Consider the following 57671-nt stretch of genomic DNA (forward strand, 5'->3'; position numbering starts at 1 on the left):
CAGGCTGCGTTGGCCAGTGCGCTGCTGTTGGCGTTTGCCGCGATGGCTTCCTGGGCCATTGTGGTTCGCCAGCGCCAGACGCAGGCGAAACAATGGGCCTTGCAGCAATTGCAAACCCTGGTCAACCGGGCACCTGGCATGACCTACCAGTTTTTGCTGCGCGCCGATGGTACGTCCTGTTTCCCGTTCGCCAGCGAGGGGGTTCACAGCGTGTTTCACGTGAGCCCGGCGGAGGTGGAGCACGATTCGGCCAAAGTGTTTGCCGCCATTCATCCGGACGATCTGCCCGGTGTCATGGCCAGTACCCAATCGTCGGCCCAATCCTTGCTGCCCTGGGTGCACGAGTTTCGCGTGACGCGGGCCGACCAGGTGGTGCACTGGCTGTCCGGCAATGCGACGCCCCAGCGGCTCGATGACGGCGCGGTGCTGTGGCACGGGTATATTTTTGACGCCACCGAACGCCGCGAGCAGGACATGGCACTTCTGGCCGGGCAGGCCCGGCTGCAAGCCACCCTGGATGCCGTTCCCGACCTGTTGTTTGAGGCCGGGCTGGATGGCCGGATCCATGCCATCCACTCGCCCAGAACCGAGTTGCTCATGGTGTCGCCAGACGAGATGCTGGGCAAACTGATTTCTGAATTCCTGCCACCCGAGGCCGCCGCCGTGGGCATGGCCGCCCTGCAGGAGGCGCACGAAAAAGGCCGCTCAACCGGCCGCCAATATGCGCTCCTTCTGCCGGGCGGGCTGATGTGGTTTGAGTTGTCGGTGGCGCGCAAGACCGCCGTCCCGGGTGAAGAGATCCGCTTCATTGCGCTGGCGCGGGACATCACCGACCGCAAGCACGCCGAGGCCGAGATCCAGAGCCTGGCTTTCTACGATCCGCTCACCCGCCTGCCCAACCGCCGCCTGCTGTCTGACCGGCTCAAGCAGGCTTTGGCAGGCAGCCTTCGCGAGCAGCGGGTGGGCGCCCTGCTGTTCATTGACCTGGATCATTTCAAAAACATCAACGACAGCTATGGACATGACCAGGGCGATTTGCTGTTGCAGCAGGCGGCCAGTCGTCTCCAGGGTTGCGTGCGGGAGGTGGATACCGTGGCGCGGCTGGGCGGAGACGAGTTTGTGGTGATGTTGCAGGACCTCAGCGACAGCCTGGTGGATGCCGCAGCGCGTGCCGAGCTGGTGGGGGACAAAGTTCTGGCGGTCTTGAGCGAGCCCTACCAGCTGACCCATGCCCTGCACCACAGCAGCGCCAGCGTGGGGGTGGCCTTGTTCAACGAGGTGAACGACTCGGTGGACGAGCTGCTCAAGCGTGCCGATCTGGCCCTCTACCAGGCCAAGGCCGCGGGGCGCAATGCCTTGCGGTTTTATGACCCCGACATGCAGGCAGCCGTCACTTACCGTGCCGAACTGGAAGCCGATATGCGTCATGGCCTGCAGGAAAAGCAGTTTTTGTTGTACTACCAACCCCAGGTTGACCAGCTGGGTCGTCTGGTGGGCGTCGAGTCTTTGGTGCGCTGGAAACACGCGTTGCGGGGGATGGTGTCACCAGCGCAATTCATCCCGCTGGCGGAAGAGACCGGTTTGATACTGCCCCTTGGGCAGTGGGTGATGGAGACCGCTTGTCACCAGTTGACCGCCTGGGCGGCCCGGCCGCAAACCGCGCACCTGACCCTGGCCGTCAACGTGAGCGCGCTGGAGTTTCACCGGGAGCATTTTGTTCGTGATGTGATGGCCACGTTGGCCCGCACCGGCGCCCCCGCGAGCAAACTCAAGCTGGAGCTCACCGAAGGCCTGCTGGTGAGCGACATGGACGACATTGTTGCCAAAATGCAAAGCCTGAAAATCCAAGGCGTCGGTTTCTCGCTGGACGACTTTGGCACCGGCTACTCCTCCCTGAGCTACCTCAAGCGCTTGCCGCTGGACCAGTTGAAGATCGACCAGTCGTTTTTGCACGAAGCGCTGACCAACCCCAAGGACGCCGCTATCGTCAGGGCCACCGTGGGACTGGGTAAAAGCCTGGGCCTGATGGTGATTGCCGAAGGCGTGGAGACGCAGGCACAGCGGGATTTTCTGGAAAGCGAGGGCTGCCTCCACTACCAGGGTTATTATTTTGGCCGCCCCGGTCCGGTCGAAGACCTGGCGCACTTTTTCACACAGGATACCTCCGCATGAACAACCCGGTGCTGTCGGCCCTGTTGCCCGTGGTGCTGTTGATTGCTATTGGTTTTATAGCTGGTCGCGCACGCTGGATAAGGGCTGAGGCCACAAAAGACCTCTCAAACCTGGTGTTCATGGTGCTCACGCCTGCCTTGTTGTTTCGCACCATGAGCACGGTGCATGTGGAGCAGCTCAACTTCAAGCCGGTGGCCTTGTACTTTGTGGCCGCCATCATCTTGTTCAGCGCCATGCTGGTCTGGCAGGGGGCCACGCGCCGCGCCACGGTGCTGGCGCTGGCCGCCACCTTTAGCAATACGCTGGCGATTGGCACGCCGCTGGTGGGGCTGGCTTATGGCGAGGCCGGTCTGGTGACGCTGTTCACCCTGATCTCGGCGCACGCGCTGGTGCTGCTGACCCTGGCCACCGTGGTGCTGGAGCTGGTGGTGGCGCGCGAAGATGCGGCGTCTGGCACGGGAGGCCAGCGCCACATGATGGTCACGGTGCTGAGTGCCGTGCGCAACGGCATTGTTCACCCCGTGCCGCTGCCCATCATTGCGGGCTTGTTGTTTGCCCAGACGGGTCTGGTCGTGCCTGCGGTGGTGGACCGCCCGCTGCTCCTGCTGGGCAACGCCTTCGGGCCGCTCGCGCTGGTGCTGGTGGGCGTCACGCTCACCCATGTGCGTGTGGGGGAGCAACTCAAGGGCGCCGTGGGCCTGAGCCTGATCAAAAACCTGGTGTTCCCGGCGCTGGTGGCCGCTTTAAGTTGGGCGCTGGGCCTGAGCGGCCTGCCGCTGACGGTGATGATCGTGGCAGCCTCCCTGCCGATTGGCGCCAATGTGTTCATGTTTTCACAGCGCTACGAGGTCGCCCAGGATCTGGTGACCGCCTCGGTGGCGGTGTCCACCGCGCTGGGTCTGGTCACCATCTCGCTGGTGATGGCGCTCGTGGGTGGGCTCTGACCGCAGGGTTCAGCCTCTCATCAAGCCCAGGCCGAGCGCCAGCGCGGTGCCCCACATCATCAGCGCCACCATCCCGTCCATGACCTGCCAGATGCCGGGTTGGCGCAGGCGCTTGCCCAGGGTGATGACGCACAGGCCCAGGCCCGCAAACCAGACGAGCGACCCTGTGGCGGCCCCCAGGCCAAACAGTGCGTTGCCGGGGCGGCCCCAGGCCAGCGAGGCCGTACCGATCAACACCGCCGTGTCCAGCCAGGCGTGCGGGTTGAGCCAGGCGAAGGCCAGCGCGGCCAACGCGGCTTGCCGACGGCTCATGTGCGCCGGGCGACTCTCGGCAGGCGCACCCGTCTCGTCCGGCGCCCTGGCTAAACAACGCGCAAAGGCCTGCCACCCGTAGACCAGCAGAAACACCATGCCGCCGCCCACCAGCAGGTTCCTGACCAGGTCGGACAAGCCGCCCAACTGGGCCAGCCCGAGAACGCCCAGGCCAATCAGCAACACATCCGACAGCACGCACACGGCAATCGTCAGCCCCACGTGCTGCCCTTGCAGGCCCATGCGCAGCACATGCGCGTTTTGCGGCCCCAGCGCCATGATGAGCGACAGGCTGAGCAACAACCCGGCATTGAAGGCCGGTGCCATGAGCACGGTCTGATAAAAAGTTTGCATGAAATGGCTCCGTTGAATGAGCGCCTACCTTTGCGCGCCGTGGCCGTACTGTGCCGCAAAGGCGGTATTGGTTAAACAAAATTAATTTAAACTTATATTGGATAAAAAATACTTGATTTAAGGCCGCTCTGATGCTCGATGCCCGTCAACTTGACGCCTTAGCCGCTGTGGTGGAGCAGGGTGGTTTTGGCCCCGCTGCGCTGGTGTTGAACCTCACGCTGGCGGCGGTATCCCTGCGCATCAAGGGGCTGGAGGCGGCGTTTGGCCAGCGTTTGCTGGTGCGGGGCAAAACCGTGCGGCCCACCGCCGCTGGTCAGGCCTTGCTGGCCCATGTCAAACAGGTTCGGCTCATGGAGGCCGATTTGCTGGAGGGCCTCACTGGCCGGGCATCCGGTACCGGCACCGCGTGGCAAAGCCTGGGCGTGGCGGTCAATGCCGACTCCATGGCCAGCTGGTTTTTGCCCGGCGTGGCGGCCCTGCTGATGCGCCATCACCTGTTGCTGGACGTGCTGATTGACGACCAGGACCACACCCATGAGGCGCTCAAGACCGGCGAGGTGGTGGGTTGCGTCAGCACCCAGGCCGTCCCCATGCGCGGCTGCGTGGCCGAGCCGCTGGGGGTGATGCGTTACCGCTGTGTGGCGGCGCCTGAATTGGTGAAAAATTGCCATGCCCCGGGCGGCGCCTTGTCGGTGCACCGCCTGCTCGCCATACCGGCGATTATTTTCAACCGCAAGGATGCCTTGCAGGATGTGTTTCTGGCGCAGCACTTCAAGTTGACCACCCCGCAGTACCCGCGCCACTTTGTTCCGGCGGTGGACGCGTTTGAAAGTGCGCTGGCCCATGGCCTGGGCTGGGGCATGGTGCCTGCCCTGCACCTGGCAGGCCGCTCAGCGCACCTGAATCTGGTGGAGGTGCTGCCGGGCAGCGCGGTGGATGTCTCGCTTTATTGGCACCATTGGGAGCGCGAGCCGGCATCGGCCCAGCGACTCACCGGTGCCGTCAAGGAGGCCGCGCGCAAGGTGCTGATGTGACAGGCGGCGGCGGTCGCGCTCAGGGCGCCAGACGCTCACGAACCCAGACGGGCGTGGTCTGCGTCCCGGTGCCCGCCGCCGGGCTCAGTGTGTAGCGCAGTCGGTCATGCAGGCGGCTCTTGCGGCCTTGCCAGAACTGCCAGTTGTCGGGCTTGAGCCGGTAGCCGCCCCAGTGCGGCGGGCGCGGCGGGCGCAGCAGGAATTGCGCGCCAAATTTGGCCGCGTTCGCCACCAGCACGCCCCGCCCCGAGATCACCTGGCTTTGGGGTGAGGCCCAGGCGCCAATGCGCGAGTCCAGCGGGCGGCTGTGAAAGTAGGCATCGCTTTCCTCGTCGCTGACTTTTTCCACCAGGCCTTCAATGCGCACGACCCGTTCCAGTTCCACCCAGTGAAACTGCAGGGCCGCAAACGGGTTACCGGCCAGTTCCTGGCCCTTGCGGCTTTCATAGTTGGTAAACCAGGTGATGCCCTGTTCGTCATACCCCTTGATCAGCACCACACGGGTGCTGGGACGCAGGTTGCCTGCCACGGTCGCCAGTGTCATGGCATTGGGCTCGGGTACTTCGGAGGCAATGGCTTCCTGGAGCCACTGCTCAAATTGCTTCATGGGGTTGGCGTGCGAGGCGTCTTCGTTGAGTTCGGCACGTTCGTAACTTTTGCGGAGGTCGGCGATAGAGGTCATCCGGCCAGTATAAAAGCGCCCCCCATTCACATGGTTGAAAAGGGTGGGTGGGTGCAGGTTTTACAATCGTGTTTTTTTCTACGGGAGTAATTCGATGGCAGCTCAGACAGATGATGACAACCAAGGCATTGCCCTGGGGATTGTGTTTGGCATAGTCGCCCTGGTGGTGGCCACAGTGTTGGGTGTGAGCGTGTACAAATCACGTCACCACGCTGCTGACAAGGCCCCTGTTGCCGCGGCCGCGGCCGATGGCGCCAGCATCAAGGTCGAAAACGGTGTCGTCAAGTTCTACTTTGCCTCAGGCAAGGCGGACGTGGCCACCGGTGCCAAGGAAGCCCTGGCTGACGCGGTAGCGGCTGCGGCCGCTGGCAAGATGCTGGTGATCAGCGGTTTCCATGACGCCTCCGGCGACCCCGCCAAGAACGCTGAACTGGCCAAGCTGCGTGCCTTCGCCGTGCGCGACGCCATTACCGCACAGGGCGTGGCACCCGAGAAGATTGAACTGAAGAAGCCTGAAGACGCGACCGCCTCCGGCCCCGCCGACGAGGCACGCCGGGTCGAAGTGTCGATCCAGTAAACGGGATGCGGCTGGCCCGCACTACCAGCTAAAAAGCCCGACCCGTTCGGGCTTTTTGCTTTTGGTAACCAACTCGTAACAAGCAAATCACCCTTTCCGTGCCGTTGAGGAGTACCATCGCGGCTGTAATTTTGTTACCAACATTTTGAGTGCCATGAAACTTCATCCCATTGTTGAGTCCGTTACCGCCCGAATTCAGGAGCGTAGCCGTGTCACACGCAGCGTCTACCTTGAGCGCCTGGCCATTGCCGCCAACCGCAAACCCGGCGCCGAGCGCCTGGGTTGTGCCAATGTGGCGCATGCTTTTGCGGCCTTGCCCATCAATGACAAATTTCGTGTGGTCGCCGAGAAGGCGCCCAACATCGGCATCGTCACGGCATACAACGACATCCTGTCGGCCCACGCGCCCATGCAGCATTACCCTGAGATCATCAAGGTCGAGGCCCGCAAGCACGGTGCCACCGCGCAGGTCGCCGGTGGCGTGCCGGCCATGTGTGACGGTGTGACCCAGGGCACGCCGGGCATGGAGCTCAGCCTGTTCTCGCGCGATGTCATCGCCATGGCCACCGCTGTGTCCCTCAGCCATGACGTGTTTGACGCCGCGCTGATGCTGGGCGTGTGCGACAAGATCGTGCCGGGTTTGTTGATTGGCGCGTTGCACTTCGGCCATTTGCCCACGGTGTTTGTGCCTGCCGGCCCCATGACCTCGGGCCTGTCGAACAACGAAAAATCCAAGGTGCGTGAACAGGCTGCACTGGGCCTGGTGGGGCGCAGTGAACTGCTGGACGCCGAGTCCAAGGCCTACCATGGCTCTGGCACCTGCACCTTTTATGGCACCGCCAACAGCAACCAGATGTTGCTCGAAGCCATGGGCCTGCATGTGCCGGGCACGGCGTTCATCAACCCCGGCGCAGCGGTCCGCGAAGAGCTCACCCGTGAGGCGGTGCGCACTGTGCTGGACATCACCAAGGCCCACCGTTTTGCGCCCATTGGCCAGGTGGTGGACGAGCGTTGCATTGTGAATGCCATGGTGGCTTTGCTGGCCACAGGCGGCTCCACCAACCATCTGATTCACTGGGTGGCGGTGGCCCGCGCAGCCGGTATCGTGATTGACTGGGATGACTTCTCGGCCCTCTCTGACGTCGTGCCCCTGCTGACCCGTGTGTACCCCAATGGCAGTGCCGACGTGAACCAGTTCCAGGCCGCGGGCGGTCCTGGTTTTGTGATTCGCGAGTTGCTGGACGCCGGGTTCATGCATGCCGATGTGCTGACCACCCGTGCGGGCGGCCTGCGCGAATACACAGGTATTCCCGAGCAGGACGGTGCAGGTCTGCGCTGGCTTGACGCCGGTGCGTCCAAAGACGAGTCGGTGGTGCGTCCGGCCAGTGCGCCCTTCAGCGTCACCGGTGGTTTGAAATTGCTGCAGGGCCGATTGGGGCGCAGCGTGATCAAGGTGTCGGCCGTGCCGGATGATCGCCATGTGATTGAAGCGCCTGCGCGCGTGTTTGATTCGCAAGAGGCCTTGCACGTCGCCTTTGCGGCCGGTGAGCTGGACCGTGACGTGATCTGCGTGGTGCGCTGGCAGGGCCCGCAGGCCAACGGCATGCCGGAGTTGCACAAGCTCACGCCCCCGCTGGCCGTGCTGCAGGGCAAGGGTTTCAAGGTGGCATTGGTCACCGATGGCCGCATGAGCGGCGCGTCAGGCAAAGTGCCCGCGGCCATTCATGTCTCGCCCGAGGCAGCGGCCGGTGGCCCGCTGGCCAAGGTCCGTGACGGCGACGTGATTCGCCTGGATGCCAATCTGGGCATGCTCGACGTGCTGGTCAGCGATGACGAATGGGAAGCCCGCGAGCTGCTCACGATGCCCGAGGACTTGCGCGCTGCCAACGGTGTTGGCATGGGGCGTGAACTATTCGCCGGTATGCGACGCCACGCCCTGAACGCCGAACACGGCGCCTGTACCTGGCTTTGAACAACCAAAAAGGATGACAAACATGAGTAATTTCACTGCCCTGCAGGTGATGCAAGACGCCCCGGTGATCCCGGTCATTGTGTTGAACGACATTGCCCATGCCGTGCCGATGGCGCGCGCGCTGGTCGCTGGTGGTATCCGCATGCTCGAAGTCACCTTGCGCACGCCGCAGGCACTGGCCTGCATTGAAGCCATTGCCAAAGAAGTGCCCGAGGCCGTGGTTGGCGCAGGCACCGTGCGCACCCGGGCGGACGCCCAGGCGGCGGCCATGGCGGGTGCCCGTTTTGCAGTCAGCCCCGGCTACACCTCGGCCGTGGGCCAGGCTTGCCGTGATGTGGGCATGGCCCTGTTGCCCGGTGTGGCGACCGGCAGTGAAATCATGATGGCGCAGGAAGACGGTTTCACCGAACTGAAGTTTTTCCCCGCCATGCAAGCGGGTGGTCCGGCCATGCTCAAGGCCTGGAGCGGTCCGTTTTTTGACGTGAAGTTTTGCCCCACGGGCGGCGTGACCCTGCAGAACGCGCCCGATTTCCTGGCGCTGCTCAACGTGGTGTGCGTGGGCGGTTCCTGGCTGGTGCCTGCCGATGCCCTCGCGCAAGGTGACTGGGCTCGTGTCACCCAGCTGGCGCGTGACACCCAATCTTTAAAGAAATAAGGCCTCTAGCCCCCGTCCTGCGTGCGGTAGTAGCTATTAAAAGTATAGCAACTAAAGCCGAGGCAGGGCGAGCGGTCTTACTGAGTGGACTGAGGCGGTAGTTCGAACACCAGGCAGGTGGTCGTGGCATGGGCGTACAGCGTCCCGTCCGGGCCGACCAGACGGGCCTCGGCCGTGGCCAGTTGCCGCCCGCAATGGATGACCTTGCCTTCGGCCCGCACCCGGCTCACCTTGGGCGTCAGCGCCCGCACGATATTCACACTCAGCTCCGCCGTGGTGTAACCCTGGCCGGGTGCCATGCGGGTGTGCACGGCGCAACCCAAGGCTGAATCGAGCAGCGTGGCAAACCAGCCGCCATGCACGGTGCCCATCGGATTCATGTGCGCGGGGCCGGGACTGCCTTGAAACACCGCATGGCCGGGCGTGGCTTCGATGATGGTGAAGTCCAGCGTCTGCGCAATCGTCGGGTAGGGCAATTCGCCCCGCAGCATGGCCTGCATTATTTCCAGCCCACTCAGTCCTTCAATCTGTTGGCGGCTGGCCACGCCGGGTCCTGCGCCGCTGTCCATGGCGGTGCGAATGATTTTCTCCTGGACGAGCCAGTCTTCAAGGTGGTTGGATAGGGTCATGTTGGCTCCAGTGGGTTAATAAACTTGCATATGCAATAATTGTAGTTACAATCTTCACATGAACACCAGCTCGACTGTCTCGTCCGTGACCCATGCAGTGGAATTGCAGGGGTGTACCAACCTCAAGCTGCGCCAGTTGACGCGGCGCATTACCCAGCATTACGACGCCGAACTGGCCCAGGCCGGGCTCAAAACCACACAGTATTCGCTGTTGTCGCATGTCCTCAAGCTGGGCCCCATCCGGCCCGGTGATCTGGCGCAGGCCATGAAAATGGACGCCTCCACCCTGACACGCAACCTCAAACCCCTGGTACTTGCCGGGTGGGTGGTGCTGGCGGAAGGGGCGGACGGACGCAGCCGCCTGATCACGATCACCGATGCCGGCCGCGAGAAGCGCCAGCAGGCCCAGCGGCACTGGAAAGCGGCACAAACCCACCTGAACACTCTACTGGGCCTGCCGCGCCTGTTGGCGCTGCATGCGCTGATCGATGAATCCATGAACCTGCTGGCTGACGCCTCCAAGGACTGAAAAATGAACAAACCAAGCGCTTCCTCCCCTCCACCGGTGGCCATGTGGCTGGTGCTGCTGGCCGCCGCCGGTGTGTTTGCCCTGACCATGGGCACACGCCAGACCATGGGCCTGTTTTTGAGTTCATTGAACACGTCCACGGGCTTGGGCGTGGGCAGCATCAGCCTCGCCTTTGCCTTTGGCCAGTTGTGGTGGGGTTTGACGCAGCCTTTTGCCGGGGCCTTTGCCGACAAGGTGGGCGCCGGGCGCGTGCTGCTGGTGGGGATCGTGCTGGTCGCGTTGGGCACTTTCATCACCCCCATGATGACCAGTACGGCGGGCCTGATCTTCTCCATTGGGGTGCTGGCTGCAGGGGGGGCCGGTATGGCCGGACCGGCGGTCCTGATGTCGACCACCATGCGGCTGATTCCCGCCACGCGGCGCGGTCTGGCCACCGGCATTGTCAATGCGGGCGGGTCATTCGGTCAGTTCCTGATGGCGCCCGTTGCCGGGGCCTTGATGCTGGGGCTGGGCTGGGCCAACGCCATGCAGGTACTGGGCCTGCTCGTGTTGCTGGCCCTGCCGGCCGCGTTTTTGCTCAAGGGCCATTCAGCGCAGCATGCGACTGCGGCAACTGAGCGGCCCATGGGCGCGATGGAGGCCATTGGCCAGGCCCTGCGCAACCCGAGCTACCTGATGCTGGCTGCCGGTTTTTTTGTCTGCGGCTTTCACGTGGCCTTTTTGGCCACCCATTTGCCGGGGGTGATTGCCTCGTGTGGCCTGCCCGTGCAGTTTGGCGCCTGGTCGCTGGCGCTGCTGGGGTTGTTCAATATCGTGGGCAGCATTGCCATGGGTTGGGCTGTAGGGCGCTGGCGCATGAAGTCGCTGCTGTCCCTGGTGTATGCCGCACGTGCGTTGGCCGTGATTGTATTTTTGCTGGCACCGAAGACGGGCCCGGTCATGCTGGTTTTTGCCGCTGTGATGGGGTTGACCTTTTTATCCACCGTGCCGCCCACCGCTGGCCTGGTGGCCAAGTTTTTTGGCACGTCCAACATGGCCACCCTGTTTGGTGTGGTGATGCTTACCCACCAGCTCGGTGGTTTCCTGGGGGCCTGGCTGGGTGGCCGCGTGTTTGAAGCCACCGGTAACTACAACTGGGTCTGGTACATCGACATCGTGCTGGCCGTGGCGGCCGCGTTGATCAATCTGCCCATCCGCGAGGCGAGGGTGCCTGCGCGGGTTGCGGCCTGATCTGTCGGCCTACACCGGCACGGTGTAATTCAGGGTCATGCGGCCCCCGTCGACGGTGACGATTTCGCCGGTCACATAGCTTGCTGCATCGCTGGCCAGCCAGGCCACGACATCGGCAATCTCGGACGGTTCGCCCAGGCGCTTCATTGGCGTGCGGCTCAAGATGCGGGCTTTCGCTTCGTCACTGGTCAGCACGGCCTTGGCCGCGAGTTCCGTGGCGATGGTGCCCGGCGCCACGGCATTCACACGGATGCCTTTGTCCGCCAGTGCCAGCGCCATGACGCGCGTGAGCTGGTTGACACCGCCCTTGCTGACGTTGTAGCTGGCGATGGTGGGAATGGTCAGCACGCCGTTGACCGAGCTCATGTTGACGATGTTGCCGCCACCGGTTTGGGCCATCTCGCGCGCCACGGCCTGGCCGACCAGAAACGAACCTTTGAGGTTGACGCGCAGCACTGCGTCAAAGTCGGCCTCGGTCACCTCCAGAAAATCAGCGGCCTTGAACATGCCAGCATTGTTGACCAGCACGTCAATGCGCCCATAATCGGCCATGCAACGCGCCACCATGGCGTCCACCTGGGACTTGTCGCCCACATCGCAATGGATAAAAAGAGCGTTGAGTTCCGCGGCCAGTGCAGGGCCCCGCACGTCGTCCACATCCACGATGACCGGCTGGGCGCCTTCGTGGGCAAAGCGGCGAATGCAGGCTTCACCGATGCCTTGCGCACCGCCGGTGACAATGCAAATTCGGCCTGAAAGGCCGAATGAAATCAGGGATGATTTTGTACTCATGCGCAGATGGTATCAGCGCAGGCAGCTACTGATCTAGTAGCAAATTTCAAATAAAAAGGGCCCTTGTAGGCCCTTTTGTGTGCATTGCAATAGCGTCAGAACCGGCAGTTGCTACCAGCGAACTGCCGTGAAGCGTTTAACGGTTGAAAGAGCCGCGGTTGCCGCCGCCGGGTCCGCGAGATCCGCCACCATTGCCGCCGCCAAAGCCACCCCCCGCGCCGCCGCCACCAAAGCCGCCGCCATTGCGGTTGCCGCCACCAAAACCGCCACCGCCGCGACGGGCGCCGCGTTCGGCCATCATGTCCACGCTGGTGCGCATGGGATCAGGCTGGCTCTGGCTCGGACGGGAAGGCTGGTTGTTGCCGCCATTGCCGCCACCAAATCCTCCACCATTGCCGCCGCCATTACCACCACCGTAACCGCCTCCGTTACCACCACGACCTTGTGCAGGACGGGGGCCACGTGGCGCTTGATCACCGGCCGGGTTGTGGCTGCGTTGACCGCCTGCGCGATGTCCACCGCCATTGCCGCCGCCGTTACCACCGCGACCGCCGCCTGGCTGGCCGCCACGGTCACCTGGGGCGCCCTTGCTTTCACGCACACGCGTCAGCATCTCGGTGCGTGCTGCCTTGGCCGCAGCCTGCATCACGTCACGGCTTGGGGGTTTGCCCGCACCGCCCCAAATGGTCTGGCGACCCATGGCGATGGGCTCGGCGTTTTCGCCGGGCTCAGGCATGAAGCCTTCCACGATCTGGACCGGAATGTCCTGCTTTGTGAAGCGTTCGATGGCTTGCATGAAGCCTTCTTCGTCCAGGCAGACCAGGTTGGACGCCGTGCCGTCAGCACCTGCGCGACCCGTGCGGCCGATGCGGTGAACGTAGTCCTCGCACACATTAGGAATCTCGTAGTTCACCACGTGCGGCAGGTCATCAATGTCGATCCCGCGGGCCGCAATGTCGGTGGCCACCAGCGCACGGATGTCGCCGCTCTTGAACCCGGCCAAGGCCTGGGTACGCGCTGCCTGGCTCTTGTTACCGTGCAGCGCCATGGCCTGGATGCCGTTCTTGGTCAAGAACTCGGCCACGTTGTTGGCGCCAAATTTGGTGCGGGTGAACACCAGCACCTGGCTCCAGTTGTGTTCCTGGATGATGTGGGCCAGCAGGGCCTTTTTCTTGCCGCGGCCGACAGGGTGAATCACTTGGGTGATGCGCTGCACGGTCGTGTTGCGTGGTGTCACCTGAATGCTTTGCGGATTTTTCAGCAGCGTGGCGGCCAGTTCGCGAATTTCGTCGCTGAAGGTGGCTGAGAACAAGAGGCTTTGTTTGTCTTTGGGGACAGCAGCCAGCACTTTCTTCACGTCATGGATAAAGCCCATGTCCAGCATGCGGTCGGCTTCGTCGAGGACCAGGATTTGTACCTGACCCAAATCCAGCACACCTTGCTGAAGCAAGTCCAGCAGGCGTCCCGGCGTGGCCACCAGAATGTCCACCCCTTTTTTGACGCGGCTGATCTGGGGGTTCATGCCCACACCGCCGAACACGACGGTGGAAGACAGCTCCAGGTATTTGCCGTAAGTCTGCACGGACTCTTCGACTTGCGCCGCCAATTCGCGGGTGGGTGTGAGCACCAGGGCACGAATGCCGATGCCACCGAATTTGTTTTTGGGCGTCTGACCCGCACTGAGTTTGTGCAGCATGGGCAGCACAAAAGCCGCTGTTTTGCCGGTGCCGGTTTGAGCACCGCCGAGCAGGTCGTGGCCCTCAAGGACGGCCGGAATGGCTTGTGCCTGAATGGCTGTGGGCGTCTCGTAACCCTGCTCAAGCACGGCTTTAACGATGGCCGGAGCCAGATTTAGTTCTTCAAAGTTCATAGTGTGGCGCCTATCCTGGGCGCTGTGGCATCGGCCTGCTCTGTGTTTGAAACACGGAATCAGTCAAAGGCAGATGGGGTACAAAGGTTGAACGTCTGCGCTAGGCATGGTTCCCAGCAAGGTGCTGGCATTGCGGGCAACTGAAGCTCCGCAATTGTTGAGATTATCGCATGGCTTCAAAAATCAGGGTCCGAGGACCCGAAACCACTGGCGCAACTAGCTGGTGGGGCGCGGCTGCACACGGGGCTCAATTGGGTCACAATCATTGTCATGAGAATGCTCCACACCATGCTGCGCGTTGGCAACCTTCAACGTTCCATCGATTTTTACACCCAGGTTTTGGGCATGACTTTGTTGCGCACCTCGGAAAATACCGAGTACAAATACACGTTGGCCTTTGTGGGCTACGGCAGCAACCCGGACCATGCGGAACTGGAACTCACCTACAACCATGGCGTTGAGAAATACGACATGGGCACGGCTTATGGTCACATCGCCCTGGGCGTGCCGGATGCCTATGCTGCTTGCGACAAGATTCGTGCAGCGGGCGGTAACGTCACCCGCGAAGCCGGTCCCGTCAAAGGCGGCAACACGGTGATTGCGTTTGTCACAGACCCCGATGGCTACAAAATCGAGCTGATTCAGCGGGGAGAATAGCGTCATCGGATACAGCGTATTGAATTGAAGACTGGGGTCTGATGAAGAAATTTTTGCTTGGACGCATCGGTATGGCGGACGACCCGACCAGGGTTCGGCCGTCATTGCACGACTGCCTTGAAATTGTGCTGGCCCAGTCTGATGCACTCATGGGGGATGTGCTTGACGGCTTGGCGGTGTCGGCGGCCAAGCAGAAAGGCACGGGCGCGATGGGCGACCATGCACCTCTGAACAAGGCAGCGACGGAATTCTTGTGCAAGCAGTCGGTTGCAGTTAAAAAAACATTCAAGGCACAGCTGCGCCACGAGGTTTATCACAGCAGATCACAGGAGTTTGAAGAACACGCGCAGGTCCGTTTTGAAGACCTGCAGCTGCTGGACTCCCGTCAGATCGATGCCAATATTGAATTCGCCATGGCCCAGCAGGAGGTCCGTCGCTGTGTGGACGATGTGCTCCCCTCGCTCGATGGGCTGGTCAGCACCTTGCTGGGTTGGATGACGGTCCAGCCGCGTCTGAATCCGCTCAAGCCCGACGCTTTTGTCAGCGCGTTGCAGGCGTGTCTGGCGCAGCATGCGCCCGATGAGTCTGCCCGTGCGGCCTTGATCAAACCGGCGGCAGGCCTGCTGGGCGTCAGCCTTCGTCAGCTCTACCGTGAGGTGGCCGATTGGTTGCGCTCCCAGGGCATTGAGCCGGTATTGCCACTTGGGCGTCCAAACCTGGGCGTGGTGACGCGTCAAAAGGACGCCGAGTCGTCGGTGTCCCGCACGTTGGTGACGCTGGACAAACTTCGCAAATTGCTGTCGGGCGAGTTTGAAAGTGCATCCGGTCCGCAAGACTTTTTGCACACGGTACCGGCTTCGCTGATTGGGCTGGAGGACATGAAGCTGGTCGAACCCATGATGAAGCGGCTGGCATTGCGTGCCAGTCGTACCAGTGACCAAGCGGCACAGGCAGACCTCCTGGGTGTTTGCTCTGAGCCGTCGGCCAGCCAGTCCAGCCACTTGGGAAAACAACTGGGCGAGGAAGTGGTGCGCATGATGCTGGACAACCTGGCGCAGGACAAGCGGCTGCTTGTCATCGTGCGCGAGCTGATTCAGACGCTGGAGCCGCTGTTGCTGGCGCTGGCCCATTCCGATCCGCGTTTTTTCAGTGACCGGCAACACCCAGCCCGTCAGTTTCTGGACCGCTTGACCAACCGCAGCCTGGGGTTTGCGGCAGAGAGTGATGCGGGTTTTGCGTGGTTTTTCAAATCGATTTCAGAAGCTGTCCGCCTCTTGACCTGCGGCGAGGGCGATGCCGCGGCGTTTGAGCAGGCGCTGCGCGGCCTGGAAATCGGTTGGGCGCAGGGTGAGGAGGCGCACCGCAAGGAGCATGAAGAAGCCGCCAGAGTGCTTCTGCACGTGGAGCAACGGTACTTGTTGGCCCAGCGTTTGGCCGATGAATTCCTGCAGCGGCAGAGAAATACCGAAACGCCTGAACTGATCTCCGCATTTTTGCGGGGGCCATGGGCGCAGGTGGTGGCCGAGTCGCAATTGAGCTGCAATGATGGAGATACCGATCCAGGTGGTTATCTGGCACTGGCTGATGAGCTGATCTGGAGTGTGCAAATCCGTCTGGCTCGCCGCAACCGGTCCCGGCTTGTGCAACTGGTGCCTCATTTGCTGGTCAAGCTGCGCCAGGGTTTGCAGCTCATTCAGTACCCGCCAGAGCGAATTCCTGTTTTTTTTGATGCCCTGATTTCCATCCACGAAAAAGCCTTCGAAGGCCCTGCGGCGTCCTTGCCGCCTGAGACTGAAAGTCCGATCACGGCGGCCATCGAAGTGGCCCTTGAATCCGTCCATTCGTCGGACTGGTCCGATTCCATTGGCGCGACCAGCTTTTGGCCTGCGGACGAGGGAGGCCCCGACCTGTCTGATCTAACCGTGGATACCGAACCAGCCGATGAGGCGGCCCAGATTCCCATGTCGGTGGGCAACTTCAAAACCGGCCTCTGGGTGGATTTGATTGTGAATGGCGCGTGGTTGCGTGCGCAACTGACTTGGGCCAGCCCGCACCGGACGCTTTTCATGTTTGTTTCCCGGGGGGGCATGGCGCACACCATGTCGCGTCGCTCGCTGGAGCGCTTGCGCATGCACGGCCGTGTTCGCGTCGTCTCAGACGGTCACATTGTCGAAAACGCACTGGATGCCGTGGCCCGGACTGCACTGCAAAATGAGATGGGGCAAGTGGCTCCACCGCCCTAAACCGGGCTCCGGGCGAGGTGACGGCGGGCCAAGCGCCGATAATGCTGTATTTACATCCCCAAATACATCGCAAGACCCATGGCTCAATACGTTTTCTCCATGAACCACCTCGGCAAGATCGTTCCGCCGAAAAAGTTCATTCTCAAAGACATTTCCCTCAGTTTCTTCCCCGGCGCCAAGATTGGCGTGCTGGGAACCAACGGTTCTGGCAAATCCACCTTGCTCAAGATCATGGCGGGTGTCGACAAGGAGTTTGAAGGCGAAGCCATGCCTATGGCGGGTCTCAATATCGGCTACCTGCCGCAGGAGCCTCAGCTGGATCCCGAGCAAACCGTGCGCGAAAGCGTTGAAGCGGGCATGGGTGACGTCTTCACGGCCAAAGCCCGTCTGGAAGAAATCTACGCCGCTTACGGCGAGGAAGATGCGGATTTTGATGCGCTCGCTGAAGAGCAAGCCAAGATGGAAGCCATTATTGGCAGCGCCGGTACTGACTCCGAGCACCAGCTTGAGATTGCGGCAGACGCTTTGCGGCTGCCCCCGTGGGATGCCAAGGTCGGCCAGCTGTCAGGCGGTGAAAAGCGTCGCGTGGCGCTGTGCCGCCTGCTGCTGTCCAAACCTGACATGTTGTTGTTGGATGAGCCCACCAACCACTTGGATGCTGAGTCGGTGGACTGGCTGGAGCAGTTTCTGCAGCGCTACCCTGGCACCGTGGTGGCCATCACCCACGATCGTTACTTTCTGGATAACGCGGCAGAGTGGATTCTGGAACTCGACCGCGGCAACGGCATGCCCTACAAGGGCAACTACAGCTCCTGGCTTGAGCAAAAGCAGGAGCGCCTGGTGCAGGAGCAAAAGGGCGAAGAATCCCGTGCCAAAGCGCTCAAGAAAGAGCTTGAATGGTCACGCCAGAACCCCAAGGCCCGCCAGGCCAAAAGCAAGGCCCGTTTGGCCCGCTTTGAAGAACTGTCGGATTTCGAGTACCAGAAACGCAACGAAACCAATGAAATCTTCATCCCCGTGGCAGACCGCCTGGGCAATGAAGTCATTGAGTTCACCAACGTCAGCAAGTCGTTTGGCGATCGGATGCTCATCGATAACCTGAGTTTCAAAGTGCCCGCGGGTGCCATCGTCGGCATTATTGGCCCCAATGGCGCCGGTAAATCGACGCTGTTTCGCATGATCGCGGGCAAAGAGCAGCCTGATAGCGGCGAAGTGAAGATTGGCGCCACCGTCAAGATGGCGTTTGTCGACCAGAATCGTGACGATCTGGCCAACGAAAAAACGGTTTGGGAGGATGTCTCCGGCGGTTTGGATATTCTGAATGTCGGCAAATTCCAGATGGCCAGCCGGGCTTATTGCGGCCGTTTCAACTTCAACGGATCGGACCAGCAAAAACGCGTCGGTACGCTCTCCGGCGGCGAGCGCGGACGCTTGCATCTGGCTAAAACTCTGATCGCCGGTGGCAACGTCCTGATGCTCGATGAGCCGTCCAACGATCTGGACGTGGAAACTTTGCGTGCGCTGGAAGATGCCTTGCTGGAGTTTGCCGGATCGCTCATGGTCATCAGCCACGATCGCTGGTTCCTGGACCGTATTGCGACCCACATCCTGGCTTGCGAGGGTGACAGCCAGTGGACTTTCTTTGACGGCAACTACCAGGAATACGAAGCCGACAAGAAAAAACGTTTGGGCGAAGAGGGTGCAAAACCCAAGCGGATGAGGTTCAAAGCACTGAAGTAACTGCGAAGTCAGGCCAACCCCATTCCAACTCAAACGGCCTGGCTCAACAGCCAGGACCTCAGGCCCTGAGAAGTCGCTGGCGGACCAGCTCAATGTGGTTTCGCTGTGCGTACAACTCGTCTGCGTAGGATAGGGGCACTGTGATTTTGCCCACCCGGGTCTCGAGCCGGTCAAGTTCTTCTGCCAGCGCTTTGGCCGATTCGGCTCAGTGGCAGCAGCATGGCAATGATGATGCCCAGTGCCAGCCACATACGTTTCATCAGGTTGGCGTAGGAAAAAGGCAGGTATCTCTGCATCAACGGGATGCCGTTGCGCAAAGTCCATCAACATCAGGCTGGGCACGCCACTGCCTGCTGAGCTGCGTCGGTCCGATAGAAAAGCCAGACCGGTTCGACTCTGGACAAATCCGAGATCGGCCTTGCCAGTACTCAGCCAATCAAGATTTTGGGAGGATTCCTCACTGGGCAGCAATTACTGGCTGCCTGTCTGCGGCGGCAGGCCACACCTGGCCACCGATATGGACGGCTCGTGCCGCCAGCACGCCACGCACGACGGCCAGTGCGGTCACCTCGGCCGCCATCACGCTCAAGCGCAACATGCTTGCTGTTGTGCCCGATTTGCCGGTTCCCAATGCAAACAAGGTATCACCGTCTGACAGGGTGTGAACCGGGTTGATGCTGCGGGCGAGGCCGTCATGGGCCACCTGTGCCAAGCGGTGCGCCTGTGCTTTGGTCAGGATGGCATCGGTGGCAATCACGCCGATGGTGGTGTTGGTCCCGGCCAGCACCGGTAGTGGAAATTCTCCTGCCAGCAGGGCCTTGCGGGCGTTCACCAAGTGCGCGCCGTCGCTGGTTCGGGCGCCGGCAATGATCTGACCCGTCGCCGGGTTGATGACGTCGCCCATCGCATTGCAGGCCACGATCGCACCCACTGTGATGCCGTCCACCGTGAGCGACGCGGTGCCAATACCGCCGCGCATGGCGCGATCAAGGCCAAATATCTTGCCCACCAGCGCCCCGGCGCCGGCACCGACACTGCCTTCGGCGGGCGCGCTGCGACAGGCCGCCACACAAGCCTGATAACCGGCCTGGGCATCGGGCCGGATTTTGGCGTCACCGACGGGCAGGTCAAACAGAACGGCGGCCGGCACGATGGGCACGAGGCCAAAGCCCACCGGCAATCCGATGTTGTGCTCTTCAAGCCATTGCATCACGCCGCTGGCGGCATCCAGTCCCCAGGCGCTACCGCCTGAAAGCAGGACCGCGTGAATGCGGTCCACCAGATTGGAGGGGTGCAGAAGATCGGTCTCGCGGGTACCGGGCGCGGCGCCCCGCACATCCACCCCGGCCACAGCGCCGTCGCGGGTGATGATGACCGAGCAGCCGGTCGGGCGGCGCGTGTCAGTGAAATGTCCGACTTCAATGCCAGCCACATCCGTGATAGCGCCTGCCGAGAGCTTTGTAGTGTTCATGTCCCGGCCATTATCCGCGTCCATAGGCTGACGCCCGCGACAGTTGTGCTGCGCTTTATTGGACGGAGACTTTTTCTACCGCGGTGACCACATACGCGCCTTGTTGTTCCTCAGCGGTGAACACGATCTTGTCGCCCGCGGCCAGTTTGTCGAGCAGGGTCGCATCTTTGACCTGGAACACCATCGTCATGCCGGGCATGTCGAGGTTTTTGATGGGGCCGTGTTTCAGCGTGAGCTTGCGGGCGGTTTTGTCCACTTTTCGGACTTCACCGTCCGTCATGTCGGCCGTCGGGGCAGCGGTGGCCACGTCCGGGTGGTGGGCGGCATGGGCATCGGTTTGACTTTGTGCGAGGCTTGGTTGGGTGATTGCCAGCAGGGCGAGCACCATGGAGGGTGACAGGTATTTCATGACGCAGACTCCTTTAAGAATAGCTTGTATAAACAGATGAGCCCCCATCGCGCTGCACCAGCAAGACGGCGTAGGCGTCTTTGTGGCCCTTGTAGTCGGGGCCATCCATGCCGGGTGAGCCGACCGGCATGCCGGGCACGGCCAGGCCCAGCGCAGTCGGGCGGTCTTTCAGCAAGCGGCGAATGTCGGCGGCGGGCACATGTCCCTCCACCACGTAGCCGCCGATCAGCGCCGTGTGGCAAGAACCGTATTTGTCCGCCAGACCCAGCTGGGTGCGGGTGGCTCGTTTCGTTGCATCACTGACGTCGTGGGTCTTGACCTCAAAGCCGTTTGTTTCGAGGTGCTTGATCCAGTCATGGCAGCAGCCGCAGGCGGGTGTTTTCCATACCTCCACCACCGTTTTGGCCGGGGTGAGTGCGAATGCAGGGGCGACTGCAGCAGTCGTGCCCAGCAGCATGGCGAGTGCCTGGAGAAGGGAGCGTCTTTGCATGATGAGTTCCTTGTTCAAAAGATTTATTTGCGGGAGGCCACGTGAATTTTGCCGACCATGCCAGCCTGGAAGTGACCCGCGATCAGGCAGGCAAAGTCGAAGTCACCCGTGCGGTTGAAGGTCCAGATCATCTCGCCGCGGGTACCACTGGCCACGTGCGCCATGTAGGGCTCGTCGTGCTCCATGTTGGGGAACTTGACCATCAGCGCGGCGTGTTCTTCCAGCACCTGCGGTGTGCCAATGACCAACTCGTGCAGCATGGCGCCCCCGTTGTTGATGACGAGCTTGAGGGTTTCACCTTGCTTCACGTGGATGACGTCAGGGGTGAAGCGCATGGCGTCTGACATGGTCAGCGTGACCGTGCGTTTGACGGCTTTGGCATCGCCTGCGATGCCCCAGTCGGTTTGCTCTTTTTTGACGGCAGTGGTTTTTTTCATGTGGGCTGCATCGCCATGGGCGACGGCCAGGGGGCTGGTCGCTGCGGCCAGAATGGCGAGCAAGGTCAGAGTCGTTTTTTTCATGGGTATTTTCAATGTGTCAGTGTTTGTGGGTGTTGCTGTCTGGTTTTTTAACCCGCAACTCGACAACGGGGGCGCTGCCCGCCGTGTTGCCTGGGGCCGATGTGGCCCGGGCGGCGGGCAGCGCCCCCGTCCATTCAAACGCCTGGGTGCCTGCGGGCTGCTTGAACCAGCCGGGGTCTTTGTAGTCGCCCGGCTTCTGGTCCTTGCGCACCTTGAGGGTGCTGAACATGCCGCCCATCTCGACCGGGCCGTAGGGGCCGGTGCCGGTCATCATGGGCAGGGTGTTGTCGGGCAGGGGCATTTCCATCTCGCCCATGTCGGCCATGCCGCGCTCGCCCATCACCATGTAGTCGGGCGCGAGTTTCTGGATTTTCTTCACCAGGCCGAGGTGGTCCACGCCAATCATGGTGGGCACGGTGTGGCCCATGGGGTTCATGGTGTGGTGGCTCTTGTGGCAGTGAAAAGCCCAGTCGCCTTCCTCGTCGGCCACAAACTCCAGTTGCCGCATCTGGCCCACCGCGACATCCACCGTCACCTCCGGGCACCGGGTGGCCATGGGCCACGGCCCGCCGTCGCTGCCGGTGACGGCAAATTCGTGACCATGCAGGTGAATCGGGTGGTTGGTCATGGTGAGGTTGCCGACACGGATGCGCACCTTGTCGCCGAGCCGCACGTTGAGCGAGTCAATCCCGGGGAACGCGCGGCTGTTCCAGGTCCACAGATTGAAGTCCAGCATGGTGTTGACCTTGGGGGTGCTGGCGCCGGGCTCCACGTCATAGGCGTTGAGCAGGAAGCAGAAGTCGCGTTGCACCTCGTCAATCAGCGGGTGTTTGGCCTTGGGGTGGGTCACCCAGAAGCCCATCATGCCCATGGCCATCTGCGTCATTTCATCCGCGTGCGGGTGGTACATGAAGGTGCCGGGGCGGCGTGCCACAAACTCATAGACAAAGGTTTTGCCCACCGGAATTTGCGGCTGCGTCAGGCCACCCACACCATCCATGCCATTGGGCAGTCGCTGGCCGTGCCAGTGCATGGTGGTGTGCTCGGGCAGCTTGTTGGTGACGAACACCCGCACCCTGTCGCCTTCGACCACTTCAATGGTGGGGCCGGGGCTCTGGCCGTTGTAGCCCCACAGGGTGGCTTTCATGCCTGGGGCAATCTCGCGTACCACGGGCTCGGCCACCAGATGAAACTCTTTCACGCCCTGGTTCATGCGCCAGGGGCAGGTCCAGCCGTTGAGGGTGACAACCGGGTTGTAGGGCCTGCCGGTCTGGGGCACAAGGGGTGGTGCGGTGCTGGCCTGGGTCATGGTCACCGGTTCGGGCAGGGCGGCCATGGCGACCCGGCTCACGCTGGCGGTGGCGACAGCCGTCATGGCCGCCTGGTTGAAAAAATGACGACGGTTCATGTTCATCAGTGTCCCTTGGGGGTAGAGGCGCTCGCGCCAGTGGTGGTGGCGTCGGCCGTGAAGCTGGGCTCGCCGCCCGCCATGACCCATTGCAGGTCGGTGTGGGCCAGCCAGAAATCGCGCTGGGCCTGCAGGGCTGTGTTCATGCTTTGCACGCGGCTTCGGGCGCTGGCCAGCAGGTCCCAGGTGCTTTGCAGCATGCCGTTGTAGCGCGCCTGTGTTTCTTCCTGCAGGGCGGTGTTAAGCCGCACGCCCTCGTCGCGCTGATGACGTGCGAGGTCATGGGCGGTGCGGTAGCGAAAGTAAGCCTCGCGTGCCAGACTGCGCGTGGTCGCGGTCAGGGCGTTAACGGCGGCCTGCGAATGCGCCGCGCGCTCCACAGTCTCGCTCAAGCCTGCCAGGCGCAGGTCCAGCACGGGGGCTTGTGACAACAAGGTGACCGGTCCAGCGTCCGGCAGGGCAGGCACGGCCGCGTCTGAGGCCTGTGTCCAGCGCTGCATGTCCTGGGGGCGGATCCCTTTGAGATCCATTTGGGCGCGTTGGCGGACCAGCAGCAGTTCCGGCTTGTTTTGGAGGGCGGTCGCTTCCATGTCACACTCAGGCAGCAGCAGGGTCGGCAATTCAGGCAGCTTGGGAGGCAGGGAAAACTCGGCCGCCGCGCCTGACAGCCCCAGCAGGCGAATCAGGTTTTCCCGGGCGCCAAAGGCCTGTTGCTGCGCCTGGGCCAGCTGGACCGTGGCGTCTGACAGCACCCGTTGCTCCTGCATCATTTGCGCCTTGCTCCAGTTGCCTACGCTGGCCATGCGGCGGGCCAGTTCAACCGCAGTCTGGGCGGCCTCGTGCACATCGCGCAGGTAGATCAGGCTTTGACCGGCTGACACGGCATCGATCCAGGCGCGATTCACCCGGTGGCTGAGTTGAAGCACGCGCGCGTTGGACTGGGCACGCTCGAATGCATTCAGGGTGGCGCTGGCAAACAGTTCGGGCCTGGCCGCCAGTGCCAGTTGTATGGCGTGGGCGGGCGTCAACTGTTTAACGGATTTTTCAGACAATCCCTGCCCGGCGCTGTCCTGGGTTTCGGCCTTCAAAATATCTATATGGCCGCGCAGATGGCGGCCCGTGTCCGCATTGGCACGGACCCAGTCCGTGGGTTTGACATCGGGGTCGTAGGCGCTGGTCTGCGCATACGACGCACCTTGCGTGCAGGCCGCAGCCCACGCAATCACTAACATTTTTTTCAAGGAAGACTCCTGAACAATTGAACCGGTGACGCAAGCATCACCTGGAAGGCCATCCCGCCCTTTTGACAGATGCAAAAGGTAGACGGACCTGTGGCGTCAGGTTCAGGAAATCGGTGGTTTGAAGCCCAGCGCCGCCAGTGCGCTGGCAAAAGACTGGCCCCCCAACGGGCGTTGCAGGTGATGCGGGGTGGCTTCTGGCGCGGTGAAAACGGGGGCGGTCAGGGCCACGGTATGGCACATCTGGCAGGCGCTACAGCTCTTGCACTGGCCATCGTCGTTGTTGCCGGAAGCCATGGGGGCGGCTGCCGGGATGTCCGTCGTTGCATCAAGATGCCCGGGGCATTCTGTATGGACAGGCGAAGAATTTATAATAAAAAGGCCGCTAGCTCCCGTGTAGTCTGCGGGAGTAGCTATATTACTTGTAGCAGTCAGGTGGCTCGATGCCATATCCAGCGCCATTGCGTCGCCAGCCCAGCCGCGCAGAGGCAGCAGGGCGATCATGAAAATGAGAATCAGCAGGCGCATAAGGTAATGATATGCCGCCCGCCGTAAAGTTCCCGAGCCGGGTGAATCAATGTCCCAGGATTTTGGATAAGAAGTCTTTGCTGCGCTCGTTTTGCGGGTTGTTGAAGAAGTCGTGCGGGTTGTTCTGCTCGACGATCTGGCCCTGATCCATGAAGATGACCCGGTCCGCCACTGCTTTGGCAAAGCCCATCTCGTGCGTGACGCACAGCATGGTGATGCCGCCGCTGGCCATCTCGATCATCACGTCCAGCACTTCCTTGATCATCTCGGGGTCCAGCGCCGAGGTGGGCTCGTCGAACAACATGATCTTGGGTTTCAGGCACAGGGCCCGGGCAATGGCCACGCGCTGCTGCTGACCGCCCGAGAGCTGCAGCGGGTACTTGCCCGCCTGCTCGGCAATGCGCACACGCTTGAGCTGGATCATGGCCTTTTCTTCGGCGTCCTTCTTGGGCATCTTGCCCACAAACATGGGCGAGAGCGTCAGGTTTTCCAGCACGGTGAGGTGGGGGAACAGGTTGAACTGCTGGAACACCATGCCCACTTTTTTGCGGATGTCGTCGATGGCCTTGACGTCGTCGGTGACCTCGACCCCGTCCACATACAGATGGCCGGCCTGGTGTTCTTCCAGACGGTTGATACAGCGAATCAGGGTTGACTTGCCGGAGCCCGAGGGGCCGCAGATCACGATGCGCTCGCCGGGGGTGACGTTGAGGTCAATATCGCGCAAGACGTGGAAGTTGTTGCCGTACCACTTGTTGAGCTTGTCGAATTTGATGATGGGTTCAGACATGATGATCGATGAGTTGTTTGTTTTGATGAGCCGCTAACGCGCAGGGGCAGATGCGCCTTAGCGCTGTTTGCCCCGGTTGACCTGCTTTTCCACCCAGATGCTGTAGCGGGACATGGAGAAGCAAAAAATGAAGTAAATCAGGGCGATGAAGAGGTAGCCCTCGATCTTGAACGGCCGCCAGTCGGAGTCCGAGTTCAAGGCCAGTGACAGGGCGCCAGTCAGTTCATACAGGCTCACAATGGTCACGAGCGAGGTGTCCTTGAAGGTCGAGATGAAGTTGTTCATGATGCTGGGCACCACCATGGCCAGCGCCTGGGGCAGCACAATCTTGCCCTGGGTCTGCCAGTAGGACAGGCCCAGGGTGGCCGCCGCCTCAATCTGGCCCTTGGGAATGGCTTGCAGACCGCCACGAATGACTTCTGCCATGTAGGCCGCGGCAAACAGCGTGATGCCCACCAGCACGCGGATCAGCACGTCAATCGTGAAGCCCTCGGGCATGAACAAGGGGAACATGAAAGAGGCCATGAAGAGCACCGAGATCAGTGGCACACCGCGAATCAACTCGACATAGATGGTGCAGAACGTGCGAATCGCGGGCAGCTTGGAGCGGCGCCCCAGTGCCACGACCAGCGCGATCGGGAACGCCATCACCATGGACAGGGAGGCCAGCAAAATCGTCAGTGGCAAGCCGCCCCAGCGATCGGTTTCCACCTTGGTCAGCCCCAGCACATTGCCGTACATCAGTGCAAAAAACGTCGCCAGAACAACGACCCACACCAAGGCCAGCCACGTGTGCCAGAAGGCCCGTGTGCAACTCGCTATGAGCAGGCCCAGCATGAGCAGGGTGGCCACCAGCGGCCGCCATTGCTCCTCAAAAGGGTAGCGGCCAAACAGGATGATGCGGTACTTTTCGGTCACCACGCCCCAGCAGGCGCCCGCGCCTTCAACGCGGCAGGCGTTGAAGTCCGGGGCCCAGGAGGCCCGAAAGATCGCCCAGCTGAGAAATTGGGGTATCAGGTACAAAAATGCCCCGCCAATGACGATCGTCATCAAGGACGTGGTCAGGTCGCCAAAAAGATTGAAGCGAATCCAGGCGACCAAGCCTTCGGTTTTCACCGGGGCCGGTCGGGGATCAATGGGTTTGAAGGATTGTGCAGTCATGATGTTTGTCGGCTTAGCGCTCTTGAATCGCTGAGCGGTTGTTGTACCAATTCATCAGCAAGGAGGTGGTGAGCGAGGTCGTCAGGTACACCAGCATCACGATGGAAATACATTCCACGGCGCGGCCGGTCTGGTTCAGGGCCGTGTTGGCAATGGACACCACGTCCGGGTAGCCAATGGCCACGGCCAGCGACGAGTTTTTAGTGAGGTTCAAAAACTGGTTGGTCATGGGCGGAATGATCACGCGCAACGCCTGGGGCAGCATGACCAGACGCATGGACTGGCGCGGATTCAAGCCCAGCGCGGCGGCCGCTTCACCCTGGCCGCGCGCCACCGACTGAATGCCGGAGCGAACCACTTCGGCCACAAAGGCTGCCGTGTACACGGTCAAGCCGAGCAGTACGGACAGAAACTCAGGCGTCAGCGAGCCCCCGTTCTCAATGGCAAACTCGCCCATCTTTGGATAGTCCAGCGCGGTGGGTGCCCCTCCGGCCAGCCAGCCCACCAGGCTCGCTGCCACGCAAATAGCGACGGGTACCCAGAACATGCTTTTGAGCTGTCCTGTTGCCTCAAAACTTCGAGTGGCCCACTTGCGATAAACCACGACCAGTGCCACACCGGCCAGCAAGCCAAACAGCGCCCACAACTGGCCCGTGGCCCAGATGGGTATCGGGAAACTAAGGCCACCCTTGCTCAGGAAGAAGGGGCCCACGGTCCAGGCTTCCGAGGCGGCAGGAAGCACTTCGGTGAACAGCAGGTACCACATGAGCAATTGCAGCAGCACGGGCACATTGCGGAAAAATTCGACATAGCCATAACACACGCCGCGCACCAGCGCATTGCGTGAGAACCGGCCCACGCCCAGCAAGGTGCCCAGAATGGTGGTCAAAATAATGCCCAGAATCGCCACGCGCAGGGTGTTGGTCAAGCCGACCAGAAACGCCTGCCAGTAGGGCTGTGCGGAATCAAAGGGGTACAGGCTCTCGCCAATGTCAAAGCCGGCAGGGCCGGTCAAAAAATCAAATCCGCTTTGAATACCGCGGATCTTCATGTTGTTCAGCGTGTTGTGCGCGAGAAACCAGACAACCGCAATGATCACGCCGATGGCGACCAGTTGGTACAGAAAGCCTCTGAACGCCTGACTGCGCCAGGACCAGCTTTTCTTTTTAGGGGGGGACTTTGGAGTCATGGGTATGCGCTCTCAAACAGCATCGGTATAAAAATCAGGAAAACAAAAAAATACTGCCAGTACAAGTAGCTTGTACTGGCAGCAGCTTCGTTAAAAGCTTTCGATCAGTTCGAAATTAACGAACGGGGTAGGCGTACATCAGGCCGCCCTTGTTCCACTGGTTGTTCAAGCCACGTGGGAGACCCAGTGGGGACGAAGGTCCGACATTGCGCTCAAAGCTTTCGCCGTAATTGCCCGTAGCCTTGATGACCCGTGCCAGCCACTCTTTGTCCAGACCCAGCAATTTGCCGGTGTCTTCATTGCCGCCACCGAGCAGACGCTGAACCACGGGGTCGGTGCTGAGCTTCATCTTGTCCACGTTGGCTTGGGTCACGCCATATTCTTCAGCTTCGAGCATGCCGTACATCACCCATTTGACGATGGCGAACCACTCGTCATCACCACGGCGAACCATCGGTCCGAGGGGTTCCTTGGAGATGAGGTCGGAGAGGATGATGTGTTCTTTGGGGTCTTTAGCCACTTTGCTGCGCGTCGCGGACAGGCCGGATGCGTCAGTGGTGTAGGCAATGCAACGTCCGGTGAAGTAAGCATTTTCAGCGGCTTCAAGTTTTTCAAACACGACCGGCTTGATGCCCAGGCCGTTGGCCTTGGAGTAGTCGGTCAGGTTCTTCTCGGTGGTGGTGCCGGACTGCACGCACACGGTTTGGCCCTTGAGCTGCTTGGCGTTCTTGATCTTGCTCTTGACGGTGACCATGAAGCCCTGGCCGTCGTAGTAGTTGGTGACGGTGTCGTGCAGACCCAAGGAGGCATCACGCGTCAGGGTGAATGTGGTGTTGCGGGCCAGCACATCGACCTCGCCGGATTGCAGGGCGGTGAAGCGTTGCTGGGCGTTCAGGGGAACGTATTTGACTTTCTCGGGGTCGCTCAAAGTGGCGGCAGCGAGTGCGCGGCACACATCCACGTCCAGGCCAGACCACTTGCCGGCAGAGTCCGCTGCTGCAAACCCGGCCAAGCCGGTGTTCACGCCGCAAACCACCTGACCACGGGACTTGATACCGTCCAGTGTCTTGCCTGCGTGAGCTGGGGCTGCCATGACCGCGCCAACCGAAGCCACGATCGCGGCGATGACTTTGAGCTTGTTTATGTTCATTGATGAAGTTCCAAATAAAACGTTTAAAAGCGGAGGACTACAGTTTGCTGCAGACTAAATCCGGTGACTGACTTTAGCGTCAGTGATATTACCCGGGCATCGGGGTTTACTCTACAAACCCATGCAAAAAATTCATAACTTGATCAGCGTGGGTTTAACTCGACTTAGTCAAATAGCAGGATCCATGCCAGTGCCCACTGCCCGCAAGCGGTGCAAACAGAAGGCCACGCGAGGTCTCGACGGCGACATGGTGTGCGCTCGGTTCGCTGCCGGCTCCCGTATCCTCGGCCTTCGCACCGAATCGAGTCCTTGTTATCGTCAGATCAGGAAAGTCACGCCCTATGGATATCTCTTCAACGTCCCCGGCCGCCCAACCCAAAGCTGCACTGCGCGCGCACCATGCATGGTGGCCCAAGCGATTGCCCCATGCCATTACCTTGCCGGCAACCTCCTTGTGGGACAACCTGGAAACCAGTGCCCGGCGTTATCCGGACAAGGCGGCGCTGGTCTTTTTTGGCCGCGTCTATACCTATGCCGAGGTGCTGCAAAAAGCGGAGCGCCTGGCAGCCTGTTTGCATGGGCTGGGGGTCAAAAAGGGTGACCGGGTGGTGCTCAGCATGCAGAACTGCCCGCAGCTGGTAATGGCCCACTTTGCGATTCTGCGGGCCAATGCCGTGGTGGTGCCGGTCAACCCCATGAACCGGGCCGAGGAACTCAAGCACTACATCACCGACCCCGACACCCAGGTGGCCATCACCACGGCCGATCTGGCCGCCGAGCTGGCGCGCGCCAGTGATGCCCTGGCACCTGCGCAGCGCTTGAAGCACCTGCTGGTGACGCACTTCACCGATGCGTTTGACGCCACAGTCTCGGGTGACGACGCGCCGCCCGCGACGTGGGCCGATTGGCTGCTGACCCGCCATGCATTCCCTGCATTGCAAGACGGCCAGGTGACGAGTTGGAACGATGCCTTGAACACCACCGAACAGGCGCCCGTCTTGTCGGTGGGGCCGACTGATCTGGCCCTGCTGCCCTACACCAGCGGCACCACCGGCTTGCCCAAAGGCTGCAGGCACACGCACAGCAGCATCATGCACAACGCGATTGCCAGCAGCCTGTGGGCCAATGGCTCGGCGGACAACGTGGTGTTGACCGTGGTGCCCATGTTTCACATCACCGGCATGGTGAGCCTGATGCACACCAGCATCCGCAGCGGTGCCACGCTGGTGATGATGCCGCGCTGGGATCGCGAGCTGGCGGGGCGCCTGATCTCGCGCTGGCAGGTGACCTACTGGACCAACATCCCGACCATGGTGATTGATCTGCTCGGCAGTCCCAACTTCAATCAATACGACCTTACCAGCCTGGTCTACATCGGTGGCGGAGGGGCCGCCATGCCGCAGGCTGTGGCCCAACGGCTGCTGGAGCAGTTTGGCCTGCGTTATGTGGAAGGGTATGGGCTGACCGAAACCAGCGGCCCCTCGCACGCCAACCCACCCGATGCTCCCAAGCAGCAGTGTCTGGGCATTCCCTTCATGAGCACGGACTCCCGGGTGGTGGACCCCGACACCTTGCTGGAGATGCCGGTGGGCGAGCAAGGCGAGATCGTGACGCACGGCCCCGAGGTGTTTCAGGGTTACTGGAAGCGCCCGGACGCCACCGAAGCGGCATTTTTCGAACTGGAGGGCAAACGCTTTTTCCGCACGGGTGACCTTGGCCATGTCGACGCCGACGGCTACTTTTTCCTGACCGACCGGCTCAAACGCATGATCAATGCGTCCGGCTTCAAAGTCTGGCCAGCCGAGGTGGAGGCCTTGATGTTCCGCCACCCGGCGGTGCAGGAGGCCTGCATTATTTCTACCAAGGACAGCTACCGGGGCGAGTCGGTCAAGGCGGTGATTGTGCTTAGGCCATCGCACCGGGATTTGGTGAGCGAGCAGGACATCATCGACTGGTGCCGCGACAACATGGCGGTCTACAAAGTACCCCGAATGGTGCAGTTTGTGGAGGCACTGCCCAAGAGCGGTGCAGGCAAAGTGATGTGGCGGGCTTTGCAGGAAGCCGAAGGCAAGTCCTAGCCCGTTTCACGCGAGAATGGCAGGCTATTGGAGAACTGAGATGAATTCAAGCCCTAACACCCCTCCTGCCCAATCCGCCAGCCAGACGTTGGAGACCGCGCTGCCCGCAGACGCCGGACTCTGCCCCCAGCGCACCCAGCGCCTGATGGAGGTGCTGCAATCTGAAGTTGAGCGCCAGCGCCTGCCCGGTGCCGTGGCCCTGATTGCCCGGCACGGAAAACTCGCACTGTTTGAGAGCGTGGGTGCGCTGGACCCTGCCACCGGCACGGCCATGCCGCGTGACGCCATTTTTCGCATTTACTCCATGACCAAGCCCATCGTGTCGGTGGCGGCCATGATGCTGATGGAGCAGGGCAAGCTGCTGCTGCATGAGCCGGTGGCCAAGTACCTGCCTGAGTTTGCGGCACAGCAAGTGGCCCACATGGTGGATGGCAAGCTGGAGCTACAGGCGGTGCGGCAGCCCGCTACCGTGCAAGACCTGCTGCGCCATACAGCGGGCCTGACCTATGAATTCATGGGCAGCGCCCCGGTGCAGCGTCAATATGCCCAAACCCGCATCGGCTCGCGCGAGCGCAGCAACGCCGAGTTTGCCCACACACTGGCTGGCTTGCCCCTGATGTTCGAGCCCGGCACCGTGTGGGAATACGGCCGTGCCACCGACGTGCTGGGCCGCGTGGTTGAGGTCGTCAGCGGCCAGACCCTGGGCGCCTTTCTGACCGAGCACATTTTCAAGCCCCTGGGCATGCATGAGACCTGGTTCACCGTGCCCCCCGAGCACCATGCCCGCATTGCCGAGCCCTTTGCCCGCGACCCTGAGGGCGGCATACAAATGCGCGTCATTGATGTGCGCGAAGACGCGGCGCTGGAGTCCGGCGGCGGCGGCCTAGCCTCGACCGCCAGCGACTATGCGCGGTTCCTGCAGTTCATGCTGAACAAGGGTGAGCTGGAGGGCGTGCGCCTGTTGGGCCCGCGCACGGTGGACTTCATGACCGCCGACCACCTGGGCGACATCCCGGTGAACAGCGGGTCATCCCGCAGCCTGCTGCCCCGGGGGCATGGCTTTGGACTGGGGTTTGCGGTGCGCCGCAGCCTGGGCGTGGACAGCGTGCCGGGCTCGGTCGGCACGTATTTCTGGGGCGGCATGGCGGGCACCACCTTCTTTGTGGACCCGGCTGAAGACATGTTCGCCTGCCTGATGCTGCAGGCGCCCAACCAGCGTGAGTACTACCGCATGCTGTTCCGCGATCTGGTTTACAGCACGCTGGTGGACTGAGTCAGCCAGAATTTATAGAAAACTGGCCGCTAGCCCAGGTAGATCGTGCACATGTAGCTATTAATTTGATAGCGTTCAGATGGCTTAACTCGTCGCCACCTGCAACACCAGCTTGCCAAAGTTCTCGCCCGTGAAGAGCTTGGTGAGCGCCTCGGGGAAGGTGTCCAGCCCCTGAACCACATCTTCCTTGCTCTTCATCCGGCCATCTTTCAGGTAGCCCGCCATCTCGGCCACGGCCAGGGGGTAGCGGTCGGCGTAGTCAAACACCACAATGCCTTCCATGCGGGCGCGGTTCACCAGCAGGCTCAGGTAGTTCTTGGGGCCTTGCACGGCCGTGGTGTTGTTGTACTGGCTGATGGCACCGCAGATGATGATGCGCGCCTTGCGGTTGATCTTGGCCAGCACGTCGTCCAGAATGTCGCCGCCCACGTTGTCAAAGTAAATGTCCACCCCTTGGGGGCAATGCTCTTTGAGGCCTGCGCGCACGGCGCCGGGGCCGGCCTTGTAGTCAATGCAGGCGTCAAAGCCCAACTCCTTGACCACCCAGTCACACTTGGCGGCACCGCCTGCGATGCCCACCACGCGGCAGCCCTTGATCTTGGCCATCTGGCCCACGGTTTGCCCCACGGCACCGGCCGCGCCAGACACCACCACGGTCTCGCCCGGCTGGGGCTGGCCCACGTCCATCAGGCCAAAGTAACCCGTCATGCCCGGCATGCCCAGCACATTGAGCCACTGGGTCAACGTGCCCACGCGCAAGTCAATTTTGACCACCCCGTTGCGTTTGAAATCGGCCGGGGCCAGCGTCAGGTATTCCTGCACGCCCAGGCTGGCACTCACATAGTCGCCCACGGCGTAGGCCGGGTTGTGGGATGCAATCACCTGACCCACACCGCCTGCGCGCATCACCTCGCCAATGGCCACGGGCGGGATGTAGCTCTTGCCCTCGTTCATCCAGCCGCGCATGGCGGGGTCGAGCGAAAGCGCCAGGGTTTTGAGCACGATGCCGCCTTCGCCCGGCTCGGCCACCGGCTCGGTGGTGCTTTGCCAGTTGGCGCGCGTGGGCAGGCCCACGGGGCGGGCTGCGAGTCGAATCTGGTGGTTGGTCAGGGTGGCAAGTGAGGACATCAAAAACTCCGGAATGTAAAACCGGTGCATCCTAGCCCGAAGCCGAGTGCGTGGTGGTACCCAACGTGACAGTGGCAGCGTGACAGTGTCAGGCCACGGCACGCGCCGTTTGTGCAGCCTCTACCGCATGGACCGGCTCACTCGCGTGGCTGGAGCAAGTGGAGCCGCCGCAGCCATGAATTTCTTCAAGCGGCAGCGCTTGGGGCGCATGAACCATGCCGGTGACTGGGTCATACCCCACGCCGCGCAAGTGCAGGGCCAGCGCGGCGTCCATGCTCTGCGCATGCTGCGCAAACCAGATGCCCAGCTCATGCGCCATTTGCCGCACCACGCCCAGTTCGCCCGCCTGGCCGCGTGCGGCGCCTTCGCGCATCACTTGCAAAATGACGCCGTGCTGTATCGAATGGCAGTTGCTGGATGAGAAGCGGGTGCTCTGCATCCACTGGTCTTCCATCCCGAAATGATCGACGGTGTGGTCAATCAGTACCTGCCAAGCGGGAAGCACGTCGGTGTCAGACGCATTGACCACCGTGGCCAGCAGGTCCACAAACTCATGGTGCGTGTCATCCATGAACAGTAAACCAAGTGCGAGCGAATCAGACCAGAGAAGAGTAGACATGCCGTGTTTCCTGAAAAAGTTGGGCCCAGCATAGGGAGATTGCGCGGGCTTTACTTTGACGAAGGTCAGGAGTTCTTGAATCGGCGGGCGGCTGGCTGATGGAAGAGGGAGGGTCAGGTTTTTCTGATTTCGTCCTGATTTATGGAAAATCGGGCTGTAGCCCAGGTGGGACGTGCGAGAGTAGCTATTGAATTTGTAGCGTTTTCTGTGTTTGGTGTTGACGTCTTTGATGAGATTTTGCCGTCCTGAGCCTGCAAGCGTTGCTGGCGTTCATTACCTGCTGAGTCATTGCGCATCAACATGGCTGGTTGTCGATGACACCGGGGTGGATGGCGCAGCGAAGTCAAGGAGGAGGATCGGGCGCAGCCCGCTCCGGGGGACATGAGCGGAGCCATCCACCCCGGTGTCATCGGCCCTACACAAACCGTGCCGGCAATGCCCGCTTGCGCTGCAAAAGAGCCGACTAAATGCAAACTCTCGCATCCCTTGCAGACCTCCCCGGTTTGGTAAGCTCGAAACCAATGACCACTTCCTTCTCCCCCCCTTCACTCGCCAAGCCGTCTGAGCTTGGCTCCGTCTTGCAGCAGCAGGGTTTTGGCGTGCTGGACGCGCCCAGCGTCAGCGCTTTGAGCGGCTGCGCACTTGATCAGCTGGAACAGCTGCGGCCGCTGTGGGCGGACCTTCCTCCCGATGCTTTTCTGAAGGATGGCGGGCGCTACCGGCGCCGTCGGCATTCTTGCTTCATCGTGCAAGACGGACAGGTGACCCAGGTGCCGCACCGCGCGCATTGGCAGCCAGTGGAGTACAACGCGCTGCACGGCGGCATGCAGCGGCTGTTTGAGCCTATGCAGCCGGAGATGATTGCGCAGCCCGTCTGGAACCAGTTGCTGCTGTGGCTGGGTGATGTGTGTTCGGGGCTCAAGGGCGCCAAGCCCTGGTTTGTAGAGGCGCACCAGTTTCGCATTGACACCACCGATGGCATTGGGCGACCGACGCCCGAGGGCGCGCACCGCGATGGTGTGGACCTGGTCGCCGTGTTCATGGTGGACCGCGCGGGGGTCAAGGGTGGCGAGACGCGTGTGTTTGATGCGGCCGGGCCTAACGGCCAGCGCTTCACGCTGACCGAGCCCTGGTCCGTGCTGTTGCTGGACGATGGCCGCGTGATTCACGAGTCCACACCCATTCAGCCTGTCACCGAGGGCGGCCATCGTGACACGCTGGTGGTGACCCTGCGCGCCGCCAGCTTTCAGGGAGATCACGAGTAGGTTGATTTCGGTCAAGGTTTCTTGTTGCGCTCACTCCGACACTGAAGGCTGATGCAACCAGGAGTCTTCATCATGTTCAAGCACATACTCGTTCCCGTGGATGGTTCGGCTACCTCTCAATTGGCCGTGGCCAAGGCCATTGGCATGGCCAAAGCCTTTGGTAGCCGCGTGACGGCCATTTTTGTCATCGACCCCTATCCGTTTACCGGCGTGGGGACCGATTTCGCCTACGGCCAAGCCGAGTACCTGAGCGCCGCCACGGCCGAAGCAAATGCCGCCATCAAAGATGCCAAGACCACCTTTGAAGGTGCGAATGTTGAAGTCAGCACCCAGGTGGTCGAGTCCCACACGGCCTGGCGCGGTGTGGTGGAGACGGCGGATGCCGTGCAGGCCGATTTGATCGTGATGGGCTCGCACGGACGCAGCGGGCTGGAGAAGCTGGTGCTGGGCAGCGTGACCCAAGCGGTGTTGTCGCACACCAAGCTGCCCGTGCTCGTGGTGCGCGACTGACCTCTTTTACGGGGTACGGTCCTGCCCCGTGAGGGGCGCAGAAATAAAACTCTCCTGCGAAAGGGCGTGAATCACCCCGCGCATGAGGTAACTGTTGTCAAAGCCCAAGGTGTATTGGCGTGCGTTTAGCGTAATCGGGTGCAACATCTTGCGCTCCACCAGTTTTTTAATTTGGTAGGTGCGTTGCGCTGCGCTCATGCCCGGCATGGCCGCGCTCAGGTCAGCTGCCTTGGCAACGCCAGATTTCACCGAGGAAAGCAACACCGCTTCTTCTTGCGCCGTAATCAAGGCCCGGCTGCGCGCGTAGGTGAGCGCAGGCACCAAAATTTTGCCTTTCAGGTAGTCATACTGGGTGAGTTGATCCACCTTCTTCAGCTCGGTCAGCACGCCCTGCAAGACATACAAGCACCACTGCTCCAGCTTGGCTGGTGTGCCTACATCGGCACTGGCCAGCATGGCGTAATACTGGTCGCGGTCGCTACAAAACACCGCCGTGGGGTTTAACACCCGGCCGCCAGCCTTGACGTTGAATCCGTACTTGATCATCAGCGCATAGGTCAACAGACGCACCACACGCCCATTGCCGTTGCCAAAGGGATGTATCCAGCCAAAGCGGTGGTGAGCCAGCGCCACCTTGATCAAGTCGTACTTGGGTGCGTCCGCCCGGTTAATGAAAGACACCAGCTCTTGCATGTAGCCGCCCACCAGCATGCCGTCTGGCGGCAAATGCGCCGACTGGGCGATTTGCACTTGCCCCATGCGGTAAGCGCCGGGAGTTGCATCACCTTCGCGTACCAGGTTGCGCACTGCCAGGGCGTGCAATTCGCGAATGAAATGCTCTGACACCTCGGTGCCGGGCTGCATCGCGGATTCAATGTAGACCATGGCCTCTTCAATGTTGGCAATCTCCGATAGATGGTCGCCCGCCGTGGCAGTGCCTTCCAGCGAACTCTCCACATAGTCGGCCAGTGTGGTGTGGTTGCCCTCAATGCGTGCCGAGCCCAAGCTCTCCAGCATGTGGAATATGCGCTTGAGCTGGAAGAACACTGGCGCCGGTGTAGTGCCTGCCAGCTTCAGGCGCCGCAGGTGCTCCAGTTCGGTCAGCACATCTACCAGCGGAGAATCAAAAGCAGGGTTTAGCAGCGCGAGATCGAAGTGATTAAAAGCAGCCATGGGCAAGCACCATCTTTACTAGAAGGAAAACAACATGTTTACTTTATAGTAAATAACCCAATAAAAACAACTACTTACAAATCGTATTTGGAAAAATTATCTGTAATGCGAGGGCTGCATCTTCTGTAAATAATCAGTTTCACATCTGTACTTTTTGTACTTATCCCGTCAGACCGATTTTTTCTTAGCCGCACTGGCCCACGTAGCCGCACGCGGTACAAAAATCACAGCCGTCTTTGTGGATGACGGTGGGGTTGCCACACTCGGGGCACACCTTGCCGGCCATGGTGGTGGGGGCTTCCTGGTTCTTGGGGGCATCCAGCACACCCATCTCGCGCAGCGGAAAGCCTTTTTCGTCCAGCACGCCCAGCATGGCGTAGCGGTGGATGATGAGGCGCGCAATGTAGGCCACGGTGGACGGCCAGGTTTGCTGGCGCCGCTCGCCATGCGGCAGACCCGGCACAAAGGCCATGAAGTGCCCCAGCGGCTCGGCGTAGTTCAGCAGCTTGCGCAGTTTCATGCCAATCCATGCGGGGTCGATCACCCGCATGTCCAGCGACAACAACCTGGCCAGGCCATCCATCGCCCGCGGGTAGTTGCCTGAAAAGCCCACCGCGCAGGGGCGGGTGACCACAGCGCCGTCATGGCCCTGCAGGTTGACTTCTTTCAATGTGACGGTGAAGGCTTCGCCTGTGGCGGCGTTGTCCACATCCACCGACCACGCCAGCGTGCCCGAGGGGCCGGTTTGTGGCTCGCCCCGGCTGAACATGGCGTCGACCACCGGGGTCGGCAGGGGCGTGTCGGTGCCCGCCAGGGCTTTGAGCTGGTCGCAGCGCCAGCGAATGACGGCGGCTGTGGCGGCAACCACACCGGGGAACAATCGGTTTTCGCCGTGCGGGGGGAAGGGCATTTCAAACGAGTGCTCTTCGGCCACGGTGGCCAGGGCGTCCAGTTTGAGTTGCAGCCAGGCGGGGTCGTTGGCACGCAAGTCCATGGACAGCGTTTTGGCCAGCGCGCCCAAGCCGCGGGGTTGCTCGGCGCCATTGACCCAGACTTCAAAAGGTTTGGGTGCACCGCCTTCTTCCGGCGCCAGCTCGCCCACAAACAGGGCAAAGTCGCCAAACGGGTGGTGGACCATGAAGGTCCATGCCGGGTTGCCCGCAGGCAACTCCGGTCGACCCGGCCAGCGCAGGGAAGACAACACCGGAACGGGCAGGCTCCCCAGCGACAGGCGCTGGTTCGGGCCGTCCATCTGGATGGGTGTTGCCGCTGGGGCGGAGGGCGTCACGCTCAGCACGGACCCCAAAATCGAGTTGGGCCGGTAGGTGGCCAAGCCTTTGAGGCCGGACTGCCAGGCTTCCATGTACAGGTGCTGAAAGTCGGCGTAGGGGTAGTCCGCTGGCACGTTGACGGTTTTGGAAATAGCCGTGTCAATGAAGGGCGCCACGGCGGCCACCATCGACTCGTGCGCTTGCGCGCTCATTTCCAGCGCGGTGACAAAGGCGGGCGTGAGCGCGGCATGCTCACCGAACAGGTGGCGGTACAGACGCCAGGCGTGGTCTTCCACCGCATATTCCTTGAAGCCACCGTCCGGCATGCGTTTCTTGCGGGTGTAGGTCCAGCTGAAGGCAGGCTCAATGCCGTTGCTGGCGTTGTCCGCAAACGCGAGGCTGATGGTGCCCGTCGGTGCGATGGACAGCAGGTGCGAATTGCGCAGGCCGCTGGCACGAATGCGGTCTTTCAGTGCGGCGGGCAGGCGCGAGGCAAAGGTCTGGCCGCTGAGGTACAGGTCGGCATTGAACAGTGGGAACGCACCGCGCTCGCGCGCCAGTTCAACCGAGGCGTCATAGGCGGTGTCGCGCATCAACTCTGAAATGGCTCTGGCCATGTCGCGCGCTGTTTGCGTGTCGTAGCGCAGGTTGAGCATGATCAGGGCGTCGCCCAGCCCGGTAAAGCCCAGACCCACGCGGCGTTTGTTGCGGGCTTCTTCCTGTTGCTGCGGCAGTGGCCACACGGTCACGTCCAGCACGTTGTCCAGCATGCGGGTGGCCACGCGCACGACCTCGGAAAATGCTGCGCGGTTGAAGGTGGCCTTGGCCTCGAACGGTGCATCGATGTAGCGGGTGAGGTCGATCGAGCCCAGGCAGCAGCAGCCGTAAGGGGGGAGTGGCTGCTCACCGCAAGGGTTGGTACCGGCAATGGTTTCGCAGTAGGAGAGGTTGTTGTCCCGGTTGATGTGGTCCAGAAACAAGACACCTGGTTCCGCATGGTCGTAGGTGGACCGCATGATCTGATCCCACAGGGTGCGTGCCTGCAGCTTGCGATACACCCAAAGCCCGGTGTCCTTGTCCTGGTAGGCGCCCGCGGCTTTCTGGGTCACGCCTGGTTCGGCCCGGTGCAGCAGTGCAAAGTCACCGTCTTGTTGGACCGCCAGCATGAAGGCGTCGGTAATGCCCACGGAGATGTTGAAGTTCTTCAGGTCGCCAGAATCTTTGGCATGAATGAATTCTTCGATGTCCGGATGGTCACAACGCAAGACGCCCATTTGCGCGCCACGCCGTGCCCCCGCGGACTCCACCGTCTCGCAGGATCGGTCAAACACGCGCATGTAGCTCACGGGTCCGGATGCACTGCTTTGGGTGCTGCCCACCCACGCGCCACGCGGACGAATGCGCGAGAAGTCATACCCCACACCACCACCCCGGCGCATGGTCTCAGCAGCTTCGGTCAGGGCGGTGTAGATGCCCGGGTGACCGTCTTCAACATGGGCGATGGAGTCGCCCACGGGCTGTACAAAACAGTTGATCAGCGTGGCGGCCAGGTCCGTGCCCGCGGCAGATTGAATGCGCCCCGCAGGCAGGAAGCCGTTTTGCAAGGCTTGCAAAAATTTGGCTTCCCACTGTTTCTGGTGTTCGGGTGATTCCACTTCAGCCAGGGCGCGCGCGACGCGCTGGTTGACATCGAGTATTGTTTTCTCGGTGCCTTTGCTGTACTTCTCAAGAAGCACTTCCTCGCTGATTGGTTGCGGTGCCAGCGCGAGGCGGGATGGGGCGAGTTCAGGTGTTTTTTGTGACATGGTTTTTCTCAAAAGCTGCGTGATGTTAGGGCGGTGCCAAGCTCAAGCCATTGACCTTGAACAATCTTGTCCCGAACAGTTGAATCGGGTGGATACTGCACGCCTGTTCTCCTTCAATACCAATTTTTCAATACTAGTCCAATCCATGAATATTTCCAGTTTTGATGATTTGTTGCAAGCCGCCAAGCAGCAGCCCGAGCCACAACGCCTGCTTTTTGTATTTGCCAATGCCGAGTTGCCGCCAGACAGCACGGCCGCGCAGAAAGCGGATTTTTTGGCCGGGCATGGCGGTGCCTTGGTGCCCGTGATGTGTGTGGACAAGACGCCCGAAGAGTTGCAGTCGTTTGCCAACCTGGTGCAGGAATCAACCCAGTTTGGCAATGCCTGGAGCATTGTTTTCGCGTCGACCCTGTCCGGTCAAGATGGCCTCTCGCCCAGCAGCGAAGCGGCTGAGAAGCCGTTACAGAAAATGGTTGAAGCCATCAAGGCCGGAACCTTGGGCAACTTCATTCCGTTTGATCGTGCGGGTCAGCCGGTGGAGCTCGCATAACTGTCATCGATCTCGTTGAACACAGGGCTTGAGAGCGCGTCTTCGAACGCGTGATAAGGCCCCGTTCCGCTGTGGTCGGCTGTGGAGGCCGGCACAAATTCACCGCTCTTCACATCAAACACGTGAACCTCTCCGTCTTCAATCACGTAGTGCCAGCCATGCAGGGCCAGTTTGCCGGCCTCGACCTGTTTTCTCACCATGGGGTAGCCCATGAGCCGCTCGAGCTGCAGCACCACGGCGCGTTGTTCGGTTCGGCGCAGCGCCTCCTGGGTCACTTGCACCGGCAGGGCCGCCTCACGCCCCAGCTCCAGCCACGCCGCGAGATTTTTGGCCTGGGGATCGATCTCTTCATACAGTGCGCGGATGCCACCGCAGTGGCTGTGGCCGCACACCACAATGCGTGACACCTGAAGGTTCAACACGGCGAATTCAATTGCGGCTGAGGTACCGTGGTAGCCGGCAGAGCCGTCGTAGGGGGGCACGAAGGCCCCCACGTTGCGCACCAGAAACAGCTCTCCCGGCCCGGCGCCGGTAAGCAGGTACGGCACCACCCGCGAGTCAGAGCAGCCAATGAACAGGATGGTCGGATGTTGTCCGTCTTTCACCAGGTTCTGAAACTGCTCTTGAACGCCCGGAAACGTATGGTCGTGAAACCGGCGCAGGCGAGTTAACAGTTCATCAGGCATGGGTGTGCTCTCAAACGGTGTGTTCGCTCACTGAACGAGCGGCGTCTCTGTGGCTTCCAGGTCCACGCCCTCAACCACGGCTTGACCCGCCAGAAGCCCGAGGTATTGACGCAGCGCCGTGACGTAGGTCTTTTGCCGCAACGACATGGCGACTGCGCCGCGCACCGATTCAAATGGCTGATCAACGCCGGGCTCACGCGCCAGCACCTCCACCACATGCAGCCCAAAACGGCTGTGCACCAGGCGGGGCAGGACGCCCACTTCCGCATGCCCGAAAAGCTCCTTTGCAAACTCCGGTGCGCAATCCGACGTGCTGAGCCAACCCAGGTCGCCGCCTTCAGCCCCGCTGGGGCAATTGGAGAGCGTGCCCGCCGCCTTGGAGAACGCGTCCTCCAGGTTTTTGCCGTCATGGCAGCGCACGTCCAGCAGGGTGGTTTCCGCGCGATTGCGCAGCGCGACAACGTCGACGCCTTGCGTTACCGCAAACAGGATGTGACGCACATGCACACGTTCTCCCGTGCTGTAGGTCGCCTGGTTCGCCGTGTGGTGGCGTTTGCACGCTGCCTCCGAGGGGTCCGGAATGACCAGGCTTTGCTCCAGCAAGACCTCAATCGCACTGGCAGCTTCTTCACTGAGAACGCCGTCCGGCGAGGCCACGTCGCTGTCTGGCAGCAAGCCGCTTGCTATCGCGGCTTGACGCAGCAGCTCAGAGTAGGCTCGTTGGCGCAAGTCGTCGCCAGAGAGATTTTCTTCCACCGTATTTAGTGCCACGCCATTGATACGGGCCAGAGCGGCCACAGGGGCAGGATTCAGGGTTGCGGTTTGCATGGTCAATTCCTCAAACGCCAGCGCCAGGACGGCGAGGCTGGTTATGCCCGGCAGGCACATTCAGGCGGCGGGCGCGCACCACCTGGTAGGGGCGCACCAGGTAGGCCACGGCGCCAAAGCCGCTCCACACGTGAACCAGGCGGGTGAACGGGAAGATCAGGAAAATGCTCATGCCCAGGAACATGTGCATCTTGAAGACAAAGCCCGCTTCAGCGAGGAGTTCAGGTGCTCCGGCACGGAACGTCACGATGCGCTGCGCCCATTCGGCAAGGCGCATCATCATGCTGCCATCCAGGTGCTGTGCCGACAGGGGGATGGTGGCCAGGCCCAGCGCCAGTTGCAGCCACAGCAGGATCAGCAAAACGATGTCACTGGTTTTTGAGTTGATGCGGATGCGGGGCTCAAACAGGCGGCGGTGCAGCAGCACGGTGACCCCGATAAATCCCAACAGGCCGGCAATGCCACCACTGACCATGGCCATGAGTTGTTTGGCGCCCGCACCGATGAAGTGCTCGTACACAAAGTGGGGTGTCAACATGCCAAACAAATGACCGAAGAACAGGAATAACACACCAATGTGAAACAGGTTGCTCCCGATTCGCAGCTGACCCGCCTTGAGCAACTGGGAGGAGTCACTCTTCCAGGTGTATTGGTCCCGATCGAACCGGATCAGGCTGCCCAGCAGAAAGACGGTGAGGCAAATGTAGGGGTACAAGCCGAACAGGAAATTGTCGAGTGCATTCATGGTGATACTCCTGTGGGGGCGGCCACCTTGGCACTGGCATGGGTCGCTTCATTTTTGACAAAGTGAATGGGTTGGACGGCGCCGGGTTTGGCCTGGCCTTTGGTGGAGCAGCCGTCGAACACCACGGGCTCTTCCCAGGCGGCGTCGATGGATTCGTCTGCCACCACCTTGACGGCATGCGCCTTCTCGCCCGCGAGTTCAATCAGGGCGCCCAGCACGCTGGCATAGGCGCTGCTGCGTTGCTGCAGGGCATTGAAGATGGCATTGAAGATGTGCGCCATCTCGCTCAAAAAGGCTCGGGCCTCCCTGGGCGGCTGGGTGGACACAAACTCAAGCACCACGGGCAGGTAGTCCGGCATCTCGTCGGGGGCCAGGAACAAGCCTGCTTTTTCGTAGGTCTGTGCCAGGTCGATCATGGCCGGGCCCCGGTCGCGCGAGTCGCCGTGCACGTGTTCAAACAAATGCAGGGAGGTGGCACGACCGCGGTCGAACAGTTCCACGTACTGGGCTTCAACCTCCAGCGCATCGCCGCGCTCCAGGTGGGTGATCAGGGTGTCCAGTTCTGCGAGACGCCCCACTGGTGCGGCCTTGTCGGCCTGCAGTGCAACACGCATGTCGCCAAATTGGCTGCGCAGGGTGGCGTCAGGGTAGGACAGCAGGCGGGCGAACACCCGCAGGCTGATGGATGCGTTCGGGATTGCCATGGCTTAAACCTCCGCCTTGATGGGAATGGTGCGTTTCTTGGTGCCGCCGAACAAGCTGGTTTCGCTCGCGCCGTCAGAACAGCCGTTGCCAAACGAGAAGCCGCAGCCGCCCCGCATGTCAAAGGTGTTTTCGGCGTATTCGCGGTGGCTGCTGGGGATGACGAAGCGGTCTTCGTAGTTGGCAATGGCCATCACGTGGTACATCTCTTCGACATCGGCCTGCGTCATCTGGACCTGGTCCAGTGCCGCGGTGTTGATGCGACCGTCCACATGTTTTTCGCGTTGGTAGGCGCGCATGGCCAGCATGCGTTCCAGGGCGCGCTCCACGGGCTGGGTGTCGCCCGCAGTCAGCAGGTTGGCCAGGTACTTGACCGGAATGCGCAGCTGTTTGACATCCGGTATTTCGCCGTTGATGCCAATTTGGCCTGCATTCGCCGCGGCGCTGATGGGCGAGAGCGGTGGCACATACCAGACCATGGGTAGGGTGCGGTACTCGGGGTGCAGCGGCAGGGCGACTTTCCAGTCCACGGCCATTTTGTACACCGGGCTCTTGCGTGCGGCTTCCATCCACTTGTCGGGGATACCGTCGATGCGTGCCTGCTCAATGACGGCCGGGTCGTTGGGGTTCAGGAAAATATCCAACTGCGCCTGGTACAGATCACGATCATGCTCGACGCTGGCGGCTTCCTGAATTCGGTCCGCATCGTAGAGCAACACGCCGAGGTAGCGAATACGGCCGACGCAGGTCTCACTGCAGACGGTCGGTTGACCGGCTTCAATGCGGGGGTAGCAGAAGATGCATTTCTCGGCCTTGCCGGACTTCCAGTTGTAGTAAATCTTTTTGTACGGGCAACCGCTCACGCACATGCGCCAGCCGCGGCATTTGTCCTGGTCGATCAGCACAATGCCGTCTTCCTCGCGTTTGTAGATGGAGCCTGAGGGGCAGCTGGCCACGCACGCTGGGTTCAGGCAGTGCTCGCACAGCCGGGGCAGGTACATCATGAAGGTGTTCTCGAACTGGCCGTAGATGTCCTTCTGGATGTCGTCGAAGTTCTTGTCCTTGCTGCGCTTGGAAAACTCGCCACCCAGAATTTCCTCCCAGTTCGGACCCCATTCGATCTTTTCCATGCGCTTGCCAGTGATCAGGCTGCGTGGGCGTGCGGTGGGTGTCGCTTTCATCTCGGGCGCGGATTGCAGGTGTGCGTAGTCGAACGTGAAGGGCTCGTAGTAGTCGTCAATCTCCGGCAGGTTGGGGTTGGCGAAGATGCGCATGAGCAGCTTCCATTTGGCGCCCTGGCGCGGCTCGATCTTGCCGTTGGCCTTGCGGACCCAGCCACCGTTCCACTTGTCCTGGTTCTCCCACTCCTTGGGGTAGCCGATGCCGGGTTTGGTCTCGACGTTGTTGAACCAGGCGTATTCCATGCCGGGGCGGTTGGTCCAGACGTTTTTGCAGGTGACCGAGCAAGTGTGGCAACCGATGCACTTGTCCAAGTTGAGCACCATGCCGATTTGTGCGCGAATTTTCATTGGGTTCTCCTTAGGCGTGGGCAGGTGTTGCGGCGTTGTTGAAATTGGCTTCCTCTTCCAGCCAGTCCACCTTGCTCATCTTGCGCACCACAACAAATTCGTCGCGGTTGGTGCCAATGGTTCCGTAGTAGTTGAAGCCGTAGCTGAACTGCGCGTAGCCGCCAATCATGTGGGTGGGCTTGAGCACAATGCGGGTGACCGAGTTGTGAATGCCGCCGCGCATGCCGGTGATCTCGGAGCCGGGGGTGTTGATGATCTTCTCCTGCGAGTGGTACATCATCACCATGCCGGGTTTGACGCGCTGGCTTACCACCGCACGGGCCGCTACGGCGCCGTTGAGGTTGAACAGCTCCACCCAGTCGTTGTCCTCAATGCCCACGCTCTTGGCATCGTCTTCACTCAGCCAGATGACGGTGCCGCCCCGGTTGAGGGTGAGCATCATCAGGTTGTCGCTGTAGGTGGAGTGGATACCCCATTTCTGGTGCGGCGTGATGAAGTTCAGCGCAATCTCTTTGTTGCCATTGGGCTTGATGTTCTGAATGTCCACGGTGGTCTTCAGGTCGACCGGCGGCCGGTAGCTGGTGAAGCCCTCGCCAAACGCCGTCATCCAGGGGTGATCCATGTAGAACTGCTGGCGCCCGGTCAGGGTGCGCCATGGAATCATCTCGTGCACGTTGGTGTAGCCAGCGTTGTACGACACGGTCTCGCTCTCAATGCCGCTCCAGGTGGGCGAGCTGATGATCTTGCGCGGTTGCGCCTGGATGTCGCGAAAGCGGATTTTTTCGTCTTCGCGGTAGATGGCCAAATGGGTGTGGTCCAGACCGGTTTGTTTGCCCAGGGCCTTCCAGGCCTTGACCGCCACGTGGCCATTGGTCTCAGGAGCGAGTTGCAGCACCACTTCACAGGCGTCAATGTCGGTCTCGATTTTCGGCATGCCGCAGGTCACACCTTCTGCCGTGACCAGACCGTTGAGTTCGCCCAGTTGTTTGACCTCAACCTGGGTGTTCCAGCTGATGCCTTTGCCGCCGTTGCCCACCTTGTTCATCAAAGGTCCGAGCGCGGTGAAGCGCTTGTAGACGTTCGGGTAGTCCCGCTCCACCACCTGCATGTTGGGGGCGGTCTTGCCGGGGATCAGGTCGATCTCGCCACGCTTCCAGTCCTGCACGCCAAAAGGCTGAGCCAACTCGGACGGAGAGTCATGCATCAACGGCGTCAACACCATCTCGCGTTCAACACCCAAATGGCCCACGCAGACTTCGCTGAACTTTTCGGCAAAACCTTTGTAGATGTCCCAGTCGCTGCGGGACTGCCACGCGGGGTCCACCGCCGTGGACAGGGGGTGGATGAAGGGGTGCATGTCGCTGGTGTTGAGGTCGTTCTTCTCATACCAGGTGGCGGTGGGCAACACGATGTCGGAGTACAGGCACGTGGTGCTCATGCGGAAGTCCAGCGTCACCAGCAGGTCGAGCTTGCCCTCAGGGGCCTTGTCGTGCCACACCACCTCGGTGGGCTTGGCTTCGTCTTTGCCCATGTCTTTGCCCTGCACGCCGTTGCTGGTGCCCAGCAGGTGCTTCAGGAAGTATTCATGCCCCTTGCCGCTGGAGCCCAGAATGTTGGAGCGCCACACGAACATGTTGCGCGGCCAGTTGGCGGGGTGGTCCGGGTCTTCACAGCTCATTTTGAGCGAGCCGTCCTTGAGCCCCTTGACGGTGTAGTCCTTGGGGTCCATGCCGGCGGCGTTCGCGTCGCGCACCACTTGCATGGGGTTGGTTTGCAACTGGGGCGCAGAGGGCAGCCAGCCCATGCGTTCGGCGCGTACGTTGTAGTCGATCATGCTGCCGCCGTAGAGCTTTTTGTCAGCCAGCGGCGAGAGCACTTCTTCCATGCCCAGTTTCTCGTAGCGCCACTGGTCGGTGTGGGCGTAGAAGAAGCTGGTGGAGTTCATCTGCCGGGGTGGGCGAATCCAGTCGAGTGCAAACGCCAGGGCGGTCCAGCCGGTTTGGGGGCGCAGCTTTTCCTGGCCCACATAGTGCGCCCAGCCGCCGCCGCTTTGGCCAATGCAGCCGCACATCATCAGCATGTTGATGACGCCGCGGTAGTTCATGTCGGCGTGGTACCAGTGGTTCATGGCCGCGCCAATGATGACCATGGACTTGCCCTGGGTCTTGTCGGCGTTGTCGGCAAACTGGCGGGCCACGGTGATGAGTTGCTCACGCGGGGTGCCGGTGATGCGTTCTTGCCAGGCCGGTGTGTACGGGGTGTCGTCGTCAAAGTCTTTGGCGGCCAGCTCACCTGGCAGGCCGCGGGCCACGCCGTAGTTAGCCACCTGCAGGTCAAACACGGTGGCGACCAGTGCTTCGCGCTTGTCACCTTCCTTGCCGAGCGAAATGCGTTGCACAGGCACGGTGCGCACCAGCACATTGTTGGCGCCTGCACCTGTGGCATTGTTGGGGAAATGCTCGCTCACGATGCCGCCGAAGTAGGGGAAGCCCACCTTGGCGGTCTCGGTGCTCGGGTTTTGACCTTCCATCACCGAGAGCTTGAGCTTGACCTCATTGCCGTGGCGGGCTTCCTTGGCTTCCAGGTTCCATTGGCCTTCATCGGCCCGGCCATCCGGGCCCCAGCGAAAACCGATGGCGCCGTGGGGCAAGACCACCTTGCCACTGTCGTCCAGCGCCACGGTTTTCCAGTCGGGGTTGTTGGCGGCGCCGAGCTTGCCGTTGAAGTCGGAGGCGCGCACATAACGGTCGGGCACCATCACGGTTTCACCCGTGGGCAGTTGCTGCTCTTTGAGCATCACCAGCATGGGCATGTCGGTGTAGCGGCGCACGTAGTTGTCGAAATACGCGCTGCGCGGCTTGCCGCCATCAGGGAAGTAAAACTCTTTCAGGATCACATGGCCCATGGCCATGGCCACGGCGGCGTCCGTCCCTTGCTTGGGCTTCATCCAGATGTCGGAGAGTTTGGCGACTTCCGAGTAATCGGGCGTGATCGCCACGGTCTTGGTGCCCTTGTAACGCACCTCGGTGAAGAAGTGGGCGTCCGGCGTGCGCGTCTGGGGCACGTTGGAACCCCAGGCAATGATGTAGCTGGAGTTGTACCAGTCGGCCGACTCGGGCACGTCGGTTTGTTCGCCCCAGATCTGGGGGCTGGCCGGTGGCAGGTCGCAGTACCAGTCGTAAAAGCTCATGCACACGCCGCCGATCAGGCTCAGGTAGCGGCTGCCTGCGGCATACGAGACCATCGACATGGCAGGGATCGGCGAGAAGCCGATGATGCGGTCAGGGCCGTGTTTTTTGATGGTGTAGACGTTGGCCGCGGCCACCATCTCATTGACCTCGTCCCAACTGGAGCGCACAAAGCCGCCCAGGCCACGCACGCTTTGGTAGTCCTTGCGCTTGGCATCGGACTGGGCGATGGACGCCCACGCATCCACCGGGTCATGGGACAGGCGGGCTTCACGCCACAGTTTGAGCAGGCGGCCACGCACCAGCGGGTACTTCACGCGGTTGGCGCTGTAGAGGTACCAGCTGTAGCTGGCGCCGCGTGCGCAGCCACGGGGTTCGTGGTTGGGCATGTCCCAGCGGGTGCGGGGGTAGTCGGTCTGCTGGGTTTCCCAGGTGACGATGCCGCCTTTGACGTAGATCTTCCACGAGCACGAACCGGTGCAGTTCACGCCGTGGGTGGAGCGCACGATCTTGTCGTGCGCCCAGCGGTCGCGGTAGGCGTCTTCCCAGGTACGGTCTTCACCGTTGGTCACGCCATGGTCGCCCGAGAAGGGTTCCCTGGGTTGGGAAAAGTAGCTGAGTCGATCCAGAAAGTGGCTCATGGAATACCTCGTTAAAAAGGGAGAAAATTTATATAAAAACAGGCTGTAGCCGCCGTGCATCGTGCGGGAGTAGCTATAAAAAAAATAGCGTTATGGGTTCTTGATTTCCGAGCCTGCGCGCAGGTAGAACCACCAGTTCAACACCAGGCACAGGGCGTAAAACACCGCAAAACCGTACATGGCCATCTGGGGGGTACCGGCCTTGATCTGGGCGCCAATGACCACCGGGGCAATGAAGGCGCCGTAGGCGGCAATCGCAGAAGTCCAGCCCAGCACGGGGCCCGCTTGCTGGCGGTCAAAAATGACGCCAATGCTGCGGAAGGTGGAGCCGTTGCCAATGCCGCTGGCCGCAAACAGCGCCACAAAGAGCCACATGAAGGTGGAGAAGTACTGCTCAGGCGAGGCAGAGCCATAGGCTTGCATCATCACGTAACCCACCGCACCAGAGGCGGCTACCATCACCACCGAGATCACTTGCGTCACGATGGAACCGCCGACCTTGTCGGAGATCCAGCCACCAATAGGCCGCACCAGCGCGCCGACAAAGGGGCCGATCCAGGCGTAGGTCAAGGCCGACGGCGCGTGGGGATTTTTAAGCGTGTGCTGCATCACGCCTGCTGCGTCCGGGATGTGGCTGATGCCAAAGATCACGGTGATGGCCAATGGCAGCGCCATGGAGAAGCCAATGAACGAGCCGAAGGTCACGATGTAGAGCGCCGTCATTGACCAGGTGTGCTTGTTGCTGAAGATGGCGAACTGCTTGTTGATGTTGTCCTTCATCGTGCCAAAAGCGGTGAGCTTCATGACCCCCAGCGTGCTGACGATGATCAGCGGCATGGCCACCCACATGTTCAGCAGACCCAGACCCGTGGGCTTGGGCAGATACAAATACAGGCCGAGGCCAGCGGGCACAAACGACAGGGTGTAGAGCCAGATGATCTTGAGGAAGGCGCCGATCGTGCTGCCGATGTTGGGCGACACGGTGCTGAGGTTGTTCATGCCCAGGTAGCACAGGGCGGACAAGGGAATCAGCGACAACAGCCAGGCAAAACCGGCGTTCTGGATCCAGGTGGGCGTGCCCGCCAGGATCTTGCCGAAAATCCAGCCACTGTCTTTCACCAGGGTCATGGACTCACCGCCGAAGCTCCCGAAGAGGCTCATGGTCATGACCAGCGGAATCACGATCTGCATCGTGGTCACGCCGAAGTTGCCCAGGCCGGCATTCAGTCCCAGTGCCGTGCCCTGCAGGCGCTTGGGGAAGAAGGTGCTGATGTTGGACATGGAGCTGGCAAAGTTGCCGCCACCCACGCCCGACCACAGCGCCATCAGCTGGAAGACCCAGAGCGGCCATTCCTTGTGCTGCAGCGCGATGCCGGTGCCGATGGCGGGGGCCAGCAACATGGCGGTCGTCAGGAAGATGGTGTTGCGCCCACCGGCAAGGCGGATCAGGAACGAGGCCGGAATGCGCATGGTGGCCCCGGCCAGCCCGGAAATGGCCGTCAGCGTGAACAACTCGGCCTGGGTGAACGGAAAGCCCAGGTTGAGCATCTGCACGGTGATGATGCCCCACATGCCCCAGATGGCAAAGCCGCACAGCAGGCTGGGGATGGAGATCCAGAGATTTCGATAGGCTATCTTTTTGCCGGTGTTTTCCCAAAACGTGGCGTCTTCCGGCCGCCAGTCGACGATGTCTGCACCGGATTGTGTTTTTGTACTCATGGGTTCTTTCGAAGAAAAAAGGCGGATTCAGCTCTGCAGGGGTGTTGGGACGGCGTTGCTGCCCATGAGCTCGCTGCGACGTACTTCGGTCCAGTACATCCAGATCAGGGACACCCAGACGACGCCATACATCAGCATGAAGGCGCTGGAGCGGATGCCGGTGAGGTCCATGAGGGCGCCGAACATGATGGGCAGCACAAAGCCGCCCAATCCGCCCGCCAAACCCACAATGCCGCTGATGGCGCCAATGTTGCCGGCGTAGTCATTGCTGATGTACTTGAACACGCTGGCTTTGCCGAAGGCAAATGCAATGCCCAGGACAAACATCAAACCAGTGAAGGCGTAGACGTTCAGACCGAGGTGAAAAGTCTTGGGGCCGTCAATTGTGGTGATGGTGAAGTCGGTTTGCGGGTAGCTCAGCAGGAACAGGCAAATCCAGCTGACCCAGAGTACCCACCAGGTCACACTGTGCGCGCCCCATTTGTCAGACATCCAGCCGCCCACGGCACGCAAGACGCCACCGGGCAGGGAGAAACACGCCGCCAGCAGGGCGGCGGAGCGGATGTCCAGCCCGAACTCGCCCACGTAGTACTGCACCATCCACAAGGACAGGGCCACATACCCGCCGAACACGATGCTGTAGTACTGACAGTACTTCAGTACCTTGGGGTCTTTGAGGGACTTCAGCTGGTCGGTGAACTTGACATTGCTGGGAACCAGGTGACTCGGGTCGCTGTGGCTGAAGAGCCAGAACAGCACCACGGTGCCCAGCATGATGGCCGCATACACCTGCGGCACCATGGCCCAGCCAAAGGCCACCACCAGTGCGGGTGCGACAAATTTATTGACCGCTGCGCCCGAGTTGCCCGCGCCGTAAACGCCCATCGCAAACCCTTGTTGTTTCTTGGGAAACCAGCGCGCCACATAAGGGGTGCCTACTGAGAAGGAGCCACCGGCCAAACCCACAAACAGACCAATGGTCAGAAAATGCCAGTAGACCGTGGCGTAACTCATCAGCCAGATGGCGGGCACCGTGAGCGCCATCAGGATCGTCATCACGATGCGCCCGCCGTACTTGTCGGTCCAGATGCCCAGCGGCACCCGAATCAGTGAGCCGGTCAATACCGGCGTGGCGGTGAGCAGGCCGAATTCTGTGGCGTTCAGGCCCAGGGCCTTCTTGATCGGGATGCCAATCACGCCAAACATCATCCAGACCATGAAGCACACCGTGAATGCCAGTGTGCTCACGATCAGGACCGAAAGTGCTTGTCCTTTTTTTGTCATGTCAAAAACTCCTTTTTGCATGACATGACTTTAGGACGCGTGCTACGTCGGCGGTATCCCTCTGAGGTAGCACTGGGCCAGGTAAAAGGAACTACCCCGCCCGGTCTCTCCGTAGTTCTGAAGAACTAGTCCGGCGGTTTTATCGCCGGAACTTGCGCCAGATCAAAGCAGGCCGTTCCCGGTTGCCATGACGGCGGCATGCACGCGGGAGCTGACATCGAGTTTGCGCAAGACGTGCTGGACGTGGATTTTGACGGTGGTTTCGGCAATGCCATGCTCGCGCGCAATTTCCTTGTTGCTGGCACCGCGCACGATGCCGCGCAAAATATCCAGTTCGCGCGGTGACAGGCTGGCAATGGCTGCATCAGGGCTGCTTAGCTCGGACGCGGGTGCCGTTAAGCCCGTCTCTGGCGTGGCAATGGTTGGCGCTTTGCTGGCCGCACCCCGGTACGCGGCCACCAGCTTGCTCATCATTTCAGGTGCAATGATGCTGTCGCCCTGCATAGCCCGATGAAGGGCGGCGGTGAGGTCATCGCCTTCGATGGTTTTGAGCAGGTAACCATCTGCACCGCCGCGCAAGGCTGCGGCCAGGTCGTTTTCGTCCTCGCTGACGGTCAGCATCAGGATGCGGGCGTGGGGTGCGGCCTCTTTCAGGGCGGGCAGGGCATCGACCCCATTGACACCGGGCAGGTGGTTGTCGAGCAGGATGAGGTCAGGTTGCAGTTCCTGCGCCTTTCGCAAGGCTTGTCCGGCATCAGCTGCATCGCCTATCACACTCAGGTTCGGGTCGCGGGCCAGCAAGGCGGTCAGGCCGCGTCTGAACAGGGTGTGGTCGTCGACCACCAGAATGCGAATGGGAGAGGCGTGGAGTGGTTGCATGACATGAATCATGCCGCAATCGGGGTAGGTTTCACGGCGAGCGCGGATCCGGCGGGCATCGGGTGCGACGGAACCGGCATGGTGAGAATGATGGAGCTGCCATGCCCCGGGGTGGAGATCACGTCCAGTTCCGCCCCAATGCGCTGCGCACGTTCGGACATGATGCGCAGGCCAACATGGGTCTCATCCAGCTTGTCACTGTTGGGCAGGAACCCGATGCCGTCGTCCCTGACCTCAAAGCGCCACGTGGGTTGCTGTTGTACGTCAAGCCACACCTGGGACGCCCGGGCGTGCTTGCGGACGTTCGACAGGGCTTCCTGCACGATGTGTAATGCCTGTATCTGCAGATCGGGTGTCAACGGCATGCCTTGGCCCTGCATGGACAGGGATGCTTTCATACCGCTTTGGTGTTCAAATTTTCGCAGCGTGGTGGCCAGTGCCGGTTCAATGTCTTCGGTGTTGGTCCGGGTGCGAAAGTGCAGCAGCAACTCCCGTACATCGCCGTAACTTTCACGCACACCGATGTCAATTTCTTCGAGTACCTGTTTGATCTCGATTGAATTGCCGGATTGCACGGCATCGCGCATCAGTTGCACTTGAATTTTGAGAAACGCCAGAGATTGGGCGATGGAGTCATGCAGTTCCCGGGCCAACAAGTGGCGCTCTTGAGACACGGCCGCTTCTTTCTCCAGGGCATTGAGCCGCAGGTTTTCCATCGCACTGGCCAGGTGGCTGCAGAGGGCTTCCAGCAACGAGCGTTCGGCCTGGGACGGGCTGCCCCGGGCATGAAAAAACAGATTGACCTCGCCCATCAGGCGATCGTGCAAATGCACGGGGATGCTGACCACCGTCTCAAACCCGGCCTTCTCGCAATGCAAAAGCGATGATTGGGCCAGGGCATGGATGGGGATGACGCGCAAGCCTGTTTGCGGGGCGGCGGTGCCGCAATGGCAGTCCCCTTTTTCGATGCACCGTTCGGCATCCACCATGGTGGTTGGCAGTCCCTGGGCGGCCATCATCAGGTAACGCTGGTTGGTCTGGTCCGACCACCGGATCGCAGCGCCATCTGCGTGCGCGATGCGAACAATATTTTTAACAAAGCCTTGCGCCAGTTCATCCAGGGAGGTGGCTTTGGCAACGAGTGCGGTGACCTCGTAGAGGCTTTCCAGCCGCTCGTGCTTTTCTTCGAGCTGGGCGGTCTTCTCTGCGACCTTGCGTTCCAGGTTGCGGTACATGGACTGAAGGTGTTCCGCCATGCCATTGAAGCCGTCCGCCAGCGTGCCGAATTCGTCGCTGGTCACCCGTTCGACGCGGGCCGAAAAATCACCTGCCTGTATTTTTTCAATGGCCTGCTTGAGCTGGCTCACAGGCTCCAGGACGAACATGTACCCGGTATACAGCAAGACCGCCGCACCCAGTATGGCCATGGCGAGCATGGACATCTGCAGCAGGTGCAGCATGGCCGTCCAATGGGCCATGTGGGTCTCGATGCTGCTCACCAGTGCATCGATGTGGTTGGAGAAAGTAACCGTTTCGCTGCGAAGATCGGTCAGAACGAGAGGGCGGGTGCCTATCCAGCGGGACCGGTATCGTGCCCAATCCTGCTCAACCGTTGCAAAGCGTGCGCGCACGGTGGTGTCCCACGGTACAAACAGGGGGCGTTCGGGGTCGCCGTTCTTCAGTTCACTCAGACTGTGTTCAAACGCCTTGACCTGGCCGGCCAACCCGCTGGTTTCCCCTGTGCCGATGGAGAGCGCCATGCGGTAGGACTGCATCCGCATGCGGCCAGCTTCGTTGACGGCGGCGGCGCCGCCATCCAGTTGCCAGGAGACCCACAGCGTTGCCGCTGTGGACAGCAGCGCCAACAAGAGGAAGGGCGCACCAACCAGTGCCAGCTTGGCACCCAGGCTCCAGTGCCTGTGGTGGGTCATGCGCCGCTTTCCGTGTTGACCTGTCTGATCAGGACACGCGCTCGAAAATGGCGGCAATGCCCTGGCCGCCACCAATGCACATCGTCACCAAGGCGTAGCGACCACCAATGCGTTCCAATTCATATAGCGCCTTGACCGTGATCAAGGCACCCGTGGCGCCAATGGGGTGACCCAGGGAAATACCTGAACCATTGGGATTGACCTTGGCCGGGTCCAGGCCCAGATCGCGGGAGACGGCGCAAGCTTGCGCGGCAAAAGCTTCGTTGGCCTCAATCACGTCCAGGTCGCTCACCGTCAGTCCGGCTTTCTTCAAGGCGAGTTGGGTTGCCGGCACCGGGCCAATACCCATGTATTTGGGGTCAACACCTGCATGGGCATAGGCCACCAGGCGTGCCATTGGTTTCAGGCCGCGCGCCTTGGCAGTGCCTGCTTCCATCAACACGACAGCGGCAGCAGCGTCGTTGATGCCGGAGGCGTTGCCGGCAGTGACGGTGCCGTTTTCTTTCAGGAACGCGGGCTTGAGTTTGGCCATGTCGGCCAATGAGCAGTTGGGGCGGAAATGTTCGTCCGTGGCGTAGGCAACGTCTCCCTTTTTGCTCTTGAGGATGACCGGCATGATCTGGCTGGTGAAGTAGCCAGCTTCTGTGGCGCGCTGTGCCCGGTTATGGCTTTCGACCGCAATCGCGTCCTGCTCTTCGCGGGTGATGCCCCACTTGGCAGCGATGTTTTCAGCCGTGACCCCCATGTGGATGCTGTGGAAGGGGTCGTGAAGTGCGCCCACCACCATATCGACCATCTTGGTGTCACCCATGCGGGCGCCCCAGCGCGCCGTCAGGCTGGCATAGGGACCACGACTCATGTTCTCGGCACCACCGCCAATGGCGATGTCCGTGTCGCCCAACAGGATCGACTGGCTGGCAGAAATAATGGCCTGCAGGCCTGACCCACACAGGCGGTTCACGTTGTAAGCAGGTGTGCTTTCAGCACAACCGCCATTGATGGCCGCCACGCGTGAGAGGTACATGTCTTTGGGTTCGGTATTGACCACATGGCCAAACACCACGTGGCCCACATCGGCACCCGCCACGTTGGCGCGCGCCAGCGATTCGCGTACGACTTGCGCAGCCAATTCGGTTGGTGGAATGTCCTTCAGGCTGCCGCCATAGGTCCCAATGGCGGTGCGAACACCACTAACAACAACAACTTCACGGCTCATGGATGTCTCCTAAATAATGGAATATGCTTGAAAAGCAATGCAGTGTGCGACCAAACGCTTATCGACATCTTACTGATCGTTTGGTCTGAATCAAGCTTGCTGCAGGGGACCGCAATTATCACTCCCGCACATCTGCGACGGGGTTGCTGCCAAAGTCCGGGCGCCCAAGATACGCCAGCACACGGGCTGCGGCTGCGGCTGGTGACGCCAGTAACCCGTTGTCCTTGAGTTGTGTAAAGGCCCCCTGGTCTGGAAACGACGACTCGGCCGCTTCCCGCAACTGGACCTGCATGTCCGTATCAATCACGCCAGGCGCCAGTGAGCAGACTTTGGCGCCGTGCGGTTTGAGCGCCTCGTCCAGCGCCAGACATCGCGTGAAGTGGTCCATGCCGGCTTTGGCCGCGCAGTAGGCCGCCTGTGATGCCATGGCCCGACGGCCCAGCCCGGAAGAGATATTGAGCACCTTGCGCGCAATGCCCCACGGTTCAGTGGCATTCAAGAACGCCGCAGTGAGCAGCATGGGGGCTTCCAGACCGACCCGAAGCGCACGCGTCAGCTCGGTGGGGGCGGAGTCGCTTAATGGCGCAATGGCGGGTATAACTCCGGCGTTGTTGATCAATGTCGCACTGGAGAATGTCGTGGCCTTGCGGTGAACCAGCCAATCCGACAGCTTGTCAGCTGCCGCGATGGCGTGCTCCAGGTCCAGCATCCACTGTTCCAGCGGGGCTTGCTCTGATGCTGCACGCGCGGCGAGTTGTGCATTGGCTTGGCGGGAGATACACAGCAGGAAGTTCTGGCTGCCCAGCAATTGCTCCGCCATGGCCAGTCCCATGCCACGCGAGGCGCCTGTCAATATGTAGAGGTGGGTGTTCATGGCCGCATTTTAGGAACTCACCGATTCTCTGTCTTGGTGATGTATTCTCGCTATGCGCGCCAGCGAACAGTCAAGGCGCCCGTTTCGTCATAAGCTCCCATCAGCTGGTAGAAAGTTGCCTTGTAGGATTTATCTGACACAAAGGCGCGTTCGCCACCAGTAGCATTGCCTATGTTTCGTGTGCATACTCAGGCAAAGCCAACCCCCCACAATCTATGATCAGCAATACGCCCGCACTCAGTACTACCGATAGCGAGCGTTATGGGGGTGAACGGCGGGTGTTGCAGGCTCAGCAGCCCGAAATCACGGTGCTACAGCCCATGCCCAAACTCAAGACTTACATTGTCGAAGACAGCCCGGTTATCCGTGAGAGCCTGATTGCCACACTGGAAGAACTTGTGCCGGTGGAAGTCGTAGGCACCGCGGAGGACGAACTCGCGGCCGTGCAATGGCTGACCCAGCCGGGCAATCACGTTGACCTGTTGATCGTTGACATTTTCCTCAAAAGCGGTTCCGGCCTGGGTGTTCTCAGGTTCTCCAGCGGGCTGGCGCAACCGCACAAAGTCGTGGTACTGAGCAACTACGCCACCAAAGACATACGGCGTAAGTGCTTTGAGCTGGGCGCTGACAAGGTTTTCGACAAGTCCACCGAGATTGACGCCTTGATCCTTTACTGCACACGTTTGGCGGCCGGTGAAGCCGGGAACACTGTTCCCGGTGCATTGAACTGACTGTGATTATTGAATCAAGCCATTCTTCATGGCGTAGTAAGTCAAGTCGCTGTTGGACTCCAGCTTCATCTTCTCCATCACCCGCGTACGGTATGTGCTGATGGTTTTGACACTCAGCGACATGCTGATCGCCATATGCCCGACCGCTTCACCTTTGGCCAGTCGCAAAAAAACCTGTAACTCCCGCTCCGACAACTGTTCATGCAAGGGCGCGTCGCCGCCGCCGCCGCTCAGGCCTTCGGCAAGCCGCTCGGCCACACCGGCGGTGATGTATTTGCGACCCCGGCATACCGTACGGA

Annotated in this window: 50 protein-coding genes and 1 pseudogene (2 of these 51 only partly in view); 17 read left to right on the forward strand and 34 right to left on the reverse strand. The window is 61.0% G+C overall.

What is annotated here, in order from left to right; genetic code table 11:
• Positions 1-2172, forward strand: partial view of a bifunctional diguanylate cyclase/phosphodiesterase gene (locus tag AC097N_RS00840; RefSeq protein WP_479578835.1) — the 3' portion only. The gene continues 894 nt to the left of window position 1, outside the view; only the last 2172 of its 3066 coding nucleotides appear in the window; its start codon lies off the left edge, out of view; the stop codon is at positions 2170-2172.
• The gene (locus AC097N_RS00845; RefSeq protein ID WP_479578836.1) at positions 2169-3116 is read left to right on the forward strand and encodes an AEC family transporter; all 948 of its coding nucleotides are present in this window, start codon (positions 2169-2171) and stop codon (positions 3114-3116) included. Before AC097N_RS00840 ends, AC097N_RS00845 begins: the two co-directional genes overlap by 4 nt.
• A 9-nt stretch (positions 3117-3125) precedes the next feature.
• Here the strand turns inward: AC097N_RS00845 and AC097N_RS00850 are convergent, their stop codons facing one another.
• Entirely contained in the window at positions 3126-3782 is a 657-nt protein-coding gene (locus tag AC097N_RS00850; protein WP_479578837.1) for a LysE/ArgO family amino acid transporter, read from the reverse strand.
• A gap of 131 nt (positions 3783-3913) precedes the next feature.
• Between AC097N_RS00850 and AC097N_RS00855 the strand changes: the two genes are divergently transcribed.
• On the forward strand, positions 3914-4816 hold the full coding sequence (locus AC097N_RS00855; protein WP_479578838.1) for an HTH-type transcriptional regulator ArgP: 903 nt from the start codon (positions 3914-3916) through the stop codon (positions 4814-4816).
• A gap of 19 nt (positions 4817-4835) precedes the next feature.
• Here the strand turns inward: AC097N_RS00855 and pdxH are convergent, their stop codons facing one another.
• The gene (gene pdxH / locus AC097N_RS00860; RefSeq protein ID WP_479578839.1) at positions 4836-5498 is read right to left on the reverse strand and encodes a pyridoxamine 5'-phosphate oxidase; all 663 of its coding nucleotides are present in this window, start codon (positions 5496-5498) and stop codon (positions 4836-4838) included.
• Between the two features lie 94 nt (positions 5499-5592).
• Between pdxH and AC097N_RS00865 the strand changes: the two genes are divergently transcribed.
• The 3 genes from AC097N_RS00865 to eda all read left to right on the forward strand — a co-directional run bounded on the left by AC097N_RS00865 (position 5593) and on the right by eda (position 8702).
• Positions 5593-6075 carry an OmpA family protein gene (locus AC097N_RS00865; protein WP_479578840.1) on the forward strand — a complete coding sequence of 161 codons (483 nt, stop codon included), beginning with the start codon at positions 5593-5595 and terminating at the stop codon, positions 6073-6075.
• A gap of 154 nt (positions 6076-6229) precedes the next feature.
• A complete protein-coding gene (gene edd / locus AC097N_RS00870) occupies positions 6230-8047 on the forward strand; it encodes a phosphogluconate dehydratase (RefSeq protein ID WP_479578841.1) in 1818 nt (605 codons plus the stop codon).
• A gap of 22 nt (positions 8048-8069) precedes the next feature.
• The gene (gene eda, locus AC097N_RS00875) at positions 8070-8702 is read left to right on the forward strand and encodes a bifunctional 4-hydroxy-2-oxoglutarate aldolase/2-dehydro-3-deoxy-phosphogluconate aldolase (RefSeq protein ID WP_479578842.1); all 633 of its coding nucleotides are present in this window, start codon (positions 8070-8072) and stop codon (positions 8700-8702) included.
• A gap of 77 nt (positions 8703-8779) precedes the next feature.
• Here the strand turns inward: eda and AC097N_RS00880 are convergent, their stop codons facing one another.
• On the reverse strand, positions 8780-9331 hold the full coding sequence (locus AC097N_RS00880) for a PaaI family thioesterase (RefSeq protein WP_479578843.1): 552 nt from the start codon (positions 9329-9331) through the stop codon (positions 8780-8782).
• A 58-nt stretch (positions 9332-9389) separates the two neighbouring features.
• On the opposite strand from AC097N_RS00880, the gene AC097N_RS00885 reads away from it, so the two are divergent.
• Positions 9390-9860, forward strand: coding sequence for a MarR family winged helix-turn-helix transcriptional regulator (locus AC097N_RS00885; RefSeq protein WP_479578844.1), 471 nt, complete (start codon positions 9390-9392; stop codon positions 9858-9860).
• A gap of 3 nt (positions 9861-9863) precedes the next feature.
• The gene (locus AC097N_RS00890) at positions 9864-11090 is read left to right on the forward strand and encodes an MFS transporter (protein ID WP_479578845.1); all 1227 of its coding nucleotides are present in this window, start codon (positions 9864-9866) and stop codon (positions 11088-11090) included.
• A gap of 9 nt (positions 11091-11099) precedes the next feature.
• Here the strand turns inward: AC097N_RS00890 and AC097N_RS00895 are convergent, their stop codons facing one another.
• Entirely contained in the window at positions 11100-11882 is a 783-nt protein-coding gene (locus tag AC097N_RS00895; RefSeq protein ID WP_479578846.1) for an SDR family NAD(P)-dependent oxidoreductase, read from the reverse strand.
• A 136-nt stretch (positions 11883-12018) separates the two neighbouring features.
• Positions 12019-13752: a DEAD/DEAH box helicase gene (locus AC097N_RS00900; RefSeq protein WP_479578847.1), complete on the reverse strand. Its 1734-nt coding sequence runs from the start codon at positions 13750-13752 to the stop codon at positions 12019-12021.
• A gap of 270 nt (positions 13753-14022) precedes the next feature.
• Here AC097N_RS00900 and gloA point away from each other — a divergent pair, with 270 nt between their 5' ends.
• From gloA to ettA, 3 genes are all read left to right on the forward strand, one after another.
• Entirely contained in the window at positions 14023-14409 is a 387-nt protein-coding gene (gene gloA / locus AC097N_RS00905) for a lactoylglutathione lyase (protein ID WP_479578848.1), read from the forward strand.
• Positions 14410-14450: 41 nt separating this feature from the next.
• The gene (locus AC097N_RS00910) at positions 14451-16652 is read left to right on the forward strand and encodes a DUF1631 family protein (RefSeq protein ID WP_479578849.1); all 2202 of its coding nucleotides are present in this window, start codon (positions 14451-14453) and stop codon (positions 16650-16652) included.
• 78 nt (positions 16653-16730) lie between these two features.
• The gene (gene ettA / locus AC097N_RS00915) at positions 16731-18392 is read left to right on the forward strand and encodes an energy-dependent translational throttle protein EttA (RefSeq protein ID WP_479578850.1); all 1662 of its coding nucleotides are present in this window, start codon (positions 16731-16733) and stop codon (positions 18390-18392) included.
• Between the two features lie 58 nt (positions 18393-18450).
• Here ettA and AC097N_RS00920 read toward each other — a convergent pair.
• The 12 genes and pseudogenes from AC097N_RS00920 to AC097N_RS00975 form a co-directional block, all read right to left on the reverse strand.
• Positions 18451-18697 (reverse strand): annotated as a pseudogene (locus AC097N_RS00920) (TAXI family TRAP transporter solute-binding subunit); the annotation flags it as partial.
• 152 nt (positions 18698-18849) lie between these two features.
• Complete coding sequence (locus tag AC097N_RS00925; RefSeq protein WP_479578851.1) at positions 18850-19863, reverse strand: P1 family peptidase; 1014 nt, start codon at positions 19861-19863, stop codon at positions 18850-18852.
• A 55-nt stretch (positions 19864-19918) separates the two neighbouring features.
• The gene (locus AC097N_RS00930; RefSeq protein WP_479578852.1) at positions 19919-20272 is read right to left on the reverse strand and encodes a copper-binding protein; all 354 of its coding nucleotides are present in this window, start codon (positions 20270-20272) and stop codon (positions 19919-19921) included.
• A gap of 13 nt (positions 20273-20285) precedes the next feature.
• Positions 20286-20762 carry a DUF411 domain-containing protein gene (locus tag AC097N_RS00935; protein WP_479578853.1) on the reverse strand — a complete coding sequence of 159 codons (477 nt, stop codon included), beginning with the start codon at positions 20760-20762 and terminating at the stop codon, positions 20286-20288.
• A gap of 23 nt (positions 20763-20785) precedes the next feature.
• Positions 20786-21283, reverse strand: coding sequence for a cupredoxin domain-containing protein (locus AC097N_RS00940; RefSeq protein ID WP_479578854.1), 498 nt, complete (start codon positions 21281-21283; stop codon positions 20786-20788).
• Positions 21284-21299: 16 nt separating this feature from the next.
• Positions 21300-22691 (reverse strand): multicopper oxidase family protein, encoded by a 1392-nt coding sequence (locus AC097N_RS00945; RefSeq protein WP_479579185.1) that lies wholly within the window; start codon positions 22689-22691, stop codon positions 21300-21302.
• Between the two features lie 5 nt (positions 22692-22696).
• Positions 22697-23932 carry a TolC family protein gene (locus tag AC097N_RS00950; protein WP_479578855.1) on the reverse strand — a complete coding sequence of 412 codons (1236 nt, stop codon included), beginning with the start codon at positions 23930-23932 and terminating at the stop codon, positions 22697-22699.
• A 102-nt stretch (positions 23933-24034) separates the two neighbouring features.
• Positions 24035-24457 carry a hypothetical protein gene (locus AC097N_RS00955; RefSeq protein WP_479578856.1) on the reverse strand — a complete coding sequence of 141 codons (423 nt, stop codon included), beginning with the start codon at positions 24455-24457 and terminating at the stop codon, positions 24035-24037.
• Between the two features lie 46 nt (positions 24458-24503).
• Entirely contained in the window at positions 24504-25247 is a 744-nt protein-coding gene (locus AC097N_RS00960; protein WP_479578857.1) for an amino acid ABC transporter ATP-binding protein, read from the reverse strand.
• A 57-nt stretch (positions 25248-25304) separates the two neighbouring features.
• Positions 25305-26408 carry an amino acid ABC transporter permease gene (locus tag AC097N_RS00965; RefSeq protein ID WP_479578858.1) on the reverse strand — a complete coding sequence of 368 codons (1104 nt, stop codon included), beginning with the start codon at positions 26406-26408 and terminating at the stop codon, positions 25305-25307.
• Between the two features lie 13 nt (positions 26409-26421).
• On the reverse strand, positions 26422-27597 hold the full coding sequence (locus tag AC097N_RS00970) for an amino acid ABC transporter permease (protein WP_479578859.1): 1176 nt from the start codon (positions 27595-27597) through the stop codon (positions 26422-26424).
• A gap of 115 nt (positions 27598-27712) precedes the next feature.
• Positions 27713-28747: an amino acid ABC transporter substrate-binding protein gene (locus AC097N_RS00975; protein ID WP_479578860.1), complete on the reverse strand. Its 1035-nt coding sequence runs from the start codon at positions 28745-28747 to the stop codon at positions 27713-27715.
• A gap of 341 nt (positions 28748-29088) precedes the next feature.
• On the opposite strand from AC097N_RS00975, the gene AC097N_RS00980 reads away from it, so the two are divergent.
• Entirely contained in the window at positions 29089-30825 is a 1737-nt protein-coding gene (locus tag AC097N_RS00980) for a long-chain fatty acid--CoA ligase (protein ID WP_479578861.1), read from the forward strand.
• Between the two features lie 40 nt (positions 30826-30865).
• Positions 30866-32098 (forward strand): serine hydrolase domain-containing protein, encoded by a 1233-nt coding sequence (locus AC097N_RS00985; RefSeq protein WP_479578862.1) that lies wholly within the window; start codon positions 30866-30868, stop codon positions 32096-32098.
• A gap of 84 nt (positions 32099-32182) precedes the next feature.
• Here the strand turns inward: AC097N_RS00985 and AC097N_RS00990 are convergent, their stop codons facing one another.
• The gene (locus AC097N_RS00990; RefSeq protein ID WP_479578863.1) at positions 32183-33226 is read right to left on the reverse strand and encodes an NADP-dependent oxidoreductase; all 1044 of its coding nucleotides are present in this window, start codon (positions 33224-33226) and stop codon (positions 32183-32185) included.
• Positions 33227-33314: 88 nt separating this feature from the next.
• Positions 33315-33845, reverse strand: coding sequence for a hemerythrin domain-containing protein (locus tag AC097N_RS00995; RefSeq protein ID WP_479578864.1), 531 nt, complete (start codon positions 33843-33845; stop codon positions 33315-33317).
• Between the two features lie 521 nt (positions 33846-34366).
• Between AC097N_RS00995 and AC097N_RS01000 the strand changes: the two genes are divergently transcribed.
• Complete coding sequence (locus AC097N_RS01000; RefSeq protein ID WP_479578865.1) at positions 34367-35110, forward strand: 2OG-Fe dioxygenase family protein; 744 nt, start codon at positions 34367-34369, stop codon at positions 35108-35110.
• A gap of 72 nt (positions 35111-35182) precedes the next feature.
• Positions 35183-35620 carry a universal stress protein gene (locus AC097N_RS01005; protein ID WP_479578866.1) on the forward strand — a complete coding sequence of 146 codons (438 nt, stop codon included), beginning with the start codon at positions 35183-35185 and terminating at the stop codon, positions 35618-35620.
• Between the two features lie 6 nt (positions 35621-35626).
• Here the strand turns inward: AC097N_RS01005 and AC097N_RS01010 are convergent, their stop codons facing one another.
• Positions 35627-36793 (reverse strand): Fic family protein, encoded by a 1167-nt coding sequence (locus tag AC097N_RS01010; protein ID WP_479578867.1) that lies wholly within the window; start codon positions 36791-36793, stop codon positions 35627-35629.
• Positions 36794-36977: 184 nt separating this feature from the next.
• Positions 36978-39869, reverse strand: coding sequence for an adenosylcobalamin-dependent ribonucleoside-diphosphate reductase (locus AC097N_RS01015; protein WP_479578868.1), 2892 nt, complete (start codon positions 39867-39869; stop codon positions 36978-36980).
• A gap of 145 nt (positions 39870-40014) precedes the next feature.
• Between AC097N_RS01015 and AC097N_RS01020 the strand changes: the two genes are divergently transcribed.
• Complete coding sequence (locus tag AC097N_RS01020; RefSeq protein ID WP_479578869.1) at positions 40015-40419, forward strand: ribonucleotide reductase subunit alpha; 405 nt, start codon at positions 40015-40017, stop codon at positions 40417-40419.
• Here the strand turns inward: AC097N_RS01020 and AC097N_RS01025 are convergent.
• The 12 genes from AC097N_RS01025 to AC097N_RS01080 all read right to left on the reverse strand — a co-directional run bounded on the left by AC097N_RS01025 (position 40398) and on the right by AC097N_RS01080 (position 56641).
• On the reverse strand, positions 40398-41105 hold the full coding sequence (locus AC097N_RS01025) for a carbonic anhydrase (RefSeq protein ID WP_479578870.1): 708 nt from the start codon (positions 41103-41105) through the stop codon (positions 40398-40400). The genes AC097N_RS01020 and AC097N_RS01025 overlap by 22 nt on opposite strands.
• A 27-nt stretch (positions 41106-41132) precedes the next feature.
• Complete coding sequence (locus AC097N_RS01030; RefSeq protein ID WP_479578871.1) at positions 41133-41933, reverse strand: peptidylprolyl isomerase; 801 nt, start codon at positions 41931-41933, stop codon at positions 41133-41135.
• 10 nt (positions 41934-41943) lie between these two features.
• Positions 41944-42678, reverse strand: coding sequence for a respiratory nitrate reductase subunit gamma (narI, locus tag AC097N_RS01035; protein ID WP_479578872.1), 735 nt, complete (start codon positions 42676-42678; stop codon positions 41944-41946).
• Positions 42675-43382 carry a nitrate reductase molybdenum cofactor assembly chaperone gene (narJ, locus tag AC097N_RS01040; protein WP_479578873.1) on the reverse strand — a complete coding sequence of 236 codons (708 nt, stop codon included), beginning with the start codon at positions 43380-43382 and terminating at the stop codon, positions 42675-42677. Before narJ ends, narI begins: the two co-directional genes overlap by 4 nt.
• Positions 43383-43385: 3 nt before the next feature.
• A complete protein-coding gene (gene narH, locus AC097N_RS01045; RefSeq protein WP_479578874.1) occupies positions 43386-44909 on the reverse strand; it encodes a nitrate reductase subunit beta in 1524 nt (507 codons plus the stop codon).
• A gap of 10 nt (positions 44910-44919) precedes the next feature.
• Entirely contained in the window at positions 44920-48738 is a 3819-nt protein-coding gene (locus AC097N_RS01050) for a nitrate reductase subunit alpha (protein ID WP_479578875.1), read from the reverse strand.
• Between the two features lie 90 nt (positions 48739-48828).
• Positions 48829-50457: an MFS transporter gene (locus AC097N_RS01055; RefSeq protein WP_479578876.1), complete on the reverse strand. Its 1629-nt coding sequence runs from the start codon at positions 50455-50457 to the stop codon at positions 48829-48831.
• Between the two features lie 27 nt (positions 50458-50484).
• A complete protein-coding gene (locus AC097N_RS01060; protein ID WP_479578877.1) occupies positions 50485-51741 on the reverse strand; it encodes an MFS transporter in 1257 nt (418 codons plus the stop codon).
• 162 nt (positions 51742-51903) lie between these two features.
• Complete coding sequence (locus AC097N_RS01065; protein WP_479578878.1) at positions 51904-52620, reverse strand: response regulator; 717 nt, start codon at positions 52618-52620, stop codon at positions 51904-51906.
• 8 nt (positions 52621-52628) lie between these two features.
• Complete coding sequence (locus AC097N_RS01070) at positions 52629-54551, reverse strand: type IV pili methyl-accepting chemotaxis transducer N-terminal domain-containing protein (protein ID WP_479578879.1); 1923 nt, start codon at positions 54549-54551, stop codon at positions 52629-52631.
• Between the two features lie 28 nt (positions 54552-54579).
• Positions 54580-55767, reverse strand: a complete 1188-nt coding sequence (gene bktB / locus AC097N_RS01075; RefSeq protein ID WP_479578880.1) for a beta-ketothiolase BktB — start codon at positions 55765-55767, stop codon at positions 54580-54582.
• A 118-nt stretch (positions 55768-55885) separates the two neighbouring features.
• Positions 55886-56641 carry an SDR family NAD(P)-dependent oxidoreductase gene (locus AC097N_RS01080; RefSeq protein WP_479578881.1) on the reverse strand — a complete coding sequence of 252 codons (756 nt, stop codon included), beginning with the start codon at positions 56639-56641 and terminating at the stop codon, positions 55886-55888.
• A gap of 320 nt (positions 56642-56961) precedes the next feature.
• Between AC097N_RS01080 and AC097N_RS01085 the strand changes: the two genes are divergently transcribed.
• Positions 56962-57372 (forward strand): response regulator transcription factor, encoded by a 411-nt coding sequence (locus AC097N_RS01085; protein WP_479579186.1) that lies wholly within the window; start codon positions 56962-56964, stop codon positions 57370-57372.
• A 6-nt stretch (positions 57373-57378) separates the two neighbouring features.
• Here AC097N_RS01085 and AC097N_RS01090 read toward each other — a convergent pair whose 3' ends face one another.
• Positions 57379-57671 carry the 3' end of a response regulator gene (locus AC097N_RS01090; RefSeq protein ID WP_479578882.1) on the reverse strand. It continues 343 nt past the right edge of the window, so the window shows 293 of its 636 coding nt (coding positions 344-636); the start codon falls outside the window, past its right edge — the gene reads right to left on this strand; it ends in the stop codon at positions 57379-57381.

The sequence above is a fragment of the Rhodoferax sp. LS1R11 genome (assembly GCF_056521395.1).

Coding starts and splice junctions, on each gene's coding strand:
- AC097N_RS01070 (WP_479578879.1), bottom strand. CDS start 54,551: ATGACCCACCACAGGCACTGGAGCCTGGGTGCCAAGCTGGCACTGGTT.
- AC097N_RS00925 (WP_479578851.1), bottom strand. CDS start 19,863: ATGAACACTACAAAGCTCTCGGCAGGCGCTATCACGGATGTGGCTGGC.
- AC097N_RS01020 (WP_479578869.1), top strand. CDS start 40,015: ATGAATATTTCCAGTTTTGATGATTTGTTGCAAGCCGCCAAGCAGCAG.
- AC097N_RS01000 (WP_479578865.1), top strand. CDS start 34,367: ATGACCACTTCCTTCTCCCCCCCTTCACTCGCCAAGCCGTCTGAGCTT.
- AC097N_RS00970 (WP_479578859.1), bottom strand. CDS start 27,597: ATGACTCCAAAGTCCCCCCCTAAAAAGAAAAGCTGGTCCTGGCGCAGT.
- gloA (WP_479578848.1), top strand. CDS start 14,023: ATGAGAATGCTCCACACCATGCTGCGCGTTGGCAACCTTCAACGTTCC.
- AC097N_RS00940 (WP_479578854.1), bottom strand. CDS start 21,283: ATGAAAAAAACGACTCTGACCTTGCTCGCCATTCTGGCCGCAGCGACC.
- bktB (WP_479578880.1), bottom strand. CDS start 55,767: ATGAGCCGTGAAGTTGTTGTTGTTAGTGGTGTTCGCACCGCCATTGGG.
- narJ (WP_479578873.1), bottom strand. CDS start 43,382: ATGGCAATCCCGAACGCATCCATCAGCCTGCGGGTGTTCGCCCGCCTG.
- AC097N_RS00880 (WP_479578843.1), bottom strand. CDS start 9,331: ATGACCCTATCCAACCACCTTGAAGACTGGCTCGTCCAGGAGAAAATC.
- AC097N_RS00965 (WP_479578858.1), bottom strand. CDS start 26,408: ATGACTGCACAATCCTTCAAACCCATTGATCCCCGACCGGCCCCGGTG.
- AC097N_RS00885 (WP_479578844.1), top strand. CDS start 9,390: ATGAACACCAGCTCGACTGTCTCGTCCGTGACCCATGCAGTGGAATTG.
- AC097N_RS00945 (WP_479579185.1), bottom strand. CDS start 22,691: ATGAACCGTCGTCATTTTTTCAACCAGGCGGCCATGACGGCTGTCGCC.
- AC097N_RS01005 (WP_479578866.1), top strand. CDS start 35,183: ATGTTCAAGCACATACTCGTTCCCGTGGATGGTTCGGCTACCTCTCAA.
- AC097N_RS00955 (WP_479578856.1), bottom strand. CDS start 24,457: ATGCGCCTGCTGATTCTCATTTTCATGATCGCCCTGCTGCCTCTGCGC.
- eda (WP_479578842.1), top strand. CDS start 8,070: ATGAGTAATTTCACTGCCCTGCAGGTGATGCAAGACGCCCCGGTGATC.
- AC097N_RS00980 (WP_479578861.1), top strand. CDS start 29,089: ATGGATATCTCTTCAACGTCCCCGGCCGCCCAACCCAAAGCTGCACTG.
- AC097N_RS00865 (WP_479578840.1), top strand. CDS start 5,593: ATGGCAGCTCAGACAGATGATGACAACCAAGGCATTGCCCTGGGGATT.
- edd (WP_479578841.1), top strand. CDS start 6,230: ATGAAACTTCATCCCATTGTTGAGTCCGTTACCGCCCGAATTCAGGAG.
- AC097N_RS00975 (WP_479578860.1), bottom strand. CDS start 28,747: ATGAACATAAACAAGCTCAAAGTCATCGCCGCGATCGTGGCTTCGGTT.
- AC097N_RS00910 (WP_479578849.1), top strand. CDS start 14,451: ATGAAGAAATTTTTGCTTGGACGCATCGGTATGGCGGACGACCCGACC.
- narI (WP_479578872.1), bottom strand. CDS start 42,678: ATGAATGCACTCGACAATTTCCTGTTCGGCTTGTACCCCTACATTTGC.
- AC097N_RS01050 (WP_479578875.1), bottom strand. CDS start 48,738: ATGAGCCACTTTCTGGATCGACTCAGCTACTTTTCCCAACCCAGGGAA.
- AC097N_RS01025 (WP_479578870.1), bottom strand. CDS start 41,105: ATGCCTGATGAACTGTTAACTCGCCTGCGCCGGTTTCACGACCATACG.
- AC097N_RS00900 (WP_479578847.1), bottom strand. CDS start 13,752: ATGAACTTTGAAGAACTAAATCTGGCTCCGGCCATCGTTAAAGCCGTG.
- AC097N_RS01055 (WP_479578876.1), bottom strand. CDS start 50,457: ATGAGTACAAAAACACAATCCGGTGCAGACATCGTCGACTGGCGGCCG.
- AC097N_RS00850 (WP_479578837.1), bottom strand. CDS start 3,782: ATGCAAACTTTTTATCAGACCGTGCTCATGGCACCGGCCTTCAATGCC.
- narH (WP_479578874.1), bottom strand. CDS start 44,909: ATGAAAATTCGCGCACAAATCGGCATGGTGCTCAACTTGGACAAGTGC.
- ettA (WP_479578850.1), top strand. CDS start 16,731: ATGGCTCAATACGTTTTCTCCATGAACCACCTCGGCAAGATCGTTCCG.
- AC097N_RS00890 (WP_479578845.1), top strand. CDS start 9,864: ATGAACAAACCAAGCGCTTCCTCCCCTCCACCGGTGGCCATGTGGCTG.
- AC097N_RS01065 (WP_479578878.1), bottom strand. CDS start 52,620: ATGCAACCACTCCACGCCTCTCCCATTCGCATTCTGGTGGTCGACGAC.
- AC097N_RS00930 (WP_479578852.1), bottom strand. CDS start 20,272: ATGAAATACCTGTCACCCTCCATGGTGCTCGCCCTGCTGGCAATCACC.
- AC097N_RS00855 (WP_479578838.1), top strand. CDS start 3,914: ATGCTCGATGCCCGTCAACTTGACGCCTTAGCCGCTGTGGTGGAGCAG.
- AC097N_RS00845 (WP_479578836.1), top strand. CDS start 2,169: ATGAACAACCCGGTGCTGTCGGCCCTGTTGCCCGTGGTGCTGTTGATT.
- AC097N_RS00990 (WP_479578863.1), bottom strand. CDS start 33,226: ATGTCCTCACTTGCCACCCTGACCAACCACCAGATTCGACTCGCAGCC.
- AC097N_RS01010 (WP_479578867.1), bottom strand. CDS start 36,793: ATGGCTGCTTTTAATCACTTCGATCTCGCGCTGCTAAACCCTGCTTTT.
- AC097N_RS00935 (WP_479578853.1), bottom strand. CDS start 20,762: ATGCAAAGACGCTCCCTTCTCCAGGCACTCGCCATGCTGCTGGGCACG.
- AC097N_RS00895 (WP_479578846.1), bottom strand. CDS start 11,882: ATGAGTACAAAATCATCCCTGATTTCATTCGGCCTTTCAGGCCGAATT.
- AC097N_RS00995 (WP_479578864.1), bottom strand. CDS start 33,845: ATGTCTACTCTTCTCTGGTCTGATTCGCTCGCACTTGGTTTACTGTTC.
- AC097N_RS01080 (WP_479578881.1), bottom strand. CDS start 56,641: ATGAACACCCACCTCTACATATTGACAGGCGCCTCGCGTGGCATGGGA.
- pdxH (WP_479578839.1), bottom strand. CDS start 5,498: ATGACCTCTATCGCCGACCTCCGCAAAAGTTACGAACGTGCCGAACTC.
- AC097N_RS00960 (WP_479578857.1), bottom strand. CDS start 25,247: ATGTCTGAACCCATCATCAAATTCGACAAGCTCAACAAGTGGTACGGC.
- AC097N_RS01060 (WP_479578877.1), bottom strand. CDS start 51,741: ATGACAAAAAAAGGACAAGCACTTTCGGTCCTGATCGTGAGCACACTG.
- AC097N_RS01030 (WP_479578871.1), bottom strand. CDS start 41,933: ATGCAAACCGCAACCCTGAATCCTGCCCCTGTGGCCGCTCTGGCCCGT.
- AC097N_RS01085 (WP_479579186.1), top strand. CDS start 56,962: ATGCCCAAACTCAAGACTTACATTGTCGAAGACAGCCCGGTTATCCGT.
- AC097N_RS00985 (WP_479578862.1), top strand. CDS start 30,866: ATGAATTCAAGCCCTAACACCCCTCCTGCCCAATCCGCCAGCCAGACG.
- AC097N_RS01015 (WP_479578868.1), bottom strand. CDS start 39,869: ATGTCACAAAAAACACCTGAACTCGCCCCATCCCGCCTCGCGCTGGCA.